Source organism: Vibrio sp. 9-16B-A1, assembly GCF_056726165.1.
On sequence record NZ_JBSDZD010000001.1, the window covers coordinates 288,085 to 345,755 of the forward strand.

Annotated in this window: 54 protein-coding genes and 1 pseudogene (2 of these 55 only partly in view); 25 read left to right on the top strand and 30 right to left on the bottom strand. The window is 51.4% G+C overall.

The genetic code is table 11. From position 1 onward, the window contains the following. A protein-coding gene (locus ACVB80_RS01360; protein WP_481079459.1) for a DEAD/DEAH box helicase crosses the window boundary here: on the bottom strand, window positions 1-11 show its beginning. It extends 1,276 nt beyond the left edge of the window; only the first 11 of its 1,287 coding nucleotides appear in the window; it begins with the start codon at window positions 9-11; the stop codon falls past the left edge of the window. Window positions 12-167: 156 nt separating this feature from the next. Here ACVB80_RS01360 and ACVB80_RS01365 point away from each other — a divergent pair, with 156 nt between their 5' ends. Next, window positions 168-1,439, top strand: a complete 1,272-nt coding sequence (locus tag ACVB80_RS01365; RefSeq protein ID WP_481079460.1) for an HD-GYP domain-containing protein — start codon at window positions 168-170, stop codon at window positions 1,437-1,439. Between the two features lie 76 nt (window positions 1,440-1,515). Further along, a pseudogene (locus ACVB80_RS01370) lies at window positions 1,516-3,018 on the top strand (phospholipase D family protein). Here the strand turns inward: ACVB80_RS01370 and rarD are convergent. Then, window positions 2,984-3,913: an EamA family transporter RarD gene (gene rarD / locus ACVB80_RS01375; protein WP_481079461.1), complete on the bottom strand. Its 930-nt coding sequence runs from the start codon at window positions 3,911-3,913 to the stop codon at window positions 2,984-2,986. The pseudogene ACVB80_RS01370 and the gene rarD sit on opposite strands and share 35 nt — an antisense overlap. Window positions 3,914-4,175: 262 nt before the next feature. After that, window positions 4,176-5,159: a hypothetical protein gene (locus tag ACVB80_RS01380; protein ID WP_481079462.1), complete on the bottom strand. Its 984-nt coding sequence runs from the start codon at window positions 5,157-5,159 to the stop codon at window positions 4,176-4,178. 103 nt (window positions 5,160-5,262) lie between these two features. Between ACVB80_RS01380 and ACVB80_RS01385 the strand changes: the two genes are divergently transcribed. Next, window positions 5,263-6,282 (top strand): helix-turn-helix transcriptional regulator, encoded by a 1,020-nt coding sequence (locus ACVB80_RS01385; protein WP_481079463.1) that lies wholly within the window; start codon window positions 5,263-5,265, stop codon window positions 6,280-6,282. A 225-nt stretch (window positions 6,283-6,507) separates the two neighbouring features. On the opposite strand, the gene ACVB80_RS01390 is transcribed toward ACVB80_RS01385, so the two are convergent. Together ACVB80_RS01390 and ACVB80_RS01395 are read right to left on the bottom strand one after the other, a co-directional pair. Then, window positions 6,508-7,161 (bottom strand): DUF2057 family protein, encoded by a 654-nt coding sequence (locus tag ACVB80_RS01390; RefSeq protein ID WP_481079464.1) that lies wholly within the window; start codon window positions 7,159-7,161, stop codon window positions 6,508-6,510. 93 nt (window positions 7,162-7,254) lie between these two features. Then, entirely contained in the window at window positions 7,255-8,295 is a 1,041-nt protein-coding gene (locus ACVB80_RS01395; RefSeq protein ID WP_481079465.1) for a LacI family DNA-binding transcriptional regulator, read from the bottom strand. A 203-nt stretch (window positions 8,296-8,498) separates the two neighbouring features. On the opposite strand from ACVB80_RS01395, the gene ACVB80_RS01400 reads away from it, so the two are divergent. Genes ACVB80_RS01400 through ACVB80_RS01430 form a run of 7 tightly spaced genes read left to right on the top strand, consistent with a single transcriptional unit; the run spans window position 8,499 to window position 14,537 of the window. Next, window positions 8,499-10,244, top strand: coding sequence for a class I mannose-6-phosphate isomerase (locus ACVB80_RS01400; RefSeq protein ID WP_481079466.1), 1,746 nt, complete (start codon window positions 8,499-8,501; stop codon window positions 10,242-10,244). A gap of 2 nt (window positions 10,245-10,246) precedes the next feature. Next, entirely contained in the window at window positions 10,247-10,675 is a 429-nt protein-coding gene (locus ACVB80_RS01405; RefSeq protein WP_481079467.1) for a PTS sugar transporter subunit IIA, read from the top strand. Between the two features lie 9 nt (window positions 10,676-10,684). Continuing rightward, window positions 10,685-11,176: a PTS sugar transporter subunit IIB gene (locus ACVB80_RS01410; RefSeq protein ID WP_481079468.1), complete on the top strand. Its 492-nt coding sequence runs from the start codon at window positions 10,685-10,687 to the stop codon at window positions 11,174-11,176. A gap of 28 nt (window positions 11,177-11,204) precedes the next feature. Beyond that, window positions 11,205-12,008, top strand: coding sequence for a PTS mannose/fructose/sorbose/N-acetylgalactosamine transporter subunit IIC (locus ACVB80_RS01415; protein ID WP_481079469.1), 804 nt, complete (start codon window positions 11,205-11,207; stop codon window positions 12,006-12,008). Then, complete coding sequence (locus ACVB80_RS01420) at window positions 12,008-12,850, top strand: PTS system mannose/fructose/sorbose family transporter subunit IID (protein WP_481079470.1); 843 nt, start codon at window positions 12,008-12,010, stop codon at window positions 12,848-12,850. Before ACVB80_RS01415 ends, ACVB80_RS01420 begins: the two co-directional genes overlap by 1 nt. Beyond that, the gene (locus tag ACVB80_RS01425; RefSeq protein ID WP_481079471.1) at window positions 12,850-13,983 is read left to right on the top strand and encodes an AGE family epimerase/isomerase; all 1,134 of its coding nucleotides are present in this window, start codon (window positions 12,850-12,852) and stop codon (window positions 13,981-13,983) included. The genes ACVB80_RS01420 and ACVB80_RS01425 overlap by 1 nt, the downstream gene beginning before the upstream one ends. Beyond that, window positions 13,980-14,537 (top strand): glucose-6-phosphate isomerase family protein, encoded by a 558-nt coding sequence (locus ACVB80_RS01430; RefSeq protein ID WP_481079472.1) that lies wholly within the window; start codon window positions 13,980-13,982, stop codon window positions 14,535-14,537. The genes ACVB80_RS01425 and ACVB80_RS01430 overlap by 4 nt, the downstream gene beginning before the upstream one ends. A gap of 76 nt (window positions 14,538-14,613) precedes the next feature. Here the strand turns inward: ACVB80_RS01430 and ACVB80_RS01435 are convergent, their stop codons facing one another. The 5 genes from ACVB80_RS01435 to ACVB80_RS01455 form a co-directional block, all read right to left on the bottom strand. Then, window positions 14,614-15,366, bottom strand: a complete 753-nt coding sequence (locus ACVB80_RS01435; RefSeq protein ID WP_481079473.1) for a substrate-binding periplasmic protein — start codon at window positions 15,364-15,366, stop codon at window positions 14,614-14,616. Window positions 15,367-15,604: 238 nt separating this feature from the next. Next, window positions 15,605-16,534, bottom strand: a complete 930-nt coding sequence (locus ACVB80_RS01440) for a LysR substrate-binding domain-containing protein (RefSeq protein WP_481079474.1) — start codon at window positions 16,532-16,534, stop codon at window positions 15,605-15,607. 42 nt (window positions 16,535-16,576) lie between these two features. Then, a complete protein-coding gene (apgM, locus tag ACVB80_RS01445; RefSeq protein WP_481079475.1) occupies window positions 16,577-17,824 on the bottom strand; it encodes a 2,3-bisphosphoglycerate-independent phosphoglycerate mutase in 1,248 nt (415 codons plus the stop codon). Beyond that, entirely contained in the window at window positions 17,821-18,573 is a 753-nt protein-coding gene (locus tag ACVB80_RS01450; RefSeq protein ID WP_481079476.1) for a hypothetical protein, read from the bottom strand. Before ACVB80_RS01450 ends, apgM begins: the two co-directional genes overlap by 4 nt. 11 nt (window positions 18,574-18,584) lie before the next feature. Then, complete coding sequence (locus ACVB80_RS01455; protein WP_481079477.1) at window positions 18,585-20,051, bottom strand: SLC13 family permease; 1,467 nt, start codon at window positions 20,049-20,051, stop codon at window positions 18,585-18,587. 513 nt (window positions 20,052-20,564) lie between these two features. Here ACVB80_RS01455 and ACVB80_RS01460 point away from each other — a divergent pair. Next, on the top strand, window positions 20,565-21,800 hold the full coding sequence (locus ACVB80_RS01460) for an SGNH/GDSL hydrolase family protein (protein WP_481079478.1): 1,236 nt from the start codon (window positions 20,565-20,567) through the stop codon (window positions 21,798-21,800). Here the strand turns inward: ACVB80_RS01460 and ACVB80_RS01465 are convergent. Further along, a complete protein-coding gene (locus ACVB80_RS01465) occupies window positions 21,790-22,668 on the bottom strand; it encodes a LysR family transcriptional regulator (protein WP_481079479.1) in 879 nt (292 codons plus the stop codon). The two genes, ACVB80_RS01460 and ACVB80_RS01465, sit on opposite strands and share 11 nt — an antisense overlap. A 95-nt stretch (window positions 22,669-22,763) precedes the next feature. Between ACVB80_RS01465 and ACVB80_RS01470 the strand changes: the two genes are divergently transcribed. Then, window positions 22,764-23,993 (top strand): serine hydrolase domain-containing protein, encoded by a 1,230-nt coding sequence (locus ACVB80_RS01470; protein WP_481079480.1) that lies wholly within the window; start codon window positions 22,764-22,766, stop codon window positions 23,991-23,993. A 122-nt stretch (window positions 23,994-24,115) separates the two neighbouring features. Then, window positions 24,116-24,466 carry a HopJ type III effector protein gene (locus ACVB80_RS01475; protein WP_481079481.1) on the top strand — a complete coding sequence of 117 codons (351 nt, stop codon included), beginning with the start codon at window positions 24,116-24,118 and terminating at the stop codon, window positions 24,464-24,466. A 78-nt stretch (window positions 24,467-24,544) separates the two neighbouring features. On the opposite strand, the gene ACVB80_RS01480 is transcribed toward ACVB80_RS01475, so the two are convergent. From ACVB80_RS01480 to galE, 4 genes are all read right to left on the bottom strand, one after another. Beyond that, the gene (locus ACVB80_RS01480) at window positions 24,545-25,291 is read right to left on the bottom strand and encodes a YadA-like family protein (RefSeq protein WP_481079482.1); all 747 of its coding nucleotides are present in this window, start codon (window positions 25,289-25,291) and stop codon (window positions 24,545-24,547) included. A 503-nt stretch (window positions 25,292-25,794) separates the two neighbouring features. Next, a complete protein-coding gene (gene galK / locus ACVB80_RS01485) occupies window positions 25,795-26,949 on the bottom strand; it encodes a galactokinase (RefSeq protein WP_481079483.1) in 1,155 nt (384 codons plus the stop codon). A gap of 61 nt (window positions 26,950-27,010) precedes the next feature. After that, a complete protein-coding gene (locus ACVB80_RS01490; RefSeq protein WP_481079484.1) occupies window positions 27,011-28,063 on the bottom strand; it encodes a UDP-glucose--hexose-1-phosphate uridylyltransferase in 1,053 nt (350 codons plus the stop codon). 19 nt (window positions 28,064-28,082) lie between these two features. Then, complete coding sequence (gene galE, locus ACVB80_RS01495; protein ID WP_481079485.1) at window positions 28,083-29,099, bottom strand: UDP-glucose 4-epimerase GalE; 1,017 nt, start codon at window positions 29,097-29,099, stop codon at window positions 28,083-28,085. A gap of 400 nt (window positions 29,100-29,499) precedes the next feature. Here galE and ACVB80_RS01500 point away from each other — a divergent pair, with 400 nt between their 5' ends. The 3 genes from ACVB80_RS01500 (at window position 29,500) to ACVB80_RS01510 (ending at window position 31,600) form a co-directional block, all read left to right on the top strand. Continuing rightward, on the top strand, window positions 29,500-29,778 hold the full coding sequence (locus ACVB80_RS01500) for a hypothetical protein (RefSeq protein ID WP_481079486.1): 279 nt from the start codon (window positions 29,500-29,502) through the stop codon (window positions 29,776-29,778). 262 nt (window positions 29,779-30,040) lie between these two features. Then, a complete protein-coding gene (opgC, locus tag ACVB80_RS01505; protein WP_481079487.1) occupies window positions 30,041-31,159 on the top strand; it encodes an OpgC domain-containing protein in 1,119 nt (372 codons plus the stop codon). Further along, the gene (locus ACVB80_RS01510; RefSeq protein WP_481079488.1) at window positions 31,160-31,600 is read left to right on the top strand and encodes a DUF2141 domain-containing protein; all 441 of its coding nucleotides are present in this window, start codon (window positions 31,160-31,162) and stop codon (window positions 31,598-31,600) included. Between the two features lie 19 nt (window positions 31,601-31,619). On the opposite strand, the gene ACVB80_RS01515 is transcribed toward ACVB80_RS01510, so the two are convergent. After that, complete coding sequence (locus ACVB80_RS01515) at window positions 31,620-32,879, bottom strand: helix-turn-helix transcriptional regulator (protein ID WP_481079489.1); 1,260 nt, start codon at window positions 32,877-32,879, stop codon at window positions 31,620-31,622. 278 nt (window positions 32,880-33,157) lie between these two features. Between ACVB80_RS01515 and ACVB80_RS01520 the strand changes: the two genes are divergently transcribed. Together ACVB80_RS01520 and ACVB80_RS01525 are read left to right on the top strand one after the other, a co-directional pair. Further along, on the top strand, window positions 33,158-33,787 hold the full coding sequence (locus ACVB80_RS01520) for a DUF1007 family protein (RefSeq protein ID WP_481079490.1): 630 nt from the start codon (window positions 33,158-33,160) through the stop codon (window positions 33,785-33,787). Further along, the gene (locus ACVB80_RS01525) at window positions 33,784-34,665 is read left to right on the top strand and encodes a nickel/cobalt transporter (RefSeq protein WP_481079491.1); all 882 of its coding nucleotides are present in this window, start codon (window positions 33,784-33,786) and stop codon (window positions 34,663-34,665) included. The genes ACVB80_RS01520 and ACVB80_RS01525 overlap by 4 nt, the downstream gene beginning before the upstream one ends. Before the next feature lie 41 nt (window positions 34,666-34,706). On the opposite strand, the gene ACVB80_RS01530 is transcribed toward ACVB80_RS01525, so the two are convergent. Continuing rightward, complete coding sequence (locus tag ACVB80_RS01530) at window positions 34,707-35,624, bottom strand: cation efflux transmembrane domain-containing protein (protein WP_481079492.1); 918 nt, start codon at window positions 35,622-35,624, stop codon at window positions 34,707-34,709. Window positions 35,625-35,806: 182 nt separating this feature from the next. Here ACVB80_RS01530 and ACVB80_RS01535 point away from each other — a divergent pair, with 182 nt between their 5' ends. Continuing rightward, entirely contained in the window at window positions 35,807-36,712 is a 906-nt protein-coding gene (locus tag ACVB80_RS01535) for an ROK family protein (RefSeq protein ID WP_481079493.1), read from the top strand. Window positions 36,713-36,717: 5 nt separating this feature from the next. On the opposite strand, the gene ACVB80_RS01540 is transcribed toward ACVB80_RS01535, so the two are convergent. Then, entirely contained in the window at window positions 36,718-37,674 is a 957-nt protein-coding gene (locus tag ACVB80_RS01540) for a phosphotransferase (protein WP_481079494.1), read from the bottom strand. Between the two features lie 118 nt (window positions 37,675-37,792). Between ACVB80_RS01540 and ACVB80_RS01545 the strand changes: the two genes are divergently transcribed. After that, window positions 37,793-38,506, top strand: a complete 714-nt coding sequence (locus ACVB80_RS01545) for a PilZ domain-containing protein (protein ID WP_481079495.1) — start codon at window positions 37,793-37,795, stop codon at window positions 38,504-38,506. A gap of 110 nt (window positions 38,507-38,616) precedes the next feature. Further along, window positions 38,617-39,360, top strand: coding sequence for a flagellar brake protein (locus ACVB80_RS01550; RefSeq protein WP_481079496.1), 744 nt, complete (start codon window positions 38,617-38,619; stop codon window positions 39,358-39,360). Window positions 39,361-39,466: 106 nt separating this feature from the next. On the opposite strand, the gene cspE is transcribed toward ACVB80_RS01550, so the two are convergent. Further along, entirely contained in the window at window positions 39,467-39,676 is a 210-nt protein-coding gene (cspE, locus tag ACVB80_RS01555; RefSeq protein ID WP_481079497.1) for a transcription antiterminator/RNA stability regulator CspE, read from the bottom strand. A 293-nt stretch (window positions 39,677-39,969) separates the two neighbouring features. Next, window positions 39,970-40,458, bottom strand: coding sequence for a MarR family winged helix-turn-helix transcriptional regulator (locus ACVB80_RS01560; RefSeq protein ID WP_481079498.1), 489 nt, complete (start codon window positions 40,456-40,458; stop codon window positions 39,970-39,972). A 104-nt stretch (window positions 40,459-40,562) separates the two neighbouring features. On the opposite strand from ACVB80_RS01560, the gene ACVB80_RS01565 reads away from it, so the two are divergent. Further along, window positions 40,563-41,471, top strand: a complete 909-nt coding sequence (locus ACVB80_RS01565) for a DMT family transporter (RefSeq protein ID WP_481079499.1) — start codon at window positions 40,563-40,565, stop codon at window positions 41,469-41,471. 27 nt (window positions 41,472-41,498) lie between these two features. Here the strand turns inward: ACVB80_RS01565 and ACVB80_RS01570 are convergent, their stop codons facing one another. From ACVB80_RS01570 to yfcC, 3 genes are all read right to left on the bottom strand, one after another. Beyond that, a complete protein-coding gene (locus ACVB80_RS01570) occupies window positions 41,499-42,224 on the bottom strand; it encodes an EAL domain-containing protein (protein ID WP_481079500.1) in 726 nt (241 codons plus the stop codon). 292 nt (window positions 42,225-42,516) lie between these two features. Beyond that, entirely contained in the window at window positions 42,517-43,506 is a 990-nt protein-coding gene (locus ACVB80_RS01575) for a succinylglutamate desuccinylase/aspartoacylase family protein (RefSeq protein ID WP_481079501.1), read from the bottom strand. Window positions 43,507-43,558: 52 nt separating this feature from the next. Further along, entirely contained in the window at window positions 43,559-45,094 is a 1,536-nt protein-coding gene (gene yfcC, locus ACVB80_RS01580) for a putative basic amino acid antiporter YfcC (RefSeq protein WP_481079502.1), read from the bottom strand. A gap of 265 nt (window positions 45,095-45,359) precedes the next feature. Between yfcC and ACVB80_RS01585 the strand changes: the two genes are divergently transcribed. Together ACVB80_RS01585 and ACVB80_RS01590 are read left to right on the top strand one after the other, a co-directional pair. Then, a complete protein-coding gene (locus ACVB80_RS01585; RefSeq protein ID WP_481079503.1) occupies window positions 45,360-46,271 on the top strand; it encodes a DMT family transporter in 912 nt (303 codons plus the stop codon). Window positions 46,272-46,307: 36 nt separating this feature from the next. After that, window positions 46,308-46,913 (top strand): glutaredoxin domain-containing protein, encoded by a 606-nt coding sequence (locus tag ACVB80_RS01590; RefSeq protein ID WP_481079504.1) that lies wholly within the window; start codon window positions 46,308-46,310, stop codon window positions 46,911-46,913. Between the two features lie 64 nt (window positions 46,914-46,977). Here ACVB80_RS01590 and ACVB80_RS01595 read toward each other — a convergent pair whose 3' ends face one another. Further along, window positions 46,978-47,118, bottom strand: a complete 141-nt coding sequence (locus ACVB80_RS01595; RefSeq protein ID WP_481079505.1) for a hypothetical protein — start codon at window positions 47,116-47,118, stop codon at window positions 46,978-46,980. A gap of 168 nt (window positions 47,119-47,286) precedes the next feature. Here ACVB80_RS01595 and ACVB80_RS01600 point away from each other — a divergent pair, with 168 nt between their 5' ends. Next, a complete protein-coding gene (locus ACVB80_RS01600) occupies window positions 47,287-48,171 on the top strand; it encodes a patatin-like phospholipase family protein (protein WP_481079506.1) in 885 nt (294 codons plus the stop codon). A gap of 1,187 nt (window positions 48,172-49,358) precedes the next feature. Here the strand turns inward: ACVB80_RS01600 and ACVB80_RS01605 are convergent. From ACVB80_RS01605 to ACVB80_RS01630, 6 genes are all read right to left on the bottom strand, one after another. Next, window positions 49,359-52,514: an efflux RND transporter permease subunit gene (locus tag ACVB80_RS01605; RefSeq protein ID WP_481079507.1), complete on the bottom strand. Its 3,156-nt coding sequence runs from the start codon at window positions 52,512-52,514 to the stop codon at window positions 49,359-49,361. A gap of 12 nt (window positions 52,515-52,526) precedes the next feature. Next, the gene (locus ACVB80_RS01610; RefSeq protein WP_481079508.1) at window positions 52,527-53,642 is read right to left on the bottom strand and encodes an efflux RND transporter periplasmic adaptor subunit; all 1,116 of its coding nucleotides are present in this window, start codon (window positions 53,640-53,642) and stop codon (window positions 52,527-52,529) included. 200 nt (window positions 53,643-53,842) lie between these two features. Continuing rightward, window positions 53,843-54,634, bottom strand: a complete 792-nt coding sequence (locus ACVB80_RS01615; protein WP_481079509.1) for a LytR/AlgR family response regulator transcription factor — start codon at window positions 54,632-54,634, stop codon at window positions 53,843-53,845. Beyond that, window positions 54,631-55,677, bottom strand: a complete 1,047-nt coding sequence (locus tag ACVB80_RS01620; RefSeq protein ID WP_481079510.1) for a sensor histidine kinase — start codon at window positions 55,675-55,677, stop codon at window positions 54,631-54,633. The genes ACVB80_RS01615 and ACVB80_RS01620 overlap by 4 nt, the downstream gene beginning before the upstream one ends. Next, window positions 55,678-56,928, bottom strand: a complete 1,251-nt coding sequence (locus tag ACVB80_RS01625) for a DUF1302 domain-containing protein (protein ID WP_481079511.1) — start codon at window positions 56,926-56,928, stop codon at window positions 55,678-55,680. Beyond that, window positions 56,929-57,671, bottom strand: the 3' portion of a protein-coding gene (locus ACVB80_RS01630) for an outer membrane lipoprotein-sorting protein (protein ID WP_481079512.1). 13 nt of this gene lie beyond the right edge of the window; only the last 743 of its 756 coding nucleotides appear in the window; its start codon lies off the right edge, out of view — the gene reads right to left on this strand; the stop codon is at window positions 56,929-56,931.

The window sequence follows — 57,671 nt, forward strand, 5'->3', positions numbered from 1 at the left end:
GAAAATGACATTTCTGCGTAATCCTGGTTAGTCTCTAAAACAGCGGCGTAGTATAACCAAAACCGCACGAGGATTTCATAACTTTTTCTTTGTCTTTCCTGATGCTGCCAAATTTCGGAAATGGACTACGCTTTATGTACAACGTACAAATGGCTGGGCAGTGCATTATGAGCTCTCAAATTCGCATCAATCTGCGTGAAATGATCACGGCAATCGAAACCACCGTCTCTCTGGTCGGACTCAATGACACCAATCACGGTAAGCGGGTTGGTTATATCGCTTATCAACTTGGTCACGAACTGGGTTACAGCGAACAGGATCTGCAGTTCCTGTTTGAACTGGGTATGCTGCACGACATCGGTGTCTCCACAAATCAGATGCACAATAATCTGGTCAGCCACTTTGACTGGAACAAAGCCAACATACACTGCGAGATTGGTTATCAGCTGCTGAAAGATTTTGAACCACTGCGGCATTTCGCCAATCCTATTTTGTATCACCACACCGCATGGGATGAACTTCAGGTCATGGACATTGCTCCCCGTGATGCCCTGATGGCTAATCTGATCTATCTGGCAGACAGAATCGACGTTTTGGGTGCTGCCCACTATGGCAGTGACATTCTGGTCGCCAAAGAGAAAGTTGTAAAAGCCGTAGCCAAAGACGCCGAAGGTTACTTTAATCCTGACTTTATTAAAGCGTTCATGACAATCCAGAATTCAGAGTCATTCTGGATCATGCTGGAAGACCGTCATATCAACCGCTATGTATGGGATATGAGCAAGCTCCAGAGCGATATAAAACTCAAACTGGAACAAATTAAACACCTGTCACTCATCATGGCTTATATCGTTGACCAAAAGAGCACCTTTACCGCCCTCCACTCCGCCAAAGTCGCCGAACTGGCGAGCTTTCTTGCGCAGAAATACGGCATGCCTGCCTCACAGTGCGACAAGATAGAGATTGCCGGCCTGCTGCATGACCTCGGGAAACTGCACACCCCCGATGAGATCCTGGAAAAACCCGGTGCACTGGATGAAGCCGAGCGCGCAATCATGAACCAGCACAGCTTTGAAACCTTCGCCATATTGCGGGGCATCACCGGGCTGGAAGAAATTGCACACTGGGCCGCTTTTCATCATGAAGGCGTAAACGGGGCTGGCTATCCCTTCCACCCGAGTGAGAAAGAGCTGTGTACAGAGGCAAGGATCATTGCGGTAGCGGATGTCTTCCAGGCACTGGTTCAGGAGCGGCCTTACCGCAAGGGAATGGAACTCAGCCGGGTAACGGCGATCCTGACCGATATGGTCGAACAGGGAAAACTCGATCATACCCTTGTCGAACTGGCGCTGAAACACAGGCACGAGTGCTATCAGATAGCCTCGGATAAGCACAATACCAGGTTACTGTTCCACCTGCCGGATTCGGTAACGGTCTGACCAGGAAGAACATACTGTACTGACTGTTGAGATAAGGCATAATATGCGCCGAAAACTGGACTGACGATTAATCTCAATGCGACTGCTATCTTGCTTCCTTATTCTGCTGCTGTCAGGCTGCGCCTCCGGCATCGACCCGTCACGCGCAGAGAAAAGCATTTCCATACATTAAAGCTATGCCGAACACTCCGGGCTGGATAGCTACCTGGATCTCGACAGAGATCAGCGCCAGTCTCAAACCGGATTTCTGCCTCTTAACCTGGGCCACGATGCCCTGCTCGCCCGCCTTGCACTGATCGAAGCCGCTGAGCACGCGATTGATATTCAGTACTATATCTACCGGGAAGATGAATCAAGCCAGCTGATCAGCTGGAAACTGTATGAAGCCGCAGAGCGTGGTGTCCGTGTCCGGGTACTGCTCGACGACATGCAAAACCGCAATGATGATGAAATGGCACTGTTTGCCAACCATCCAAACATCGAAGTACGTTTGTTTAACCCCCATCAATACCGCAGCGCCCGTACACTGGCTATGGTCAGCGACTTTGACCGTCTCAACCGCCGGATGCATAACAAGTCCCTGAGCGTTGACGGAATCGCCAGCATCATCGGTGGCCGCAACATTGGCAATGAGTACTTTTCGGTATCCGGCGGTGTGGAGTTTGGTGACTTCGACTTAATGCTGGTCGGCACCAGTGTCGAAGCGATCGGGGAGCAGTTCGACCTCTACTGGAACAGCGAGTATGCCGTACCGGCTGAGTGGCTCAATGGCGAACAGAGAACGATAACACCTGAGCTTATTGAAAAGTGGAATGAGGAATCACAGCTCAGTGCTACCTTTTCTCACGACAAGTACGACTTTACCCGGCTGCCGCTCTACCAGAACTTCATTAACGGAGAGATTGAGTTCTATTGGGGAAAAGCAAGCATCCTCTACGACAGACCGGAAAAAATGACCGGTGATGACAGCTCACTGATCGACAGTCTTGGCGCGGTTTTGAGTCAAACCAGCCAGTCACTGCTGATCATCTCCCCCTACTTTGTTCCGACACAGGAAGGAACTGAACAACTGGTGGCCGCTTCCCGGCGTGGCATTGAGATCATTGTCGTGACCAACTCACTCGCTTCAAATGACGTATTTGCCGTTCACGGCTGGTACGCCAAGTATCGCAAAGATCTGATCAATGGCGGTATTGAGTTGTGGGAAATCAAGGCGGACGCCCAAATCAAACAGCACTGGAGTTTTACCGGCAGCAGCCACTCCAGCCTGCACGCCAAAGCAGTGGTGATGGACCGCCGAAAACTGTTTGTTGGCTCTATGAACTGGGATCCACGCTCAGTTGCGCTGAATACAGAAATGGGCGTGCTGATCACCCATCCTGGATACTGCGAACATATATACGAGGATCTGCCGCTGCTGTTACGCCGGGCAGCTTTCCAACTGACCGTCAAAGATGATGAGCTGATTTGGACAGACCATTCCAGTGGCCAGCAATACGACCATGAACCGGGCGCCAGTATCTGGCGCCGGATTGGAGCATGGTTTAGTGGTGTACTGCCGATTGAGGAGCAGCTTTAGCCTTTTTCGGTGCTGGCTGACGGTTTCGGAGGTGGAATGCTTCCACAATCGTCAGGATAAGCCCAAGCCAGATAAAGCCAAAGCTGATGGCCTTCACTCCATCAAACGCTTCACCAAACAGGACAACCGCCAACACGAATTGCAGGCTGGGTTCAATGTACTGCATCAGCCCGACATTAGACATGTTGGTATGGCGAATCGCAATTGAATAAAACACCAGTGGCAGCAGTGTCATTGGTGCTGAGCCCAAATAAAGCAGGAACACCGGAATTTCAGCACTGAGTGCCTCACTGCCTGTCGTTACGGCTTTGAAGGCCAGATACGCGACAGCCACCGGCGTCAGCAGCAACGCTTCCATGAACAGGCAGGTACTCCAGTCATACGCGACTTTCTTCTTGCACCATCCATACAGAGTGAAAAACACCGCCATAGTGATCGCCACCACCGGCACCTGACCATACATGAAGATCTGATAACCAAGCCCCACGGCGGCGAGAAGAACACCAATCTTTTTGCCCGGAGTCAGTTTTTCTTTAAGCACCAGCACCCCAAGTGCAACCATGGTCAGAGGACTGATAAAAAAGCCCAGGCTTGCATCCATCACCCTTTCATGGGTGATCGCCCAGGTAAACGCGTACCAGGAAACACACATCAGGCAGCTGGCAACAAAGGCATAAGCCATTGAGCGCCGGTCAGCAATAATGCTCTTCATACAGGGCATACTCCCCTGTATGGCAACAATGATCAACAGACCAAGTGGTACCGAGCCGATCAGCCGGATTGCCAGCATCTCATCCATAGCTGCATTGGGCAGAAATTGATAATACAGGGGCAACATACCCCAAATCAGAAATGCGATCGCCGCCATCACGTCGCCATAACGCGTTGGTTTCATGAAATAGTCTCAAAACAGAACAGGAGGCGACATTTTAGGCGCAAACCGAACGGTGTAAAGTGCTTTATTTATTATTTTGCACAGGTCATATTACCTGATGTGATAAATCAGATGATACATACCACTATTATCTTACCCATTAGTAAGTTATCGTTTTGATTAGCCATGGTTATAAAATTACTTCAGGACATTTATTGAGTAGTTGATTTTTAATTTTCCCACTCAGGGGCAACGTACCTCCTGAAAACAGTAATATTTTTAATTATGCCACCAGCTCAACATCAATATCATTCGCTGCCAGACGAAGCCAGCAACGGTGTACTTTGTTCGCCCGGCCTCCTTTAACCATCATCTTAGCTGCCAGTGCTTCCGGTAACACTTCGCGGAATTTCCGCTTCAGATTTGAACGGCACTGTTCAACGTATTTGCGGTCCATACCTTTAAGCCCGGACCAGCACTCTTCAGCAACATCTTCACGTGTTACACCAAAGGTTTCGTAAAAACGCGGGTCCGTAACCAGCTCAAAGGCATGACGAAGGTACTCCTGAACCAGAGCCGTATCCTCTTCAAAGTCCCGGTGTATGGTCAGCTCCTGCTCCCCCAGCTCTTCCCTGCGCAGCATCCAGCAGTAAAACGCAAACAGTTTTGGCGTCAGCTTTACCCGGGTCCCGCCCACATGAATTGCACAACACTTCAGCTCCACGCGCATCTGAAGTTTATCCCGGACGCTTCCTGCCATACCTGCCAGTCCTTCAATAACGTCAGCCATCACAGGCTGAGGCAACATTTCACGAATTAGGGGGTAATCCACCTGCGCCATCGCCAGGTTGAACCGGCTTTTGCCCGCCCGAACCATAAAGTAAAATTGATCCTGCTCCCGGCCAAACAGCGACATAGCCACATTTAGCTGTGAGCTCAGATTAGTGCCACAGTCCAGCGCAGCCGCCATAACCCGGCAGCGCTCATCCCGACAGATTGAAGCAAGCGACTGAAGCAGGGTTTGCTTATCCCCGTCTTTCACTACGATGACATCATTCCGATCCAGCCCAACAGACGCAATACCTGAGCGGGTGCAAAATGCAGCAATGTCTGCAGCGATGCACGCATACTCCTCATCACTCCACTTACTTCGCGACACCACCACAACCCGTTCCGGCAAGGGATTCCCCTGACTGAGCAGAGAACTAAGTGCATGAGTAACAACAGCTGGCTGATGGCCTGTTACGGCAAAAAGAATATGTTTCATTGCGGACTCCAATCTTTATGACACAGGCATTATTCACCAGAAAGGCGACACAAAACGTCGCTTTGTACCGGCGAGTATGATATTTTTCCTGCGAGGTGATTTTATGTCTAAACAATCAAACCGGTATCAGGTTGCGCTGCAGTCAATCCCCTGCGCACCGGACACCATTACCAGCAGTGAGCTGCGAAACATTCTGCTTGCCAGAGAGCTTATTGATGACCAGGCAGAGCACCGGAGTCAGATGCGTACAGTTCAGCGGGTACTGGACAAACTGTTTATTGACTACCCGTGCATTGACAAGCTGGAGCACTGTCGTCCCCACCGCTACCAGATAGCGCCCGGGCACCCGCACCCGCTCAACCCCAGTGCGATGTCCTCGGTAGTTTCATTACAAATGATTGAGCATGAGATCCTCAACATGCTGCCTCCGGGCATGCGCCGGGAAGTCTCCTCACTGCTGAGCAACGCCAACAGCCACAGTGACAAAAAACACCAGTTGTGGCGTCAGCGCTTTGCCTATGCACCAATGGAGATGCAGCTTGAACAGGCGCCGATGAACAACGAGCATATCGACCTTATTGAAAAAGCCCTGCTGGAACAGAAAACCCTGAAAATGAACTACCGCAAACGGGGGGCCAGCCAGACTGACAGCTATACCGTAACCCCTCTGGGTATTGCTCAGCACGGCAGTTCGTTTTACCTGCTGGCCAAAAAAGCACCTCAAAATGAAGACCGGACATTTGCCATTCACCGGATTGAGTCGCTTAAACTGAGCTTTTCAGCCCCGGAGTTCGACCCGGATTTTGAAACCAAAACCTGGATCCAGAAGAACTGGAACTACTTCTCCGGCGGCAGCGAGATCAGTGTAAAGCTCAGAATCGTGAATTACGAAGGCGAGCACCTGCTGCAGGACACCAAGATCTCTGCCTGTCAGGAGATTCTGGAGCAAAGCGCTACCCACACAACCGTCAGGGCAAAAGTACGTGACTGTAATGGGCTGCACTGGTGGCTGCTGAAAAACCTGGCCGTTGTGGAAGTACTGGAACCGGCTTCACTGCGCAAAACCATGCTGGAGTATCTGAAGGCGGGACTGGAGTTGTATGGGGAAGGAACCAGAAACTAGAGACTAGAAACTAGAAACTAGAAACTAGAAACTAGAAACTAGAAACTAGAAACTAGAAACTAGAAACTAGAAACTAGAAACTAGAAACTAGAAACTATTTTCCTGCCTCTCAGGGGCTGTCAACCTAGGACCCAGTACCCAGTACCCAGTACCCAGTACCCAGTACCCAAATAAAAACAGCTTTCCCCTCTCAGGGAAAGCTGCTCAATCGCTAATCAGCCCTAATCACTGCTGATTCACATACGCCTTAAAGCGCGCTTTGGTTTCAGCGTCTGCTTTTTCGTACCAAAAATGCAGCATTTCTTCTGCGGTGCTGTCTGCTGCCTTCAGTTCGGCTTTCTTTTGAACTTCTGCGGCCTGAGTTGCCGGAAGAGTCACAGTAGCCAGCGTCAGCGCGGCAACACCGCCTTTGCGGTTATACTCATCGGCTTCACGCGGATAATCACGGCCCGGCTGATAGCCATGGCGCACCAGGGTATCTTCTTTCAGCTCAATCGCCTGACCGTTTTCATCCACTAAAGACCAGTTCAGCGGGTTGATCTCTTTTTTAGCCGTACGCGCATCGCGGAACTTTGGCAGTTCAAACGTCAGGTTAGCATCTGCTGCATTGAACTTCGCGATAATCACTTCACTGTTTACAGATACACGCTCGTTGCCTTCTTCAAAAAACGGCTCATAACGGAATACGATTTGGTTTTCACCGTTTGGCATGGTCACTGTTTTAGCAGAGCTAAACAGACCCTCGCTTTTCGCGTCCGGTCGCTCCTGGTTTACCGCCAGCAGATCCACGTTATCTTCAAACTTAATGGTTACGTCCGCCATCGCACCCGTTGCAAAGCCGGCAGCCATCAGACCCAGCAACACTTTAGCCAGTTTCATCAATCTGTTCCTATCTGTATATTGTTGTGCCCCGAGGTTGCCTCTCAAAACGAAGCAATGCAAGTCCCAACTGCCTGTTTTGATAAAAAATCATCAAAAATTGACATCCTCACTCCCCGGTTCAGCCAAATGTGCACCGCAGGACTTCCTCACTACCAGCTTAGGCGGGAAAACCAGACTCTTAATTGGCTTATCACTGCCCTGCATTCGCGACAGCAACAGCTCTCCCGCAGCCCTGCCTATCTGTTGAGCCGATACAGAGACAGTGGTCAGCGCAGGCGCAGTATCGGCCGACTCAGGCACGTCATCAAAACCCACCACTGCGATATCCCTGCCAACCTTCAGCCCCATATCCTTTACTGCCCGCATCACACCAAACGCCACAATATCCTGATAGCCGATGATAGCGGTGATCTCCGGATACTTTTCCAGCATAGCCCTTGTCGCGGCTGCCCCTTCAGGCCGGCTTGCCCCACAACTGACGATGTACTTTTCTTTTGGGGAGATACCGTGTTCAAGCAACTTTGACATATACCCTCCCAGGCGGTGAGAGCGGGTCTGCGAGCCTTCCAGTCCGCCGATAAACGCAATATGGGTATGGCCCAGCTTTATCAAATGCTCAGTCGCAGCCTGAAGCCCCATAAAGTTATTGGTGCCGACGTAGTCAAACTGATCTTCACCCACTGGCCTTACTGCCAGTACGATCGGAAATCCCCGTCCGCGCACCGTATTGAGGAAGTTAACATCGGTATCTTTAGCCGGACAGAGCACCAGTCCCCCGGCATTCTGCCCTATCAAAGACTCAATGAATTTATCCTGCCGGGCGACATTCTCTTCAGCATTGGCGAGAAACAGCAACGAGTCATGCTCTTCAAGCCAGTGGCTCAGGCCTGCAATAAGTTCTGCATAAAAGGGGTTAGTAATATCTGGGATAAGCAGACCAACCAGATTGCTCCGTTTATGCCTCAGGTTCGCCGCAGCCTGGTTATACACATAGCCCAGTTCGTCCACCGCCTTTAATACCCTGTGCCGGGTATGGTCTGAAATACGCCCTTTATTGGTCAGCACCATGGAGACGGTTGCAGTAGAAACCTGACAGTGACGGGCAACATCAGCAATGGTCGGTTTGGACATGGTTAAACTCCGGGTTAATTTCAGGTTAATCGAATAACCTTAATTGGAGATTAATTGACCATTTTTTACCGTGATCAAAACGACATTTAGCGTCCGATTTAGCTGTCACAATGCTTAACTGTCGGGTTAAACACGTTAACCAATTTGTGGTTATTTCACCCAACTGAGTAAGATGTCAGCAGAAGAAAAAAGAAGGATGTCTTATGAAGTACCCGTCCAATTATGACAAATTCCCCTGCGTGAATGTCACCGGATTTGACCAGCACGCCTGGCAGGGCTGGCTGGCAATCAGGGAGCAACTGCAACCCGCCCCCGGAGGCCGTAAAGTTCTGGTTGTCGATACCTATCACGGTGTCGACCATCAGGACCTGCTGGATAACCTTATTCGCCCTCTTGAGCCTGCCGCAATTTTCCTGACCGACCAGGCAAAATACAGCGAGACACACATCTTTGAAATGCTGGAACGTCACATCACCGACGACAGAGTATTTGGCGTACTGGCTCCCCATAAACTGGAAGAGTTTTTCGACCCTTCCCGCACAGACCAGCTTCGCGAAGAGATAGCTGCTGTCAGCGATGGTCTGATCGTTGTCTGCGGTCATGGCGCCGGTTTGTTTGCCGATGCAGATGTGATGGTTTATGCCGATATGGCCCGCTGGGAGATCCAGCAGCGTTTTCGCAGCGGCGAACTGGGTAACTGGGGCGTTGAAAACCACAGTGAAGATATCCTGCGCCGCTACAAACGCGCTTTCTTTATCGAGTGGCGGGTGTTTGACCGCTATAAGGCGCGTCTGCTGCCTAAGTGCGATTTTCTGCTCGATACCAATACCAGACATGAGCCAAAACTGATCACCGGTGAAGCGCTGATGGCCGGGCTTGAGCAGACGACACAACAGCCATTCCGGGTAGTTCCGTTTTTCGACCCGGGCGTATGGGGCGGCCAGTGGATGAAAGAGGTGTGCGACCTTGACCGCTCAAAAGAGAACTTTGCCTGGTGTTTTGACTGCGTGCCGGAAGAAAACAGCCTGTTGCTGGGCTTTGGTGATATTACGGTCGAGATCCCATCACAGGATCTGGTGCTGCTCAAACCCCAGCCCCTGCTGGGAGAACAGGTTCACGCCCGCTTTGGCGCTGAGTTCCCTATCCGGTTCGATTTTCTCGATACCATGCAGGGCCAGCACCTGAGCCTGCAGGTTCACCCCCTGACCGAATACATTCAGCAGGAATTTGGCATGCACTACACCCAGGATGAGAGCTACTACATGCTCGATACCGGAGATGATGCCTGCGTCTATCTTGGGGTGAAAACCGGCACAAAACCGGCAGATATGATGGCCGTTCTTCAGGCAGCGCAGCGCGGTGAAAAGACCTTTGATGACGGGCAGTTTGTTAACTGTTTCCCGGCTAAGAAACATGATCACTTCCTTATCCCGGCCGGCACCATTCACTGCTCCGGCGCAAACTCCATGGTGCTGGAGATAAGTGCTACGCCTTATATCTTTACCTTCAAACTGTGGGATTGGGGAAGGCTCGGCCTGGACGGTCTGCCACGTCCGGTCCATCTCGACCATGGCGAACAGGTTATTCAGTGGGATCGCGATACCGCCTGGGTTGAAGAGAATCTGATCAACCAGGTTACCCCGGTTGATGAAGGTGACGGCTGGCGCGAAGAGCGCACCGGCCTGCACGAACGTGAGTTTATTGAGACCCGCCGCCACTGGTTCTCAAAACCGGTTGAACACCATACCCGCGGCCAGGTCAATGTCCTCAATCTGGTCGAAGGGCGGGAGGCTCTGGTGACCAGCCCTGACGACCAGTTTGAACCTTACGTGGTGCACTACGCCGAGACATTTATCATTCCGGCTAGCGTCGGGCGCTACTGCATCGAACCCTGGGGTGAGAGCTGTGGTGAACAACTCGCTACTGTCAAAGCTTATGTGAGGGGGTAAGCATGATTCACTTTATTGTCGCAACACACGGCCCACTGGCACAGGCTCTTATCGACAGCGCATCCATGGTATTTGGCTCACTGAGCCATACCTCTGCACTTTCCCTCTCGGAAGATATCGAGCAGTTTAAGCGTGATTTCGACAGCGAGATGTCCCTGCTCCAGCAGGAAGCACCCGATGGCATTGTCGTACTGTGTGACCTGGAGTGCGGTACCCCGTACAACGTCGCCTGCCGCTACGCCTTTGATGATTCATTAAAAGTCCCGGTCGCAGTACTGACCGGAATTAACTTCCCCACCCTGCTTATGAGTGCCGACTTCGTCGAAGAGTCCGACCCATACCAGGTGGCAACGACCCTGCAGCAAGAAGCAGCGGGCACCATAGTCGTGGCACAAAAGCCCGACACACAAGAACAAGATGACGATTTCTGAGGAGAGTGTATGGCTATTTCATTTGTAAGAATTGACGACAGGGTGATCCACGGCCAGTTAATGACCCGCTGGGCCAAAGAGCTGCCGTGCGACGGTATTGTCGCGATTGACGACGCCGTCGCCGCTGATCCTCTGCTCTCCCAGGTGATGAAAGGCGCAGTAACAGACGTAAAAGTATGGCTGTTCGATACCACAACAGCCATTACCAAGCTGCCAAAAGTAATCGCCAGTGACAAAAAATACTTTGTTATCGCCAAATCCCCGGTCACGCTGCAGTCGATCTGCAGGGCGGGGATCGATATCAGCAACCTGAACAACAAAATCAATGTCGGGCCAATGAGCGCCAGAGAAGGAACCACAACGATTGGCAGCAACCAGTGTGTCAACCGGGAAGAGATTGACGCGTTCCATTATCTGTCTGACCTTGGCCATCAAATCGATTTCCGGCTTGTACCTGACGCCAGCAGTTATAACTGGCAGGACGCACAAGCCAAATTATAAAAAATAACGTGAATAAAAGGACTGAGTTATGTTTTTTGAAGCTGTCTTAATCGGGATACTCTGTTATCTCGGTGCCCTTTCCACCCCCTGGCTTCTGGGTCTGACCGGGGGTTGGTATACCCTTACCCGTCCGCTGGTTTCAGGGATGCTGGTAGGTATCGTACTCGGGGATGTTCAGACCGGGATCATGGTCGGTGTGGCCGTTCAGGCCGTCTACATCGCGATGGTGACACCGGGCGGCTCTATGCCCGCTGATCTTAACTTTGTCGCCTACCCCGCGGTAGCGCTGGGCATTATGTCCGGTCAGGGCGTCGAAGTTGCGGTAGCCATCGCGGCGACCATAGGTATCGCAGGTACCATCATTTTTAACTTTATGATGGTACTCAACTCCTACTGGAACCACAGGGCTGACCTGGCGGTGGACGACGGTGATGACCGGGGCGTCTACATGAACACCGCGATCTACCCGCAGATCACCAACTTTTTAATGCGCTTTATTCCGACCTTTATCGCGGTCTACTTCGGTAACCAGTATATCGAAGGCTTTATGGCCAGCCTGCCGGATCTGGTGATCAACACCATGACCGTGCTCGGCGGTATTCTGCCTGCGGTTGGTATCGCCATTCTGCTTAAGCAGATCATCAAAGAGAGCACCATGCTGATCTATTTCCTGGTTGGTTTTGTCGGCATCGTGTTCCTCAAACTCAACATGGTCGGCCTCGTAATCATCGGCGCTCTGCTGGCGTTGCTGCACTACAACTATAAACCCGACCCACAGCCAGCGACCGCAGCTCCGGCCCAGGCAATCGACGACGATGAGGATGAATTCTGATGACCAGCACACACCAAAAAACCGAAGTCCAGGCACAGGTTTCACTGGACAAAAAAGACCTGACCAAATGCTGGCGGGCGTGGATGATGTACAACCTCTCCTCAATGAGCTTTGAACGTCTTGAATCGTTCGGCTTCTGTCTGGGGATGCTGCCTGCGCTGAAAAAGCTTTATCCAAATAAAGCCCAGCGCCAGGAAGCGATGAAACGTCACTCCTCTTTCTACAACACCGAGCCACAACTGGGAGCTATCATTTCCGGTATGGCGGTCGGTCTGGAAGAGAAGAAAGCCAACGGCGAGCCGGTGGACGGAGAAACCATCAACACCCTAAAAGTCGGCCTGATGGGGCCGGTGGCAGGTATCGGTGATTCCATGATCCCGGGGATGCTTATCCCGATACTGCTCAGCATCGGTATGGCACTGGCAGCAGGCGGCAATATCCTCGGTCCGCTGTTCTATATCGTTGCCTATAACGCGATTGTTATTCTTGGTTCCTACGCCCTGTTTATGAAGGGCTACAAGATGGGCGCAGGTTCCGTCGAGGTACTGGTCAGCCACAAGTCGGCCAAGATCCGAGAAGCACTTTCGCTGCTTGGGGTCTTCGTCATGGGCGGCGTCGCGGCCAGTTACGTGAACCTCGGCACCGGGCTTGAGTATATCACCAGTGATGGGGTGAACATTCAGGTGCAGTCGATGCTGGACGGTATTTTCCCTAAACTGCTGCCGCTGCTTATCGTGATTGGTACCTGGTACGCGATGGCCAAGAAAAACCTCAGTCCGGTTAATGCCATGCTGGCGCTGGTCGCTATCTCAGCCGCCGGTGTTGCCACAGGACTGTTCTGATGACCTGCCTGGTAAACCAGGCTCAGCGCTGCCGGGAATGGCTCACCCGGCAAGCGCTGCCACTCTGGTTATCTCAAGGATATGAAGAGCCCCTGTTTGCCGAAGGTCTCTATCAGGACGGCACTCCTTATCAGGAAAACGTGCGCCGTTTCAGGGTTCAGCCAAGGCAAATCTACGTATTCAGTCACGCCACACAGCTCGGGCTTATCGATGCCAGGGCTGAACTCAACAACTGCGTCAGCAAAGGACTGCCGCTATTTTACAACAGCAGGCATGAGTACCTGTTTTCAATCGATGATGCTTTCCAGCCTCAGGGGCACAGCGCCAATGCCTATGAACACGCGTTTGCCCTGCTTGGATTTGCCTGGCACTACCATCTGACCCTGAATGCCGAAAGCCTTGAGAAAATGGAGCAGATCTACCTGTGGTTTGAGCAGAACCTGACGGCTGATGGTAAGCCCGGCTACTACTCCTCGACAACCAGTCATTCCATGCGCAGTCAGAATCCGCACATGCATCTGTTTGAAGCGCTGATGGTCAGCTATGAGCTCACCGATGACAGCCGTTGGCTGGAACGCGCCGGGAAGCTTTACCGGCTGTTCAGACAACACATTTTGCAGAGTGACTGTCTGGGCGAGTTTTTTACTACTGACTGGGGCACAAACCACCCGTTCAGCGATCGGGTAGATCCGGGTCATCACTACGAGTGGATCTGGCTGCTCTGTCACTACCAAAAGCTCACCCACACCAAAGTCAGCGACGCACTTGAAGTACTTGAACACTTTGCTGCCCGCCACGGCCATAACCCAAACGGTCTGGTTCGCGACGAAGTGCTGAGAGACGGCAGCGCACTGCGTCCGACTTCCCGCCTCTGGTGCCAGACTGAGTATCTCAAAGCCCAGCTGGCACTGTATGAGAAAACGAAAGAAGCGCGCTACCGGGACAAGGCCTGCCTGGCATGCGAGCGGATATTTGACTACTACCTCTGCCCCGCACCAACACCCGGTGCCTGGCTGGATCACCTCGATGAGTTGGGACAACCGCTGCACAGCAACGCGCCGGCCAGCACTTTTTATCATCTTTTTCTGGCTTTCAGCGAGCTGATGCGGGTCGCTGATAAGGAGAGTTTATGAGTCCGTTACTTCCCCCCAGCGTCGACTTTCTGACCGGGACAGTCAATGGCTGCGGACTGGTGTCCAAAGCCACCCGGCTTCGCGACCTGCAAGGTGTGTTTGCCGATCAGAATGCTTATGCCGGTAGTGAGGCCGACAAAATCATCTATCAGGTTGAAATGCTGCCGCCGCAGACCGCTGATGGTGAGCTTAACTTTGGCGTTACTCACCTGGAAGCGGGCAGCGTTGGTGATGAGTTTTATATGACCCGGGGTCACTTCCACGAGAGAAAAGAGCAGGCAGAGTTCTACTTTGGCTGCCGTGGTACCGGCTTGCTGCTGCTTCAGGATGAAGCGGGTATATGCCGTGCAGAATCAGTCTTCCCCGGAAGTATCCACCATATCCCGGCGTTTACTGCGCACCGGCTGGTTAACACAGGCAGTGAAAAGCTGTCTGCACTGGCGGTATGGCCTGCGGTTGCCGGGCATAACTATAACGATCTTGAGTTCGCACTATCGGTTCACCAGCAGGGTCAGGGCATGGTGTTAAAGCAAAAATGCTCCAATGAAGAATAACTGACCTACTCCCCCGTTGCCGGTGCACTCCATACACCGGCTTTTTTTAAGTTATTATCCGGGACAACGAAGGTTGCTATTGAGCAAACGGTACTGACTGGTATTTCTCCATGATCCGCTGATATTCACTTTTCCCTGTTTCAGCCTCCGGCTGCTTAATCAGATCTATCCCTTTCTGAAGTAATCCCACCTGTTCAGGATCTGTATCCCGGTGAAAAGCGTAATACATTTCCAGCCGGTTAAGCACATACACCACTTCATACCTGCTGTCATCCAGCCCTGCTTTTTTCATACTCCAGCGCGCCACATTTTCCTCATAGGCCCAGACGTCTATCCGCTCCAGTTTAAGCATTTTCGCCAGCGCTACAGCGGTCGTGGCCCGCTCAATGTTCTCAGGCCTTGCTCCGGCTTCAAGGGCAAGCTGTTCCCCCACATCATCCATAATCACGCCTACCCGGTATTGCGCCATATCTTCGGGGCTGGTAATACTCACCCCCCGCCCTTTCTTCGCCATCATCACAACCCGGGTACGCTCGATTGGCCCGGCCCACAAAAACAGATCTTCACGCATTTTGGTTCTGGCCATGGAAAACAACACAGTATCAGGAATGTTTTGCACAAGACGGTAGGCTCTGGGCCACGGGCGAAGCTTGATGTTTTCCCGGTTAACCGGGTGCCCGACTTTTGCGCTGGCAGAGATAAGCATTTCAACGGCGATTCCCTTTAGCTCACCTTCTGCGCGGTAGTTATATGGTGGGTATTCTTCGGTATAGAAGTTCAGGTTTTCCAGCGCAAGCGAAGGCATGCTCAGTAAAAGACCGAGCAACATTAACCCGCCGGAACCAAAGAAAATACGCAAATTATCTGTTACCTGCATGCTTGTTATGATTAAAAAATAGCTGGAAATGCAGGTTTTTGCTGCGAAAAATGAAGAGCATAGCCAGCTCTGAAGCAACAGGAAGTATGACAGGTAAATGCTTCCCTGTCCGTTGGATTCTGCACTGGTTATGGCCAAAAGCTCAGCATGCAGGCCTCTGCCCGGTGTATACCCTGCTGAGCGTGCCGGACTAATCCACCAGCAGATCCGGGTACTTGCTGGCAATGTCTTCTTTTAACACCTCAACAAAGGCTTTTGCCGCCGGAGAGAGGCTGCGGTTTTTTCTTGTCACCAGATAAACGGTTCTGCTGAGTGGCAGGTTCTTAATATCAAAAGCCAGCAACTGACCACTGGCGACTTCATGCTCAACCAGTAATTTGGATACGATAGCGACACCACTGTTGAGCATCACCGCCTTTTTCACCGCTTCCATACTCCCCATTACCAGAAGCGCCGCGAAGCTCACTCTTTTACCGGACGCCCGCTCAAGGTTGGCCGCAATAGAGCTTTTGGCATTGGAAACCATCAGGGTCTGCTTTTGCAGTTCACTTAATGCAATCGCGCCTTTCTCACGCCATTTGTCTGTTTTGGGGTGACCTGGCGCGACGATAACCTGCAGTTCATCGTGCAGTATCGCTTCAAAATCCAGCTTTTTGTTTTCCGGCAGTTCAGGCTGGGAAACGATGCCCAGTTCGGCTTCACCCTCAAACGAAATGTCCTGAATCACATCACGGGCATAGCGAATACAGGACTCGATACTCACGCCAGGGTGTCTTCGGTGGAAATCTGCGATGATCTGAGGCAGAAGATAGGTACCCGGCGTGTTGGAACTGCACAGCTTAAGCTCCCCGCTGGCCAGGCCGTTGATCGATTCCAGCTCCACCCGGGACTGAGCGATAGCGTTTAACGCCGACTGGCAGTACGGCAGAACCCGACGCCCCTCTTCAGTCAGTTCAATATTGCGTCCAACACGGTCAAACAGCTGGATCTTAAAGTAATTTTCCAGGTTCTTCAGTCGCTGGGACATGGTTGCCTGGGTGCAGAAACAGGCGTCTGCTGCCAGGGTGAAACTTTTCAGTTCGGCGATCCGGACAAAAGCTTCCAGGTTTTCTATTTTCATTTTTGCTCCTGCAGCAAGGGCAGCTTGCGCTGCCCTGCCGGTTTAGGCTCCAAATTTCTTATATGCACCGAGGTGGTCCATCTGCACCCGGAAAAAATCCCGCCCGGTGAGATTGTTCAGCGCACCGGCAGTTACAAAGCGCTCACCAAATCCCGCCAGATTCTGACGCCGGACGCCACTGCCTGAGAGGAAACTCGGTACCGGGTCCCCGGAGTGATCACGTCTGCAACAGGGCGTAGAGTGGTCGCTGGTGTAACCAATCAACATCTTGCTCAGGTCCAGCTGTTCACACATATAACCCAGCATCTGATCGATCTTCTCAGCCATTTCCACTTTCACAGAAGGCAACGCATCGTGCCCCGCCAAATCAGGCGCTTTGATATGCAGGATAACCCAGTCATAACCCTGACGGATTTTCTTAAGCGCCAGATCAGCTTTACCGAGAAAGTCCGTATCGAACCCGGCGGTAAAGGAGGGCTCAAAGCACGCTTCCAGCCCGGCCATAGATGCAATGCCCAGAACCGTTCTGTCCCCCGCTACGCAGGCGCCGCGAATACCATAGGCATCAGTCACCTTGGGGGCATCGATAAGTGGCCCGATTCCACGCAAAATGATCATATTGGCCGGCTTTCTGCCCGCTGCACTTCGGGCCGCGTTAACCGGGTGCAGGCTGAGCACCGCAAAACACTTTTCGCTGAACTCGTTAATAAGCCTTGCCGTGTTTGCTGCAGCAGGATCTGAGGATGAAGGCTGTGAACGAACCACTTTCTCACCCTCTCTGGCCGTTCCCGGATCGCTGGTGGTGACCTGTACCGACAGCTCCGGACCGCGGAAAACTACCGCAACCCGGTGAGCACTGAGCGCCCTGGCGATCACCAGAGTGCCATCCGAAAGCCGGATGCCATCGACCGCGCTGGCTAACTGTTCGGTGCCCTCGGTGATCCGCTCCGCGCGACGGTCAAGCACGGTAAACTCATCATCCACCGTGGCAAAATTGCCGCGAAAGGCAATATCACCAGGCTGCATCTCAATACCCGCACCAAACGCTTCGATGGGACCACGTCCGGTATAGACTTCATACGGGTCATACCCAAATATCGCCAGATGGCCAACATCAGTTCCTACCGGCACGCCCGGCGCGACAGGATGGATATTGCCAAACAGTCCCTGAGAAGCCAGAGCCGCCATATGGGGTGTATGAGCGTATTCAAGCGGTGTCTGCTCCCCGAGCTCTTCTACCGGCAGATCACCCATGCCATCAGCTATCACTAACAAGGCCTGCTTTTTCATTGTTTACCTCCCTGAGCGGTACTCAGCTCGCCAGTCTCATTCAGGGTGGTAATGACGTCACGGCGTTTCCAGAGCAATGCCCCGGACAACAGCAGTACGATAAGCCACAAAACCTTTTCGATCATAGGAGACGGCGCGTAAGTGCGGATTTTGTACTTAAGTGTGTCGCCCGGTTTGATACTTTTTCGCTCCACCTCAACGACTTTTTGCCCGCCTTGTGTCCCAACCTGATAGGTCTTTTTCTTTTTAGACCACTCAGGTGAAACCACACCATAAAGTTCGTTGCCTTCGGGCACAGTGAGTACACCAAGGTACTTCTCAATCACCGCAGGCGAGGTGTTTTCAAACTCATAGCTGATCCGCTTTACCCCTCCCGGATGGCTGTATTTGATTTTGGCCTTTTTGGTTTTGTAGACACCATCAGCGTCAAGGCTGTATTCCAGTTCGACCGCCTGGTTCGGCTGTTCAAACTGATAGAGCCATACCTGACGCCCATGAACACTGCTCAGCACAGGTTTGCCCGTCATTTTCACACCTTTTGTAACCTGATAAGCCGCTACCCTGCTGTCTTCAGGAGCAGGGAGATATAAACGGCCATCATCAGAGGTTGTGGCTGAAACCCGTACGTCAATCTGAGCATCTTTTCCTGCCGGAATAAGCTGCTCCTGATAATAGTGAAGCTCACCAAACGGGGCTGCAGATACAGGCAGTACAACAGAAGCCGCCAGAGCAATTAATAGCTTTTTCATCATCATCTCTCCTACGCTGTAATGCCAAGATAAGCGAACCAGGTAAAGGAAGCGGCAAACAGAATGCACCACTTCGCCAGCAGGGTCAGAATCCCGTAAAGGAGCTGGTTGTTCACTGAGAAGAAGCCGGTACTGTAGTAGACAAGGTTGGCTTTACTGTGCGGCGGAAGTGTGATGGTGTCTGCAATCGTAAACGCCGCTGGGAGACAGAGCATCAGAGGTGACACGCCTGCTGTCTCAGCCAGACCAACCAGAGTTGGGATCAGGATGATCGTCCGGACCGTTTTACTGGTAAACACAAAGTGGCTGAAACTGGAGATTGCGATCACCACACCATAGAGCATGGTAAAGCTCATGTGCTGTACACCGAGGTTCGAGAACAGTCCGCTCAACGCCCAGCTTGCAACACCGGTTTCACTGAGGGATACCCCGGCCGCATACGCACCGGCAGCAAAGACCATCAGGTTCCACGGTATCTTCGCCTCTTTCCAGTTAAGAATGCCGATATAAGGCATAAAGAACAGTGAAGCAGAAATGATGGCAACCATTACCAGACTGAACTGAAAACCAAAGATATCCAGGTGCCACTTGTCGGTCGCCCAGAGGCCGATGGTCAAAAAGAAAATTGCCGCGGCTTTTTTCTCATTGCTGGTCACTTTGCCCAGTTCATCATACTGTTGCTGGATTTTCTGGATCTCATCACCCCCGGCTTTTGCGCTGCTCTCCGGTTTAAACAGCATCAGACCGATAAAGAATGAAGCGACAAGTGTCAGCGCTGCGATTGGGGCAGACGCGATAAACCACTCTCCCCACGACACGTCAGCTCCGGTGAACTCCTTAAGCAGGCCAATTGCCAGGATCTGCGGCGCGGTTGCCGTCACAATCGCACTGGTCGAGATATTGTTAGCCTGAAGCCCCTGAATAGAAAGCAGCCGGCCAAGGTTCTTATTGCCATTTTCCACGTTGTACGCTTTGGCGATCAAAAGCACGATAGGAAGCAGCATTGCTGCCCGCGCAGTTGTGGAAGGGATAATAAACGCGATGGTGAAGTTGGCTGCCATCAAAGACATCAGAATCGATTTCCAGGTTTTACCAAACCGGGTAATGATCGCCAGCGCAATCCGCTTGGCAAGACCACTTTTCTCCATCCCTGAAGTGATAATAAACGCCGATACCATCAGCCAGATCACCCCATAACCCAGGGTACCCAGCGCCTGGCTTTCTGACCAGCCACCGAGTACCGACAGCAGGGCAATCGCCACCATGGACGTAGCGTAGTTGGGCAGTGATTCACTGACCCACAGAATCAGGGCAAAGAAGAAAATGCCCAGCGACATTTTCCCTTCAAAAGTGATGCCTTCCGGGGTTGGCATCGAATAGAACAACATCAGCACTATCATGGCCAGAGGCAGGCCCAGATAGTACATTACTTTTTCCGTTTTACTCTTACTACTGAGATCTCTCGCGATGGTAACCATCTCAGTCTCCTTTTGTTATTTATCGTAATTAAACTCATTGCTTCCGCGTATTGCTACGCTTGAGAAAAGTGTATGGAGACTAAGCCCTGGGGTTAAATTGAAAGCTTTTATACTAAGCATTTGAAATTACAATTAATGTAACCAGACCAGACCGGCAACCACCTCTAAGCTACTGTTATTTGGGCCTTTTGACAAACAACGCAGTAACCCTGACTTTATAATGGATATATTTTCCTTTCCCAGGTTAATAACAGAGTTTGTGAACTCCGTCTTTACGCCAGTTGATCCTCCCCGGTAAAACTTCAGGCCCGGCTTAATTAGCAGTCGATTATTTCCATATTTGTGGGTAAAGCGATCTTTATACCAGGTTCAATCATTTCTTATACAAACGATTTGACCCAACCTCATCAGCAGGCAAAATAAAAATACCAGTAAAACTGGTACAACCTCCTAAAAAACATCTGCTGATCATTAACTTAGCAGATTGTCATTTATAACCAGAAGAAGAAACCAATGAAAAAATTGCTACCCTTCCTCCTCCTGCCTGCAGTGGCATACGCGTCTGAACCTCTGACACCAGAAGCCGTTACCGCAGCTCAGGTTGCCAGCGTCCAGGCAGACAATACCTACACCTATGTTCGCTGCTGGTATCGTCCACACACCAGTCACGATGATCCTGCTACCACCTGGGAGTGGGCTCTCGATGAAAACGGTGATTACTACACCGTGAATGGTTACTGGTGGTCATCGCTCTCTTTTAAAAACATGTTCTTTACCGATACCAGCCAGGACAAAATCAAAGAGCGCTGTCAGGCCACACTTGGCGTTGATCATGAAACCGCAGATATGAGCTACTACGTGGCTGACTACCGGATCTCATTCAACCATTCTGTGTGGACGAACGACCCTGTCATCCAACCGGACACTATCAATAAAATGGTAGCGTTTGGTGACAGCCTGTCTGATACCAACAACATGTTTAACGCGTCTCAGTGGATGTTCCCGAACCGGAACTCATGGTTCCTGGGCCGTTTCTCTAACGGTCTGGTATGGACTGAGTACCTGGCGCGAGACAAAGACATCCCGCTCTACAACTGGGCAGTCGGTGGTGCAGCCGGCACGAACCAGTACGTTGCCCTGACCGGCGTATACGATCAGGTAACCTCTTACCTGACCTACATGAAGATGGCGAAGAACTACCGTCCGGAGCGTACCCTGTTTACCCTGGAGTTCGGCCTGAATGACTTTATGAACTACAACCGTGAAGTCTCAGAAGTGAAAGCAGACTTCAGCAGCGCGCTTATCCGTCTGACTGATGCTGGTGCAACCAACATCATGTTGTTTACCCTGCCGGATGCGACCAAAGCGCCGCAGTTCAAGTACTCGACTCAGGAAGAGATTGAGAAAGTTCGCGCCAAAATCAAACTGTTCAACGTCTACATCCGTGAACAGGCGCAGTACTACAAAGACAAGGGCGTAAACGTTGCTCTGGTAGACGCAGCGCAGATGTTTGATGACATCACCACCAATCCGAAAGCACACGGCTTTGAAAATGCCCAGGATGCGTGTCTGAACATCAACCGCAGCAGCGCGATGGACTATCTGTACAGCCACAGCCTGACTGATGACTGTGCCTACCACACGTCAGACAAGTATGTGTTCTGGGGTGTCACCCACCCAACGACAGCAACACACAAATACATCGCTGATAAAATTCTGGCGGGTGTGATGAACCAGTTCAGCTTCTGATCATAAATGATTTAAAAGCCTCAATAAAAAACCGCTCGACCTCACGGATCGGGCGGTTCTTTTGCCAGATGGCGTCATACTGAATCGCAAAGTCTGTCGCAGCAAACTCTGCATCCAGCTCACTCACTCCATCAGGCAACTCCTCATTACCACTCATCAGCATCGCCCAGCCGACATTGTTTCTGACCATTGCTGTTACGCCGTGATAACCGCTGGCAAACCAGACATACGGAGACATTCTGCCCGCCTCAAGCTGCTGGGGATGAGCGCGCAATGAATCCGGCAGGATCTGTGTAGCCGCCATCAGCTCATCATTAGAAACCCTGCGCCTCCTCGCCAGAGGATGACTCTTCCCCGCCACCAGCCGTGCCCTGATATGACCGATAGCCTGAAACTCATAGAAACTGCTGTTCCCCTCAAGAGTCGGGGTTAATGCAATATCAATATTACGCTCTTTGACTCCGCTGAAAATCTCATCAGGACTGAGGTGCAAAAAGCTTAGCCTGATATGAGGCCAGCGACGCTGGAAATCGCCCAGGCTTCTGCTCAGCACCCTGATGTCCAAATTCTCATCCAGTGCTACAGTCAGACTGGCAGGTGTGCCCTGCGACAACTGCAATGCGTTATTACTGAAGCGCTCGGCGCTGTCTACCACCACTCTGGCACTGTCATAAAGACTGAGCCCGGCTTCTGTGATCTGCGGATACTTACCCTCACGGTCAAACAACACCACACCGAGCTCGTCTTCGAGCCGGGCGATATTTCCGCTTATCGTCGCCAAATGTTTTCCAAGCTGCCGCGCAGCGGCACTGAACGAGCCCGTATCTGCGGCAGCGATAAAACTTTTGAGTAATTCAGGTCTGATCATAAACCCTCTGGTTTCACCATAGGAACCCTATTTATTGATATTGAAATTATTGTTGATAATAACCCCGTTCTCAACAAAAACCACCGAGGTATCCCATGAAAAAGACGCTTATCACACTCATTCTGACAGGTATGGCAACAAACGTAATGGCAAATTCAGCAGCTGGTCACTCCGCTCCTATTGAGCAGTTCTACCAGCCATTTGATACGCAGAACATCCCGATGCACAAAATGCAGAGCTGGCCTTACTATAAGTTTGTCAGCATGAATATGGACGACTTCGCAGCCTTTGGCTCGGCGGAAGTGGCCAAATCAGATATGCCGGTGAAGCTGGCTCCGGCTAAAATGCCGCTGCCACTGGATATGCGCTATGGGAAAAATAAAGTCTTGCTGGATAACCTGCAGCAAACCCAGACCAAAGGTTTTGTCGTCCTGAAAGATAACCAGCTCCGGGTTGAGTTTTACGACAACGGTTATCAGCGTGGCATGACCAACAATCTTCAGTCGGCATCAAAAACCTTCGCTGGTGTAATCATCGGTCAACTGGCAGACCGGGGGCTGATTGATATCGAGAAAAGTGCTGCCGATTACCTGCCGGAGCTCAAAGGCACCACTATTGGCGCGGCGAGCATTCGCAATATTGCTAATATGACCAGCGGCATTGAAGCTTTGAGTGACTACCACACCGAAGGCTCAGCCGGTTATCAGTGGGAGCTGGAGATCGGCCTGCAGACCAAAGGCACACCTGTCGGCCACCTGAATGCGATTAAAAACGCCAAAAACAGTGGCCATGCCCAGGGCACCAAATGGGAGTACACTGACCAGAACACGGATACGCTGGGCCTGATCGCCGAAAAAGTGACAGGAAAACCTTTCAACAAGTTGTTGGAAGAGCTGGCTCAGGAGATCGGTTTTAACTATGACTCAAGCATCGCCAAAACGTCTGACGGAACAACTTCCCCGGCATTTGGCATTAACCTGAGTGCTGTCGACTATGCCCTGTTCCACCAGTATATTGCCACAGGAAAAGCAGGTAAGACCTTCTACCAACTGGCAACAGACGGTAAAAATGACCGGTTTGCAGACACCTCACTGGCCAGGATGATGTCCCTGGGCAAACACAAAGTTACCTACGGGCTGCAAACCTACTATATCGCCGATGAACAAATCCTGGTCAGCCTGGGTTCCTTCGGTCAGGTCGGCCTGAGTGACATGAAATCCGGTATCTCGGTGATCAACCAACAGGACTGGTCACTGAACATCGACGTCGACAAGCTGCCAGAAGTGATTGAGCGCTCAATCGCCGTTATCAAAGCACTTCGCTAACTCCATCAGCCCGGCATAGTCCGGGCTTCTTACTGTCTGCACAAAAACACTAAGTAGTTGCAACATGCACAGCGAATAAGCTAACTTGCATCTCTGCACTTTAATCAAATGGATTTAACTTAATGGAACTAAGCACCTTTCTCGACAACCTTGCCAACCGGCCACAGGATATTGAGTTCAGCCAGACCATGGCTGCGATCGACGCCAGCTACCAGTTCACCCCAACCGCTTTTCAAAATGGTGAGACTTTTAACGAAGCCGGACAAAACAACGGCTCGTGCAAGATTTTTGCGTTTGCCCGCCTGCACCAGTTAACACCGGAACAAACCCTCGCCTGCTTTGGACGTTATTACCGCGAAGATGTGCTCGGGAATCCGGATGGTGATGATCATCAGAATATCCGTAACTTTATGCGATTTGGGTGGGATGGCGTGAAGTTTGAGGGGGAAGCACTGCGGCCGGTAGAGGATTAATCCTCCGCCAGATAAATGCAAAAAAGCCCGGCAGGACAACCGGGCTTCTTTTGGACTATTTTATGGTTTCAGCAGGGCTTAGAAAGCGTACTGAACACCAGCACCGAATGATGCTTCAGTCTTGATCTTGCTGCCAGTAGAGATGTTAGTGGTAGCAGACATAGACCATGCAGAATCTTCAAAGCTGTGTGCGAAACCAACCGCTACAGCCTGTGCAGAACCAGCGAAACCAGTACCAACACCGAATGCAGTCTGACCGTTCTGAACGAATGGGCGTGCGTTGTTGATCGCGTGAGTACCAGCCATTACGCCGTCCATACGCTGGTCCAGTTTGTCCATACGCTCGTTTACTGCATTGAACTGAGCGTCCAGAGCTTTGGCTACGTTCAGGCCTTCTGCATACAGTTCACCGGCAGCAATTTCTGCGCCTTTTTCAAGATCACCGATACGACGAGCATTTTCTGCAGGATCAGCCTCGATCATTACCTCGTTTTCTTTACCGTTACCTTTAGCTGCGTGCTGGCCGTTAACATTTACAATGTTACCGTTTTCAGTTTCAACTTTGTGGATACCACCTTTAGCGTCTACAACAGTAATAACACCATTCTTGTAATCTTTATTGTAAGTGCCGATAACAGCGGTCTTACCATCTTTCTCAATTACCGCGTAATTTTTACCATCTGTAGTAACTGTTGCACCTTGTTTTTCCAGACGTTCAACATGTTTAATAGCATCATCTGTAGTGAAATATTCAGGTGCCGACATAGCCATAGCCTGACCAGCAAAAACAGAAGCAACGATAGAAGTAAGAACTAGCTTTTTCATTTTTTACTCACGATTAAAAGTTAGGTTTATCCCGAAACCCGGGCATTCAGTTGTCATTTCCGTAAGCCCCCTTCGTACCCAACCTCAAAAACCGAGCCACAAAGGAATTACGTCAAATCAATGACGCGCATTATACAAACCATGATTTAACATGCAACCTTGAATTGACCTGTTTTTGCATTATTCTGACATTAATGAACAGCGTCCAATTGAACCCATTGGTAAAAGCCATTATTTCCAGCATGTTATATCTACCAGATTATAGTTGATGCTCTCAATTTAGAAATCTGGCGACAATATAAGCCAGCTTATAAATGATGTTTAATATGGCACCATGAGGCGATTACCATCTGGAGGAATGCCATTAATTTGACTATGAATCTCTTATCGGAAACATAACTACCCAATACCTCTTTTCACGGACGCAAAAAAAGGGGAAGCCCGCCGGCTTCCCCAAACACTGAAGCCCTCCCCTGGGGCTTCTGGCTGATAACTATTACTGGTTACGCAATCACACCCGCTCCGGCTTTCGCCTGACACACATAGATAGATTCCTTCAGCCCGGTAGCGGCTTCATATTTCGCTTCTACCGCCGCTTTTACTTCATCGACCAATGCCGGTGGCATCAGGGATACAATGCAGCCGCCAAAGCCTCCGCCGGTCATTCGTACCCCGCCTTGCTCACCAATAACTTCTTTAACGATCTCCACCAGGGTATCGATCTCTTTTACCGTGATCTCAAAGTCATCACGCATGGAAGCGTGAGACTCGGCCATCAGAATCCCCATCTTCGCTAAGTCCCCCTGGCTCAGGGCTTTGGCGGCCTGCTCTGTACGGTCGTTTTCTGTGATCACGTGACGGGCACGTTTGGCGACCATTTCATCCAGTTCACCCTCGCGCTGCTTAAACTGCTCAATAGTCACATCACGCAACGCTTTCACACCGAAAATCTCTGCTGCCTGCTCGCACTGCTGGCGGCGGGTGTTGTATTCGCTGTCTACCAGGCCACGTTTTTTGTTGGAGTTGATGATGACGACCGCCACATCTTCCGGCATAGAAACCGGCGTTGTTTCAAGGCTGCGGCAATCGAGCAGCAGCGCATGGCTTTCACGGCCTTCTGCAGAAATCAGCTGATCCATGATGCCGCAGTTGCAGCCTACAAACTCGTTTTCTGCCTGCTGGCCGTTAAGCGCGATCTCTGTCTGGCTGATTTCCAGGTTATAGAGGGTTTTAAACGTCTGGCCGATCACCACTTCCAGCGCCGCAGAAGAAGACAGGCCTGCCCCCTGCGGCACATTACCGCTGACCGCAATATCTGCCCCGCCAAACTCAAAGCCGCGTACCTGCAAAAACTTCACCACACCACGGATGTAGTTCGCCCACATTTTGTTTTCAACAAACTCAATTGGCTGAGTCAGGTCAAACTCATCGGTCTGATTTTCATAATCTACCGAAACCACGCGCACAATGGTGTCATCTCGTTTTGCGGCAGCAACCATGGTCTGGTAGTTGATCGCGCACGGCAGTACAAAGCCATCGTTGTAGTCGGTATGCTCGCCAATCAGGTTCACCCGGCCTGGTGCCTGAATAAGATGGCTTGGCTGATACCCCAGTACTTCGGCGAACGCCGTCTTCACGTTGTTGGTTAAAGTCGTCATATCTGTGTTCTCTCAATCAGGTAATGGCGCACCCGGGAAGATGCATGAGCGCGCCGGACTGTTATTGTTGTTTGTAATGAATATCGCTCAGTTCGCGAAGACGGCCTGCGGCCTGCTCCGCGGTAAGGTCACGCTGACTTTCTGCCAGCATTTCATAACCCACCATAAACTTGCGCACGGTTGCTGAGCGCAGCAGTGGTGGATAGAAAAGTGCGTGCAATTGCCAGTGGTCAATATCGGTTCCCTGTTCAAAGAACGGCGCATAGTGCCAGCCCATTGAGTAAGGGAAAGAACACTGGAACAGGTTGTCATAACGGCTGGTCAGCTTTTTAATCGCCACCGCAAGGTCGTCGCGTTGCGCGTCGCTCAGCTCACTCATACGGCGGATATGCGTTTTTGGAAGCAACATGGTTTCAAACGGCCACGCCGCCCAGTATGGAACCACCGCCACCCAGTGCTCGGTTTCCACTACGATGCGCTCACCGTCTTTGAGCTCTGCCTGAACATAATCCACCAGCAGATTACTGCCCTGCTGCTGGCAGTACTCTTTCAGCAACTTATCTTTACGTTCAATCTCGTTAGGCAGGAAGCTGTTGGCCCAGATCTGACCATGCGGGTGCGGCTGAGAACAGCCCATGGTTTCACCCTTGTTTTCAAACGCCTGAACCCAAAGGTATTCCTTCCCCAAATCCTCGATCTGCTCATCCCAGGTATCAATAACACCGCGGATTTTTTCAACCGGCAGCTCAGGCAGCGTCTGGCTGTGATCCGGGGAGAAACAAATCACCCGGCTCAGGCCACGTACACCCTGAGTACGAAACAATGGGTTGTCGCTCTCAGGCGCGTCTGGCGTATCCGGCATCAGTGCGACAAAGTCGTTGCCAAACACATAAGTGCCCTTATAGTCAGGGTTCTTATCGCCGGAAACCCGGGTATTACCCGCACACAGGAAACAGTTTTCGTCGTAAACCGGCAGGGCTTCCGTGGCCGGCTTTTCATCCTGGCCGCTCCATGGACGTTTGGCACGATGAGGTGATACCAGAATCCACTGTCCGGTAAGAGGGTTATAACGACGATGTGGGTGATCGGTCGGGTTAAACTTCATTTCAGACATCTCTTTACTCTCTGACTAATTATTCCTGATAACCATTTGGGTTGGCAGACTGCCAGCGCCAGGTATCACTGCTCATTTCCTCTACGCTGCGATGCGCTTTCCATCCCAGCTCCTGCTCAGCTTTTGCTGTCGCCGCCCAGCACTCGGCAATATCACCCGGGCGTCGCGGACAGATTTCATAAGGCACCGGTTTTCCGCAGGCTTCGCCAAAGGCTTCTGCCATTTCAAGTACGCTGCTGCCTTTGCCGGTACCCAGGTTATAAATGTGTAACCCCGCTTTTTCACCAACATGCTTCAGCGCGGCAATATGGCCATCGGCCAGGTCCATTACATGAATGTAATCACGGACACCGGTACCGTCCGGCGTAGAGTAATCATCACCAAATACCGACAGCTTTTCGCGGCGGCCTACCGCTACCTGAGCGATAAATGGCATCAGGTTATTTGGGATGCCCTGCGGGTCTTCACCCATAGTGCCGGACGGGTGAGCGCCAACCGGGTTGAAATAGCGCAGCAGAGTAACGCTCCACTCCGGCTCTGCTGCGAGCAGATCGGACAGGCACTGCTCAACCATGTATTTGCTGCGCCCGTATGGGTTAGTCGTCGCACCGGTTGGTGAGTCTTCGGTGATCGGCACTTCAGCCGGGTCGCCATAAACCGTCGCCGAAGAGCTGAATACCAGACTTTTTACCCCTGCTCTGCGCATCGCTTTAACCAAAGTCAACGTGCCATACACATTGTTCTCGTAGTACTCAACTGGCTTTTGCACAGATTCGCCGACGGCTTTAAGGCCGGCGAAATGGATCACTGAACTGATGTCGTGTTCCGCAAAAATCGAATCAAGCAGCGCTTCATCGCGAATATCGCCCTCATAAAAATCAGGGCAGATTCCGGTCAGCGCCTCAATGCGCTCAAGTACCGCTGACTTGCTGTTACACAGGTTATCGATGATCACAGGGGTAAGCCCCGCTGCTGCCATCTGTACACAGGTATGGCTGCCGATATAGCCCATTCCGCCGGTTACCAGAACTTTCACAACCCCTCCGGTTTATCTTTGCTCATTAACGTTGCGAGCATATTAGCAATGATCCCGGAGAGAAAACTGTGATCGAATCGCCATAGTGTAAACGTTTCCACAGAATTTTATCACTGACACAGCACCAAGAGCGCAAACCCATATCCGGATCATCTCAAGTAGAGCAGCAGATAATTGAAATACGTTTACACAAACGTTCTGCAATACCTGTTCATTCAGTAAATGAAGAATAAAGGGGGCAAAGATGTGTTTTTGAGAAGCGTGCTTGAGTTATCAAATCGAGATACTGATAAGTTCGTCAAAATTTGGTTTACTTTCAACCGGAACTTCAACTCAGGGAGCTGAGCAACGCACGGCAGAAAGCAATGGCCGGGATGCGGGCTGAGGATTAATGTTACTTATGAACTTAAAACGAATTGTACTGGTTACCGTGGTCAGCGTTATCGCCTTATCCGGTCTGGTGGCTGGTGTACTCATGTATATGAAAACACAGGAGCCGCTATATCTTGGGCTCTGCTCCCTGCCATTGCTGGTTTTCCTGATAGGCAAAAGCCGCCGCGGTTTCGATTCCGGCCATATCGCAGACTATCAGCCAATGTACAAACTGCCCGCTGATGATGCTCCGGCAGCAGAAAAAAAAGAAACGGCAGTCAGTGAAGCTGTTACAGATCAAAATTAAATCCGCTTCAGACCAGCCAGAAAGAAACTTTCTGGTAGCAAACCTGAATATAACAGCCCGCCTTTGTAATGGCGGGCTGTTTACTTCCTGTTGGGGGCAGAGATGATATCTCTCAGGAGCTGAGTACAATTGTCCCGGATCCTGGCTCAGTGAAAAACAGCAAACTTTCCAAATGTTTATTTCCTCCTTTCATAAAGAGCACTTTCGGTCAGATCTTAATTTCCACTGTGAATTATGATGGTCACAAAGGAATGGAGGATATATGAAACGAAACGCTTCACTGGATGGAATTCGGGGTATATTACTGGTGATGATGACCATCAACCACCTGATTTGGATCTCATCCGGATACAATCCCATTCAGCTGTTTACCCTGCAGCCTTTAGGCCAGGTAGGTGCAGCTGAAGGGTTTATCTTCATATCCGGTCTGATTGCCGGCATCGTTTACAGCTCAGACAAATTATCTGAAGTGCAGGCGCGGAACAAAGCGTGGGCACGCGCCTGGACCATCTGGCGTTATCACATCATCACCCTTGTCATCGTTGCGATATATATGGCGACGCTCTACCTGCAAAATCCCGTTTACGAACAGTTCGCTCTCTATATCAGCACCAACTATTTCTATGAGTTCTGGCACAGCCTGTGGCTGTCTGCGTTTCTGCTTAACCAGCCTGCCTACTTTGATATCCTGCCGCTCTATATTCTGCTGATGCTTACCCTGCCACTGATCCTGGCAGGGCTGCGCCGTGGCCTGTGGTGGCAGGTTCTGGCAATGTCTGCTGCGATGTGGAGTGCCAGCGGTATGATCACAACAGATATGGCTGCGCCCTTCTTTCATCTTTTCAGTGAAGAACTCATTCCATCGTTTGGTTACTTTGATTTCTTCGCCTGGCAGCTGATTTTCAGCATTGGCGTCACTATTGGTTATTATCAGCGACATCAACCGGTTAACTGGTATCCATCCCCCTGGCTTACGGCCACTGTGGCCGTCGTGGCGGGATTGCTGATGGCTGCCCACCACAACGCTTTTGCCGCTCAGGGCATTAACCAGGGTGTTTTGTATCAGTATGCGGATAAGCCTGAACTTGGCTGGCTGAGACTGAGCAGTCTGCTGCTGTGGGCATACCTGTTGGGAGCCGTGCTGCGCATCCTGCCCAATCTGTTCAGACTGCCGTTTTTCACTACCGTCGGTCAGCACTCGCTGCAGGTATTTGCCTGGCAGACACTGCTGATCTTTTTTGCTGCCCCACCCCTGTTTTACGCCCAGCATGAAGCCTGGTACGAGATCGCGGTACTGGGATGCGCGGCCACACTCTGGTTCCCGGCCTGGCTGCACAGCCTGTGGCAAAACCGGACTCCACTGATCCCAAGGGAAGCCTGAATGAAGTACCTTACCCTTCTGTTTGCTTTAATCCTTGCCGGGTGCAGCGATGTCCCGGCGGGCCATCACACCCTGACTGTGCAGATCGATAACGTGAAGCTCAATGGAGGCAAGGTATGGGTGATGGTTTTTAACGAAAGCGAAGCGCTGATGGGCACACCACAGCTGCTCTCCCAGGCTTTCAGCCCCGCGGAAGTAAAGGACATTGTGATTAAAGACGTACCGGCAGGAAAATACGCCATCATGTCTTACCAGGATCATGATAATAATGGCCTGCTCAGCATTACCAGGCTCGGGATGCCAACTGAGCCGCTGGGCTTTTCCAACAATCCTCTGCTTCAGGGCCCGCCGGGATTTGAGATGGTCGCCTTTGATCTGACCGAAGACTCAACCCGGCATATCTCGCTTTTCAGGTATCCGCGAATTAATAACCGGCCATAGCCCGCTGAACGGCGCGTTCTTATCTCTTTTTCACCGGGATCAGAACAGTCATACGATAAGTATCTTCAACTTTCTCAATCCCGGTATACCATTCCAGCCCCAGTGACGGATAGTAAGGCGAAGTGGTGAAATAGTGGTAATGGATGTACTCCAGTGCTGCTGCCAGTTCTTCCTGATTGCCCAACAACTCGGCCTGAACATACTCACCCGCTCCAACTGCACACTCATCGCCAGTACCATCATCAGGGATGAAGTGACACTGATGCTCATGATCCTGACTGCCTTCACGCAGGCAACCTATCACAATGTCCGCTTTTTGCTGATACTGTTCTTCCCACTGATGCAGGACGTTCGCAATCCGGTGATTAAGGCCGTGGTAGGTGTCGGGGATCTGATATGGCGCGGCTCTTATCACTGAGCGAGCCCTGGAAACCGGACGAACGCAGAGCACTGAATCCGGCAGATCAACCGGGCCACATTTCTCAAATGACAGAAAACAGTACAGATTTCCGTCCATATCCATCTGCCACAAAATAGGCGGACTGAGAGAGTGAAGACCATTTTCCGGCACATACACCGTCCACAAATACTCAATAAAAGCCGGAACCACATCCGGCGATGGCAGGCGAAACACCGTCATCTCCCTTCCGGGCATGAAGTAGAGTGATTCTTCGTCAGGATCAAACGAACTGGTACGCCCCACCATCAGGACAAAACGCTCCCGCTGAACCGAGCAGCGGTCTACCGGCTCAATGCTGTAGTAATTGTGCCAGCTGTCGTGCTCAGTTATCTGAGACAGAAACCGGTCCCACAGGGCATGCAACTGGGTCATAAATGGCTCACTGCCCGCCCTGATCGGACTGAAATGCTCTGACAAACCATAGAAAGTGGTATCAGGGAAAATCACCTTATACGGCAAAACCTCAGAAAAATGGCGATGCATATCCAGAAATCCCTGGCTTAGCGGATGAATGCTGATATTTCGTGCCCAGCCTGGTTTGAGTTTAAGATGCTTGGGAGAGATGCCATGCACCCGCTTGAATGCCCGGGTAAATGCCTCCTGGGACTCGAACTCACAGTCAAGTGCTACATCCAGAATGCGTTTATGAGTGGTCGCCAGCTCCGTTGCCGCATATCCGAGCTTTCTCAACCGGGAATAATGACCAATAGAAAGTCCGGTTGCGGCCTTGAACTCACGTTGTAAATGAGACTTCGACGCCCCAACCTCTGCGGCCAGTGCTTCCAGCCCCCATCCCTCAGGTAAACGTGATTCAATCAAATCAACAACTTGTAACACCCTTTGCTGAGACAACATAAACACCCATCATTCACCACATCAATATCAGCCAGTGTAAACAAGCCGGTGTAATGCCAGAAGAAGACAGCAAATAGTTGCGAGTCAACTCAAAGATTTAGCTCATTCTCAAAATGTTTCCAAAGCCACCCGCATGCGACATTTCAGGCCGGAAGCCGTATACCGTATCACTGCGATGAATTAGTGTTCCCGGTCCGGGTTGCTTATACTGCCTGCCTGTTTTTTCTGGTAACGAAATCATTGTGAAATACACTGTTTGGGCATTGCTTTGCCTGCTGACACCACTGCAACTGTCAGCCCACCCCCACTCATGGATTGAACTCAATACCCGCATTCTGAGTAATGAAGACGCCATCACCGGCTTTGCCATGGAATGGACATTCGACGCCATGACCTCCGCCTACATGCTCGACGGAGAAGACCTCTCCCCACAAGCCAGGCAAACCACAATGAAAAATCTGGCGATGTCAGTAATGGATAACATGCTATATGAGCACTACTTCACCTACTTCTATGATGGTGATGAGCCTATTCGGTATAAGCAGGTGATGGATGCCAGCCTGACCCAGAAGCGCGGTAAGCTTACCCTGTACTTTGAACTGCCGCTGGCTAAACCCAAATCATACAAAGATCAAAATCTGAAACTGATGATTTTTGAGCCAAGTTACTACGTGGACATGAGCTGGAAGACGCACCAGTCACTGACCCTGAGCGGACCGGTTAAAAACCAGTGCCAACTGAAACTGGCAGAACCCAATCCAACCGCCGAGCAGATGGCCTATGCCTTGTCCCTCCCGCAGGATGCTGACCCTGACAACGCACTCGGCCAGCTGTTTACCCAACATGCTTTTGTGGATTGCCGTCAGCCATGAGTGAAATCGTACTGAAAACTTCATCCCGCCTGAAATCACGCTGGCTTCTTCTGCCCGCACTGGCATGTGCTGCACTGCTGTGGCATTACTGGCCACAGCTTTTACTCCAGGCTATTTCCCTTCAGCGGGATTTAAACGGCCAGCTGAGCGATCTTCTGTACGACATTCAGGAAAATCAGCCTAAGGCAATGGCGAGCTTTGCGATGGTCAGCTTTATCTACGGCGTACTGCATTCACTCGGACCCGGTCACGGTAAAGTGATTGTGGCCACCTACCTGACTACCCAGCAGGCCAGGGTCAAAACCAGCCTGGCGATCACCATTGCCTCGTCTCTGCTTCAGGCTATCGTTGCCATTGCGCTGGTCAGCGTTCTTTTGCTCGCATTTACCGCGTCCATGCGCGAAGTGCACGCCCAGGCTGAAGTGGCAATCAGGATCAGCTATTTCTGTGTATTCTTGCTGGGGGTAACCATCACTTATAAAGCCGTGCGGGCCCTGATAAAGGCTGGAACTCAACAGCAAACAGCATCAACAGACTCAGGTATCCGGGAAATCACCGGTCTCATCCTGGCTATTGGGCTAAGGCCGTGTACCGGTGCAATCATGGTACTGCTGTTTGCCAATATGGCCGGGCTCTATTATGCAGGCGTAATCAGTGCACTGCTGATGGCGGTGGGCACCTGCCTCACCACATCGGTGATCGCGTTGCTGGCACTGGCAGGTAAGAAAGCAGTAATGAGTGATGACAAGGACTCTGAGGAGCATCGTATCCGTCGCCCTGTTATCTGGCTGAAACTGGCAGGTGGCCTGGTGGTCACCCTGACCGGATTCCTGCTGCTGAAAACCGCAGGACCGGCCATGGCGACTATGATGCTGTAATCTCAGGTGAGTTAATAAGAGTTGAGCCGGATCATTCCGGCTTATACCAGTACGACTTCGACATCCACATAGCTCAGTTCAGCATTCAGATCCTGATGCAGCGCACGCTTCGCGTCCAGTACCGCACTGCCTGAAGCGCCGGTCAGTTGCTCTGCAGCCATACCGACGATCACCAGATAAGCTGAACCGGTTTTACTGATATTCAGTGAAGCATACTCAAGCTGATGCGCCTGCATATAACCCGCCACTTTCTCTTCGATACCCGCATGCAGCTCTTCATTTTGCAGCTTACCGCCAGCCAGTTCTACAAACGCCTCCTTAATGATTGAAATCGGCTGACCTATCATGCTCACAGCCAACACCACCACCAAAATGGCATCACCGATATAAAGCAGAAAATCAAACGATGATCCCTGAGGAACATAACCAATCACCACCAGTACCGCGCCGGTTGAAGCCGAAAGCACGCCATCAATAAACGATGCTTTCTGATCCACCTTTAGCATCGAGCTGCCCATATTGATGCGCTTATTCTGGAAGTGATAAAACGCAGACAGACCCCAGCAAATCGCCACCATAGCGATCGCGTAATAGATGATCGGTCCTGTTTTGATCATCGTCAGTTGTGCCCCTTCCAGATACTGGAATATTTTGGAACCATTACCGGTCACTGCTGAAATGATCACACCCAACAACAGCAGGCCTTTCATCAGGGAGTAGAGCGCTTCTGTCACATAAAGACCGAACGGAAATGTATCAGAACGCTGACTCTTAATTCCTGCAATCTTGAGCGCCACGATAGACGATAAAAACAGAATAAACGACATGTTTCCGTCCAGAAGCAGCGCCTGAGAGCCGGAAAGATAGAACACTGACCAGCCACTCAGGGCCATCACCAGGTTGGCACCAATCCCGACACTGATCGACTGACGCTCTGTTTTTACAATATTCTCTTTCAAACTATTGATACCCTGTATTGAACTTCACGCCAAGCATGCCAGTGCAAAGCGGCTGTGACAATATCCCGCGAAGATACAAAGCGTTAAATTGTAAAATTGTCGGCTGAAACCAGTGCCCGCGGGTGAATTTGGTTACCATATCTGCACATTAAACCAGTTATCCGGACCAAACGGAGTACCCCATGCTGACAGGATTTGATATAGGCGGGACCAAAACCGAAGTATGCCTGCTGAGTCATCACGGCGAAGAGCTGTTTAAACACCGCGTCGCTACCCCAAAACAATACGACGAGTTTTTGCGAACGATTGCAGAGCTGGTTGCCATGGTTGACGACCATGCCGAAGCACACCCGCCGGTTGGCATCGGACTGCCCGGTACCATCTGCCCTCAAACCGGGCTGATGAAGAACGCCAACGCGACGTTTTTGAATGGCCGGGATCTGCTGAACGACCTGAAAGCAATGCTCGCCCGCGACATATTTATTGCCAACGATGCCAACTGTTTTGCCCTTTCTGAAGCCGTCGATGGCAGTGGTAAAGATGGCGCTGTCGTCTTTGGTGCCATTCTCGGTACAGGCTGCGGGGGCGGCATTGTGGTGAACAAACAGGCTCTGGTCGGGCCCAATGCGGTGTGTGGTGAATGGGGCCATAACCCGCTGCCAGGTTACTGTGAAGAAACCGATGGCCCGGCACGTAAGTGCTATTGCGGCCGCAGTAACTGTATCGAACGCTTTATTTCCGGCAGTGGCCTGCAGGAGAGTTACAAAGTCGCCTGTGGCACAGACAAACCGGCCGCAGACATCATTCGTGACGCACAGGCAGGAAAGCATGAGGACAGCAGGATCTATCACACCATGATTGATCAGATGGCGCGCAGCTTTGCTTCCATTGTGAACGTGCTTGACCCGGATGTCATCGTCCTAGGTGGCGGCCTGTCCAACGTTGACACCCTGTACGACGATCTGCCGCAGGCAACTGCAAAATACGTGTTTTCAGAGCAGGCCCGCGTCCGGTTTGAGAAAGCCCGGTTTGGCGACAGCAGCGGTATTCGCGGCGCAGCCTGGCTGGGAAGAAATGTAACCGGGTAAATCTGCTAATCCATAGATGAGATTGCCTGCTCCGCCAGTGCCAGAGAGTAATCACACAGCTTCCAGTGCTGCGGAGACCAGCCCAGCAAAAAGCGGCAAAAATCCGCCCAGGCAACAGAGTACAGCGCCCGCCACTCATTAATGATCTGTGTGCGCGGCGCCTGAGGCTGATACTTTGCCAGCGCGGCGTCCAGTGCTTCAAAATAGGTATTGAGCAGCGCCGGCTCCAGCTCTGCCGCTTTATCCATTGGCACGCAACTACTGACAAACAGCATCACATCCAGAATACCCGGCCCTTTTCCGGTCCACTGGAAGTCCACCGCCCCTGCCTGACTAAAATCTTCAGCAAAGCAAAAGTTCGCCAGTTTCGCATCACCATGAATCAGGGTCTGGTAACGGGCATTTCGAAGCAGCCCGTCGATTCGCCCGGCATTATCACGCAATCTGCCTTCAGCCATTTTCTGATACTCATCCGGACGGGTTGCCAGGTGCCAGTACCCGCCGGTCGCCCATAACCCCTCCCCCGGTTCGCCAAGATAACGGGCATGAAACTGCGCAAGCCATTCGAGGCAAAGACTCCACTGAGGCCAGTCGGCGCTGTCACAAACCACATTCAGCCCCTGGGCAGAAAGGTCAGACATCAGCAATGAAATGTGCTGTTCGTCCTGCTCTACAGCCAGCCCCTGAGGACAAATACACTGCTCCTTATGGGCATGACTGAAATTCTGGTACCAGTTGAGCTCAACCTGAAATGAATCCAGTTTTCGCTGATGACCACGGGAAGTACACCAGCCTCTGGGGTGATTTTCCGGTTGAGGCAGGCGGAGATGCTTTAACACGGCCTGTGACAGAGAAGCGTCATCAAACCACAGTCGCTTCACTTCACCATAACCACCCCATACCTGTGCAAGCAGCTTTTCACTGGTGGGCTTAAATTCATTAACAGATTGATTTATTTTCATAAAAAAGAGAGGTATCCTGTCGGCCAGGAAGTCAGATTATTCACTAGACAATGACTGACAGGTTTTATGTAAATGGTCGTCTTCCGTAAAGTTTACCCCGTTCAGACAAGGCTTGTACATGACCGCGTTCCGCCATAAGAAACTCACCTGCGCCGGCTCCTCAGATATCCCGAGTACAGAAGCGGCCCCCCTTATTGCCAACACCTGCAGCGCTGTCATGACCATTACTCCACCGGTTGGCGGACAAATCACCATTCGCTGCAAAACCATTGGTTTTCATTCTGAGCGCCTGTTGCTGGTTGAAGTGCCGGATCTCAAAAGCCGGGATATGAAGCCATTTGTCACCGAAGGTTACTGGGTACGGATGAAGATCTTTACCGGCCGTGGCAAAGGCTCGGTACTTCAGTTCCGCTCTCAGATCGCCCATGTCATGACTGAGCCACTGCCGATGGTTGTGCTTTCCCTGCCGACCTCAATGAACAGGAGCGAAGTTCGCGTCGCGCCCCGTTTTGATACCAGCATTAATCTCACGCTAAGCTCCCCCGGACAGAACCTGAAAGGCCGTATGACTGACCTGTCCAGGTTCGGCTGTCAGGTGGAAGTCTCCCTGCTATCCCGACAGATAAGCGTTGGGGAACAGCTGGAAGTCACCCTGAATTCAGCCAGTCACAAAACAGAAGTGATACCGGTACTTAAAGGGGTGATAAAAAACAGCAGCAAAAACTACAGCGGCTACCGGTACGGGCTGGAATTCGAAACAGACAGTCATAAAGCCGCCGCAGATCTGCTGGCAGCAATGAGCTTTGACGGCAACAAACTGACCCTTGGCTAACTGATACCTATCACATTTCTTGCATAGGTGACTATAATCAAAATATCTGAAGTTATACTGTTGAGCTTACAATTAATTCAACACTATAAAGCGATCTTTTTGAGGACGTCATGGCAGCAGGCAATGCAGTACAGAAAGTAAAAGACAAAATTGACCATCATGCCCTGAAAGGCACTGAGAGCATCATGAGAAGCGCCGATGCGCTCGCTATGGTGACTCACTCCAGCGAAGTGACCATCAATATCACCACGCCAGTCGGGATCAAGTTTCAGGGAACTACCAGCTTTATCGGCACCCACGGCAGTGACCTGATCCTTCTCGAACTGCCGCAAATGTCTGAAGAAGACAAAGGTTACTTCCTGCAGGAAGGATTCTGGCTCAATATACGGGCCATCTCACCGCGCGGAGAAGGTGCCCTTCTTTATTTCCGCAGCCAGATCATGCACGTTCTGCATGAGCCCGTTCCGCTGCTGATGATTTCCATCCCTTCAACGATCAAAGTGCTGCAGCTTCGCAAAGAACCAAGATACGATGTGGCCCTGTCGGCTCAGGTGATCTGGAATGATCAAAAAATCGAAGCGGAAATCCGCGATCTGTCCAAAGGCGGTTGCCGCGTCATCACTTCACCGCTGATCCGCAGTTTTCAGGTAGAAGACCTGGTCCGGCTTCAAATCACCGAACGAACACGTGAACCGCTGGATATCCCGGTAATGACAGGCAAAATCTGCAACCTGCAGCGTTCGCAGCATCAGGCCCGCTATGGCGTGATGTTTGATGAAAAGGGACTGGAAGGGGTGAAAAAGCTGCTCAGTTGCCTCAAGTTTGATGGTTCCAAACTGGCTTTAAAACCCTGAGGACACAAGAGCTGAGAGCAAAAGGATTAAGTGAAAGTAAAAAGAAACAGAAAAAAAACAGCCCCGCATATAGCGGGGCTGTTTGAAGTCTTTAGCACAGCGAAGCTTACAGCAGTTCTACTTCAGCAGCCTGAGGACCTTTCTGGCCTTGCTCAACTTCAAACGCAACTTTCTGACCTTCTTTCAGAGTGCGGAAGCCGTCACCTTTGATAGCACGGAAGTGAACAAATACGTCTGCACCGCCGTTTTCTTGAGTGATGAAGCCGAAACCTTTCTCTTCGTTAAACCATTTTACTGTGCCAGTTGTCTTAGACATGGGTATTTCCTAAATCTTTCTTTATGTATCAGGTGCATTCAATGCACGTTTACTATGCCTAATTTCAAATTACTTAAAAGGAACGTAATCTTGAATGCTTCAATTCTTAAAACAAACTGTACAGTTGGTTTCGAGAATAACTTCCAGAGTCAGTCGTCGATTAAATAGCTCTGAATTCAGGGCACAGTTACTGTACGGCAGTTTGACGTGCTTGTATATCACTTTCTTGTGATTTTGACTGAGATTGCCGTTATTTTCTCATATTCGAAGAAAAAACATCGTTTTATCCCCCTCTAAGGCGATTTAACCAGCGCCTGATACCAGGTTTTCATCACCAGGTCGAGCTGATTAAGCTGTCCACTGAGCGGTTTAGTCAGAGCCCTCTGACAGGCAACATGCGCTTCCATCGCTTCATTGATAAGCATTTGACCCTGCGAAGTCAGGCAAACCATCACACTGCGACGATCCTGTGTACTGTGTCTGCGTTCAATCAGTCCTTTGGATTCCAGTTTATCGAGTCGATTGGTCATCGCACCGGAAGTCAAAAAAAGCGAATTGATCAGATCACCCGGAGTAAGCTCCCACGGTTCACCGGATCGCAGCAGGGTGGCCAGTACATCAAACTCACCCATTTTTAGTCCATACTGTTTATGGCACTCAGCCATCGCCGTCTCCAGTTGGCGGGTCACCTGAAACAAACGCCCAAACAACGCCATGGCATCCGTATTGAGCTCCGGCTTTTCTTTGGCCCACTGGGCAATAATTTTATCGTATGCGTCCATCAACTATTCAATATCAAAGCGGATAAATCTTCATGTAAAGATACTTTACACAGACAGAGGAGAGTCGTACAGTAGCAAACTCTCTTTACGTCAAGATTCTTTTAATGAACATACTGCTCGCTATGCTGCCCGCTTTTCTGTGGGGCACAACCTATGCCGTTACCCAGTTTACCCTGCCAGGCTGGCCACCACTGCTGCTTGGCTGCCTGCGCGCCCTGCCAGCCGGGCTGCTACTGCTGGCCGTTCGCCCGTGCCTGCCACGAGAACACAACTGGCCAGGCCTGTTTCAGACCGGAGCAATCAACATCGGGCTGTTCTTTGCGATGATTTTTGTCATGGCAGCGACGCTCCCTTCCGCTATATCCGGTGTGGGCATGGTCTCGGTTCCGGTCTTTGCCATGGGATTTCAGTGGATTGTAGCCCGCAGGCGGCCTAACATCATTCAGTTCCTGTCAGGCGCAGCTGTAATTGCGCTGGCATACCTGCTGTTTGATCCGGGAGCACTCTCTCTCAGTGCCACCGGTCTGCTGGCCATGCTGCTGGCAATACTGTGTATCATCACCGGCTCTCACCTGACTCAAAAACATTCTCAGAAACTGCACTGGTGGAGCGTGCTGACCTGGCAGCTGATCATTGGCGGGGCGCTGCTTGGCATTGCGGCGCTGATTCAGGCGCTGACTGTGCCTGCCGCATACCAGCAGGCGCTGACAAACATCACCCCACTGAATCTGGCCGGGCTGGGCTGGCTTATCCTGTTCAACACAGCTTTTGCTTATGGGTTGTACGTCTGGCTGTTGCAAAGAATGAGTATCGTGGAGTTTACTTTCAGCGGTATCGCTAATCCGCTGGCGGGTGTAATTTGTGGGGTATGGCTCGTAAATGAAAGCTACAGCCTGGCTCAGTACGGCCTGATGGCTGGGATGGTGGCCGCATCACTGCTGCCCGGCATCGCCGGACGACTGAGGGGTATTACACGCAAACGCCCGGACAGTACTGCCACGGCTTCCCGTTAAAACGGCATGCCGTTACAGAAAGATTAATTAAGCAAACAAATATCCCTGGTAACCCCAGAATGGCAGCTTCTGAAGCTCGCTGAAAGATTCAAAGGAGTCTACGCGCTCCACGATCCAGCGGGCATCCAGCCTCTGTTCAAGGCTGCAGATCTTATCCTTCCAGCGCTCGGTCTCCTGTGTGCCGCTCAACAGATTGAAATAAGGGTTATCAACCTTTACATAATCATACAGCCCGGCTTTAAGCTCAGGGCGGCGAAAATCAAACGCGGGATCGTAATCATCCAGTGCCAGCCCGACTCCGGCCTGCTTAAGTTTATCCAGCCCCCGGTACAGCTCCCTGCACTCATCACAGTGGCGGCGTTCGGTCACTTCCACGACCAGCGTCTGGCCTGCGTCAGCCAGCACCTCAGACAAGCCCGTCAGACGGCTGATGAGTTGCCCTTCACACAGCAGGTTTCGCTCAATATTAATAAAGCACTCCAGACCGTCATTTCTTCCGGAATGGTAAGAAGACAGATAGTTAAGTTGCTGCAGGGTGACCTGAAGTGTAAAGCGCTTATTAAACCAGTCCGGCCCGTCCTGGCTGCAACCACACCCCGGAGCGCAGGAGAGTAATACTTCGCTGGCCAGTTGTTTCCGGTCAGCATCTAATATTTGTTCACGTTTAAACTGATATTTCACCCGGCCTGTATCTGGTGAAATATCGCCCACGCTGAGCCGCCCGTTTGGAGCGAGCCCGTTACATGTATCCATACCCAGCCATTTCAGAATAATTTGAATAGCTAATAAGTTATGCCTGCAGCACGAATGGCGCAATCGGCGAATCAGAATACAGCCCGGTATTCGTCATTTTTCTCATGATTGAGACGCCAGTTTCTTCCACCAAGCCATTGGTTTTATGCCTTTAGTATTTGGTGCATTCATCCATTCATTGGCGCATATACTAACTATTCGGAAGAATATTGAAGTAAGGAGAGATGAACTAACGACGCAGACAAGTGTCTGCGTCTCAGGGGGGACTGACAGGGTATTAACCCCGGTCTTTTTACTCCGTGATCAGGCGAACCAGCAGTGCTCCCGGATCACGCAGAGAATCAGAGTTCACGCTCAGCACGGTGCCATCATGAGGCGCGTGGTATTCTTCTGTCACATCACCAAACAGGTCATATTGCACAGCAACCAGCTGGCCCTGTTTCACCTGCTCCAGTAGTTCAGTCTGACAAAGTACAAAGCCACCCTGACGGGCCCGGACAGAGGTGATGGTGTGCCCTTCTATCGGCGCCGGAGCTGCCTCTGGCTGACTTCCTGCGTACAGCCCTTTACTCACCAGAATCTGTTTGATCCCCGCTACTGCGCGCTCAATGTATTCCGGCTGAGTTATTTTGCCGGTTCCCACTTCAACGGTGATACAGGGGACGCCGCTTTCATTCCACACGGTTTCCAGCACACCGGCATCGCCCGGATCATTTAAGATCACATCCGGATTCATCAGGCGCGCCATTTCCAGCGTAGCCGGCAGACGGAAATCAGCAAACACATAGAGCGGATACGTCGCACCACGGGTTTGGGTGTGCAGATCGATAACAAAATCGGCGTTACCTTCCAGCAGCCCCTGCCACATCTTATGCAGATAACGGTTGGCCGCGTCACCATCGGCCCGGCCCGGGAAGTAACGGTTCAGGTTGACCGGAGAAGCATCAGGATCAGACGGAACAAAATCCCGGGTCCCCGCCAGCATACCCGACAGGTTCAGCGCTGGCAGGATAACCAGGCAACCAGACTCCAGTTTGCCTTTCACATCGCGGGCTACCTGCTGCGCGGTCAGTACGCCATTCAGTTCATCCCCATGGACACCCGCACTGACCATCACTGTTGGTCCCGGGTTTTGCGATTTATATACGATCACCGGCAGCAGGGTTGGCTGACCAACACCATTGGTCGCCGCTTCAAACCAGAACTGATGCTCCCCGGCCGCAAGGCTTTGGGTGTCCAGCTTTTGAATGATCTTCCGGTTTTGAATATTCGAATCAGTCACGATTTTTCTCCAATAAAAAGGCGGGATAAACCCGCCTTAGTTCAGTATACGATTAATGGTATCCCATCATCTGTGCGCCCATCACCACAACACTGGACAGCGCAAACAGGAACAGCACAAAACGCCATACAAAGCGCGCCCAGTTACCCCAGTCGATACGACATACACCCAGGGTTGCCATCAGTGCGGCAGAGGTTGGAACAATCAGGTTGGTAAAACCATCACCCAGCTGGAACGCCAGAACCGCCACCTGACGGGTAACACCGGCAATATCTGCCAGCGGAGCCAGAAGAGGCATGGTCAGCGCCGCCTGGCCAGAGCCTGAGGTAACAAAGAAGTTGAACACAGACTGGAAAGCATACATCAACCAGGCTGAAGCCACATCCGGCATACCGGAAATCAGGCTGCCTGCACCGTTCAGAATCGAGTTCAGTACGGTCGCTTCATCAGTTGCGCCGCCACCCAGGATCAGCAGTACCCCTTTTGCACAACCCACCAGCAGAGCCGGTGCCAGCATCAGGCCCGCGCCTTCTTTAAATGACGAAGCAATATCGTTCATGGTCATGTTGTTCAGGCGGAAGACGACGCCAATAAGACCGGCCACAATGCCCATGGTAAAGAACTGAGAAGCGATCTCCGGGATATACCAGGCATGAACCACCACACCCCAGACAACCCATACCATAGCAGCTACGACAGTCAGAAGTACCAGGGTATCACCCAGATTCCAGCGTGAGCCGTGCTCGCCCAGTTTCTGATCACGGAAATACTGATCAGACTCATAGCTGTACGAACGTTTCGCATCGCGCTTAACACCGGCCGCGTAGTACATCATAAATGCAATACCGATCAGGGTGTAAACCACCCACAGCACCATGCGGAAATGCATACCCGACAGAACCGGAATACCAGAGATGCCCTGTGCAATCGCTACCGAGAACGGGTTCATCCACGACGTTGCAAAACCAATCTGAGTCGCACCATAGGTCACCATGGCAGTAGTAATACCGTCATAACCAAGGCGTACCATCAGCGGTGCAATGATAATCGCAAAAGCAATCGCCTCTTCCCCCATTCCAAATACTGCACCTCCAAGAGAGAACAGCAGGAACAGAACCGGAATAAACAGCGCTTCGCTGCCTTTGGTCTTATCAATCAGGCGCAGAATACCGTTATCGATAGTGCCGGTGCGCATTACCACACCAAACGCACCGCCGATCACCAGCATAAACATGATGACGCCGATAGCACTGCCCCACTTGGAGCCGGAAGTCAGACCTTCAAAAGTGAAGTTCATCAGCCCGATGCCACCGCCGCTGGCAAACAGTCCTACTTTATTATAAACAAGCTCGCCATTATCATCGGTTGCATACTGGAAAGAAGAAGGGTCGATAACCGTACGGCTTTTTTCAACGCCGTCTGCGATAAAGGTCACCTGTTGGGTATCGAAGTGGCCAGCCGGTACAAAATAGGTAACCGCTGCGGCCAGTAATCCAACGATAAAGATCAGGATCAGGGTATCTGGCATTTGCCAGGTTTTGTTCGTCACACTCTGCTCAGTGCTTGATTGGGTTGCAGTCTGACTCATAACTCCATGCCGGTCAGTGAAAAACAGCTGAAAAATATCACCCAGACAGCATAAAAAGTCAATTTATATTACAAAACCAGCAGACCAAACCTTACCAGACATAATTACCAACACAAAAGATTGATAAACATATAACATGCAATATGCAACATGATAGATTTCATTAATGAATATCATCATCGGTGATAACGATTGGTGAAATAGCTATACCACTGACAAATCTCTGCTAAGATGCCCTTCACTAACCACCTCATTTAAACCAATTATGTCACAACACTCTCCGATAAAAGGCGCCGGATGGATGCTGAGTGCCGGCCTTGCTTTTGCCGCTGTCAACACCCTGGCTCAGTATGCAAGCATCCATTATTCCGTTGCCTCAACGACTGTGGCGTTAATTCAGTATGCTGTCGCATTGGTTGCTATCCTGCCCTATCTGAGAACCCTGGGCATCCGTGCATCTCTGGCGACCAGCCAGTTCAAATGGCACGTATTGCGTGTGATCCTGGCCGTTATCGGTATCCAGCTCTGGCTTTGGGCACTGGCATGGCCTGTACCTATCTGGCAGGGCATTGCACTGCTGATGACTTCACCTTTATTCGCCACCCTGGGCTCTGGCCTGATACTGAAAGAAAACGTCGGCTGGGCACGCTGGATCGCCACCGGCTGTGGCTTCGCTGGCGCAATGATCATCCTTGAGCCATGGGGAGAAAACTTTAATTGGGCAAGCCTCCTCCCGGTTGGCGCAGCCCTGTTCTGGGCCTGCTATTCACTGATGGTGAAAAAGCTGTCGGCCAAAGACGGACCAGCTACCATGGTCGTCTATCTGCTTGTCCTCATCACACCATTTAACCTGTTGTTAGCTCTGCCGGAATGGTCGATGCCATCAGGCTCAACAGTGTGGTTCCTTCTGCTTCTTGCAGGTCTGTTCACAGCCCTCGCCCAGTGGGCCATCGTCAAGGCATATGCGGTGGCTGATGCTTCCTTTGTCCAGCCATTTGACCATGCAAAACTGCCATTTAACGTAGCCGCCGGCTGGGCAGTATTTGGCTGGGCTCCACCGGGCAAACTCTGGCTTGGCGCTGCCATTATCATCGGCTCTGTCGCTTTTATTACCCAGTGGGAACGAAAAAAGTCCGTTCCAAATGAAAGAAAAGTGATTCAGGCCCGCTCTGATTAAGTAATACATATTTATTCAGGAAGCCGGAAGTCAGATATGACCAAACCAATTCATATAACACTGTACCGCTGGGCAGGTGAATGGGGGCCGTTTAAGGTGAACATCCCCTGTGGCGAGTGCACCCTGACCAAAGATATTCTGACCGATACTCTGGAAAACGAACTGGCCGGAATACCGGTGGAAGTGGAAGTCAAAGACTGGCTGTCACACTGGTGGGAACCACTCAAAGCCGGAGCCTGGCACGCGCCAATTATCATGGTTGAAGGAAAGGTGATAAGCCAGGGAGAAGCGCTTAACCGGGGCGTACTGGTGCAGTCGGTGATTGCACAGTGGAGTCAGCGTGACACCCTCAGGGGGAATATTGTCTTTGGCAAGCAGACCTGCCCTTACTGCATCAAAGCCAAAGCACTGCTCGATAAATGCGGTATTTCTTACCAGTATCTGGATGTGGTGAAAGACAGTGCGGCACTCTACCGTATGATCCCGGAAGTCAAAGCCATTATCGGAGGGAAAACGCCGGTCACCGTCCCGCAAATCTGGCTCGATGGTGACTATATCGGCGGATTTGACCAGCTCAGCAAACACCTGGATGAGGCCAACCTGCCCGGGCCGCCCGATAACGTGGTCAAACTGGCTGAATAACAGGTACTAAAAAACCCCCGTTGTCGCGGGGGTTTATTTCATTCCATTGAACATCATTGTTTCCTTACTTTTTCATACGTTTAACCAGCTTTGAAAAGAAAGAGCGACGCTCAATCTTAGCTTGTGGCTTACCGTACAGTTTCTCATGCAGCATGTTTTGTGCAACGTGGTTGGCGATATATACAGCACCCAGATCAAAACCCATAGTATCTCTCCTCAGAAATGTAATTAACTTTCACAACAAAGGATTTTACTCCAGTTACGCCAACTTACAAGACTTAGATCACACTTTTGTGTAATTAAATTACATTAGCAATAATAGCAGCCCCTGAGCTATGCTGGGTCATAAACTCCTGCAACAACAGAGGCTTCCATGGCAGAAACAATTTCACTGGTACTTGGCAGCGGAGGCGCCCGCGGTCTGGCTCATATTGGCGTGATCCGCTGGCTTGAAGAGCGCGGATTTAAGATTGCGTCAGTATCCGGGTGTTCGATAGGTGCGCTGATCGGCGGTATCTATGCCGCAGGTAAACTGGACGAGTTTGAGCAGTGGATCACCAACATTGATCACATGGATATGGCAAAACTGCTGGATTTATCCTGGCAGTCGAGCGGTATGTTTAAAGGCGACCGGATCATTGCCACCCTGTCCGAACTCATTGGTGATACCCGTATTGAATCCCTGCCCATTCCCTTTACTGCTGTTGCGGCTAACGTGGCAGAAGAGAAGGAAGTCTGGCTGCAATCCGGGCTGTTGTATGATGCAATTCGTGCCTCTATTTCATTGCCGCTGTTCTTTACCCCGCACGAAGTAAATGGTGAAACACTTATTGATGGCGGCGTGCTCAACCCGGTCCCTATCGCCCCGACATTTGGTGACCAGACTGACCTTACCCTGGCGGTGAACCTGGGCGGTGATAATGAGCCCCGCATGGAGCACAAACCGACACCGGTTACCCCGGACAACAGCAAACTGCACCATAAGGTTGCCCGCTTTATCGAAGACCTTGGCGACAGTGTAAAACGCAGCATCAGCTTTAATTTTGAAGCCTACGACATTGCCAACCAGGCATTTGACGCTATGCAGTCTACTATCGCCAGACAGAAACTGGCAGCCTACCCTGCCGATGTCACCATCGAACTGCCCCGCAACGCCTGCGGCACGCTGGAGTTTGACCGGGCTAAAGAGATGATTGAGCTTGGCTATCAGAAAGCAGAGAAGTGTTTTGGGCATTACCGGCGTGTGAATGAGGGGTAAGCTGCTTCTGTATGTAAATCCGCTTCGGTGAACGACCTGCCAGATCCCGGGTCGCACCTGCCTTCGATTGTGTTGCAGGTTCTGTGGGGTGCGCCCGGGATGACGAAATTTTTCTTTATTAAACAAACGAATAAGTAACTGTCATCCCGGAAATTCTGCCCACCGAGGTTGCTGGATGGTACAGAGCCAAATCAGAATTATCCGGGATCTCGTAAAACGAACCGTGTACCACAACGTCGGTTCAGTAATCCCACGATAACTTTCTGCATCTCCCCCAACCACGCCCACTGTGTCATTCTGAACTTGATTCAGAATCTGCTTACAGCACGCCGTATACTCCCGCGCCAGCTGTCACCTTACCCGCGGTAACAGATGCGTGTCGCGCCCGCGAGGTAAGTCCGTCCCCGCGGAAAGCAGATTCTGAATCGCGCTTTACCAACTGAGCTCGCGGATAGCTCAGGGGAGCGCGTTCAGAATGACCGGAGTAGTGGTTGATAAAGAACAAAAGTTCATGGCTCTTAGCACGCTTAGAGCATAACCTGCCTTTCACTTCAGGTGACCATTTCACAACACAGCTCACCCCACCAGATCCCGGGTCGCACCTGCCTTCGGTGCTTGTGAAAAGCTCTGTGGAGTGCGCCCGGGATGACAATTAATATATCTACTAATCAATACGTTAAGTACTTGTCATCCCGGAAATTCTGTCTACCGAAATTGCCGGATTGCACACTACCGAATCAGAATTATCCGGGATCTCGTAAATCGATCCGTGTACTCAGAGTAGGTTCAGTAATCCCGCAATCGCCGTCCGGCCCCTCATCCAGCCACGCCCACTGTGTCATTCTGAACCCGATTCAGAATCTGCTTACAGCGCGCCGTATACTACTGCGACAGCTGTTACCTTACCCGCGGCAACAAATGCGTGTCGCTGCCGCGAAAAAAGTCCGCCCTTGCGGATAACAGATTCTGAATCGCGCCTTACCAGTTGAGCCCGCGGATAGCTCAGGGGAACGCGTTCAGAATGACCGGAGTAGTGGTTAACAAAGAATAAAACGTATGACCTCAGCGCGCTGACAGCAGAACCAGCCTTTCACTACAGATGACCGCTTCACAACACGGCTCAACCCGCCAGATCAAACGCAAAAAAAGGCCCCGGAAATCCGGGGCCTTACATGTTTGAGCATCAGTTACTCGTCGTCTTTGAGCTCTTCCAGTTTGGTGCTGCCTCCGTGGAACTTCTCGCGTTTTCTCTGAACCATGGCGTAGAAGCTTGGGATCAGGAAGGTACCGGCAAGAAGCACACACAACAAACCACCGGTCAGGGAGATACCCAGCGAGTTCTGGCTGATATAACCTGCGCCTGAGGCGAAGATAAGCGGCATAATACCGAGGATAAACGACCAGGAAGTCATGTTTACCGCACGGAAACGCAATTCACCACCGCGTACCGCAGCTTTATCAATTGGCTGTTCACCATACTCCCGCTCGTTCTTGGCGAACTCCACAATCAGGATGGCGTTCTTCGCCGCCATGGCAATTAGAAGAACCAGACCAATCTGCGCATACAAGTTAAGCGGAATACCGGTCAGGTTCAGTGCCAGGAATGAGCCCAGAGTTGCCACCGGTACCACCAGGATGATCGCCAGAGGAATCGTCCAGCTCTCATACTGCGCCACCATAAACAGGTAGATAAAGATCAGTGCCAGAGCAAAGGCATAAATCGCCTGGCTGCCCGCCTGAATTTCCTGGTAAGCCATACCGGTCCACTCGTACTGGTAGCCGTGAGGCAATACTTCCGCCGCAACACGCTCCATTGCAGCAATCGCGTCACCACTTGAGTAACCCGGTGCAGGTTCACCCTGGATTACCGCAGAGCGGTACATGTTGTAACGCCATGCCACATCCGGTTCAAACACCTGGTCCCAGGAGATCAGGGTACTGAGCGGGATCATTTCACCAGATGATGAACGCAGGTGGAAACGGCCCAGATCTTCCATACCGCTGCGGAACTCTGCATCCGCCTGAAGCGTTACACGGTAACTCTTACCAAACATGGTAAAGTCGTTCACATACATCGAGCCCAGGTTACCCTGCAGGGTCTGGAAGATGTCGCTCAGGGAAATACCCAGCTGTTTGGCTTTAGCACGGTCAATATCTACATAGTAATGCGGCACATTGGCACGGAAAGTACTGTAGGTGTACTGGATTTCCGGCTGCTGATTCGCTTTTTGAATCATCTCGCCCATTACATTGGACAAATCAGTCCGGCTTCGGCCAAGAGCATCTTCGAGCACAAACTCAAAGCCCGATGCCGCGCCCATACCCGGAACCGCCGGAGCGCCCATGGCAAAGACGACCGCTTCCGGTACGCTGGCTGCCGCTTTGCCATTCACCCGGCGGGTGATAGCAAATGAAGAGTTATCCCCTTCCATTGAGCCGCGTTCTTCCCAGCTCTTCAGCTTCACGAACATAGATGCGCCGTTTGAGGCAGAAGCACCGGTCAGGAATGCATAACCCGTCGCAACCGTTACTCCGTCAACACCAGGCTCAGATTCGATGATCTGTTTGATCTTCTCTACCGCATCTTCAGTACGGGAAAGAGAAGCTGAGTCAGGCAGCTGAACGTTCACCAGCATGATGCCTTTATCTTCAGCAGGTACAAACGCCGTTGATGTGGTTTTCGCCATAAAGGTTACTGCACCAAGCGCCAGGGCAAACAAGCCCAGTACCACCACACCGCGGCGGACCAGGAATCCGGCAACCTGACCGTAACGTGCAGTCACTGCATCCAGGCCACGGTTAAAGGCTTCAAACCACTTCGCGGTATTGCCACCGCCCTGCTTAAGTACCAGCGAACACATCGCCGGAGACAGGGTCAGGGCGTTTACTGAGGAAATCAGTACCGCGATACAGATAGTCAGGGCAAACTGCCGGTACATGATACCGGTAATACCCGGCAGCATGGCAACCGGTATAAATACCGCCAGCAGAACCAGAGTCGACGTTACAATCGGTCCGGTCACCTCTTTCATCGCACGCAGTGTCGCAACCCGCGGAGTGACAGACGGATCTTTCTTCATGATGGTATCGACATTCTCGATAACGAGTATGGCGTCATCCACCACGATACCGATCGCCAGTATCAGGCCAAACAGAGTCACCGTGTTAATGGTGAATCCAGTAAGCTGCATAAAGGCAAAAGTACCGATCAAAGATACCGGAATTGCAACCACAGGGATCAGGGTTGCACGCGCACTGCCAAGGAACAGGTAGGTCACCGCGATAACCAGCAGAACCGCTTCAATCAGCGTCTTCACTACGCCTTTAATAGACTCAGCAACAAACAGCGTAGTGTCGTAACTGGTTTCGTAGATAAAGTCATCCGGGAAAGTAGTGCTCATCTCTTCAAGACGCTTCATCACCGCTTCGCCACTTTCCAGTGCGTTCGCACCACTTTGCAGCGTCAGGATCACGATAGATGCATCTTTACCACGGAAGTAACCGGCACCATCGTAAAACTTCTTACCCAGTTCAACTCTTGCCACGTCTTTCAGGTAAATAGCAGAGCCGTCATCGTTGGCGCGAAGCATCACGTCTTCGAACTCTTCTACAGTTTCCAGACGACCTTTGGTCACCAGGTTGAACTGCACATCCTGCGGATCCGCGTATGGAGCTGCGCCGATCTTACCGGCCGCTACCTGAACGTTCTGTTCAGCAAGGGCAGCATACACGTCAGCAGTCGTCAGTTTGAGGTTGGCCAGTTTCTCAGGATCCAGCCAGACACGCATGGCGAACTCACCGCCGCCAAGAACGTTAACGTTACTGATGCCCTTCACACGTGCGAGCTGATCTTTGATGTTCAGGTTCACGTAGTTGATCAGGAACTTGTCATCATACTTGCCTTCCGGCGAGTAGAAGTTCAGTACCATCAGCAGGTCCGGTGAGTTCTTGCTTACGGTTACCCCAACCTGACGCACTTCCTGCGGCAGTTTGGACTCAATCGCAGAAACCCGGTTTTGCACGTTAACCTGCGCCATATCCGGATCGGTACCCACATCAAAGGTCACGTTGAGTGAGTAGGAACCATCATTGGCACTCTTGGAAGACATATAAATCATGTTTTCCACGCCATTGACCGAGGTTTCTATCGGGTCAGCGATGGCCTCTTCTACTACCTCAGCACTGGCACCGGTGTAAAACGCGGTAACGTTAACCGAAGGCGGGCTGATTTGAGGGTATTCCGCCACCGGCAGCACCAACAGCGAGATGGCACCGGCCAGAGTCAGAATAATAGAGATCACCAGCGCAAACTTAGGGCGCTGGATAAAAAAGCGACTTAACATATACCGCGCCCCTTACTTGTCACCAGCGACCGTTACCGGCACACCATTACGCACCCGCTGCAGACCACTGATGATCACATTGTCACCGGCATCCAGGCCCTGTCGGATGATCACGCCTTCATCAAGCTGGCGACCCATAGATACGTTGCGGCGCTCTGCCACGCTGCCCTCAGACACCAGCATCACAAAGTCACCTTCAAGATCGGTCTGAACCGCACGGCGCGGAACGACAACGACAGACTCAGGAGCCTTAGACATCAGCTCGATATTAGCGTGCTGACCTGGCAGCAGGCGGTGTTCAGGATTGGGCAGCACTGCACGCAGTGCGATAGTACCGGTATTACGGTTGATTCGGTTACCAATGAAATCCAGGTTACCTTTATGCTCATACTCTGAGCCATCTTCAAGCCACAATGCGACTTCAACCAGGCTGGCTTCTTCGCCTGCACCATCCACTTTGTCCATACCAAACTGAAGGCGCTCACGCTCACTGACGTTAAACGCTGCGTAAATAGGGTCCAGGCTGACCAGTGAAGTCAGCTCACCAACCGAAGGCGAAATCAAATCACCCACACTGACATTGCTGCTGCTGATACGGCCGGTAAAAGGCGCCAGGATCGTGGTATGAGAAAGATTGACTTCTGCGAGGCTCAGCTGAGCTTTGGAGGCTTCCACCTGAGCTTCAGCGCTCAGCAGTGCTGCGGTAAGAGAGTCGAATTCAGACTGGGAAATATTGCCTTTTGGCAGAAGATTTTTACCGCGTTTAAAGTCCATCTGAGACTTTTTCAGCGTCGCATTAGCCTGTGCAACAGCAGCTTTGGCCGACGCCACTTCCGCTTCAAATGGTGCCGGGTCGATTTGATAGAGCGGCGTGCCCTCCTCCACCATGTCGCCCTCGGTAAACAAACGCTCTTTCAGATAGCCGGTTACCTGAGCGGTAATACGGGCATCGTTCACCGCCTGAATGCGTCCGATAAACGTTTTACCCTGTTGATGAAGTACAGTTTGAGATGGAACCACCTCAACCAATGGAGCAGCGCCCTGGCCTTTCCCTGCATTGTTGGCTTCGCCACAGCCAACCAGTGCAAAGGTACCTGCCATTGCGATCGTTAGTATCGTTTTTTTCATTTTCTGAACCACAGTTAAAATAGCTGACAAAGCAGCAAAACAAGATGCTTATATGACTATCATATTCTGAAGAATACTCAGCAAAGGTTAGCAAATTAATGTGTCCAAATGTTTCCTGAGTTCAAACTTTAATCAAAAACGATACATTATTCTTACACTGATTGACTGGCTTTATCGAATATCACCGTACAGTCAGGGATTTATTGCACTTTAAACAGATTCTGGCAGGCCCGGCTGACCGGCAGTTTACGCCCTGCGATGATGACATTCATCTTACCGGTAAACTCTTTTTTCACCTTCTCAACCCTGGCAACATTAATAATGGTCGAGCGGTGAATTTGCCAAAAACACTCCGGATTTAACTGAGCAGACAAGTCTTTTAATGTTGAACGAATAACGTATTCATCGATATTATCCGGGCCGTTACCCACATATACCGAAATATACTTGTCCTCTGCATGGAAATAAGCAATATCCTCAACCGCGATTAAATGAATATCCTCTCCCCGGCTGGCACGCAACCAGCTGAGATACTGTTTTGGCTGCTGAAATGCCGTCTGCTGAAGCTGCTCGAACAGGGCGTCCAGGCTCACATTACCGGCTGGCTCCTCTTCCAGACGTTCGCGCACCCGCTGGCACGCCTTCGCAAGGCGTTCATCCGACAGCGGCTTTAGCACATAATCCACCGCCGCGTGTTCAAATGCCTGCACCGCGTACTCATCATAAGCCGTGGTGAACACCACCAGCGGCGGTTTATCTGCAGTGTTGAGCTTTTTCGCCAGACTCATGCCATCGAGTTTCGGCATACGGATATCCAGAAAAGCCACATCAGGCTGATGGGCCTGAATCGCTTCCAGCGCCTGGCCACCATCACTGGCTTTGGCCACGATTTCCAGCTCAGGCCAGACTTCCGCCAACAGCTTATCAAGATGAAACAGCAACAATGGCTCGTCATCGGCTATGACGGCGGTCGGAAAAGATTTAATTGTCATACGTCTTCCCTGTCTTGCAGACTTTCAAGAGGAATGCGGATTTGAGATTTTACACCACCACCAGCACGTTCTGTCACGGTCAGCACAGCCTGTTGACCATAGAGGGTATTGAGACGGTCGCGGGTATTTTGCAGACCAATGCCGTGACCTTTTACCGCACTCCCGGGCGAAAGGTCCGCGCCATCATTGAGCACACAGATTTCAAGGAATCCGTTTTTTACTCCTGCGGTCACTTCAACACAAACCTCTTCACTGACCGGCTCTACCCCGTGAAGTACTGCGTTTTCCACCAAAGGCTGAAGCAGCAATGGGGCAATGGTCAGTATCTTCGCATCCTGCTCACACTCAACAGAAAAACTCAGCCGTTCGCCAAGGCGAATTTGCTGAATACCCAGGTATGCGTCCACCAGTTCCAGCTCTTCACTGAGCGTCGCCAGCTGGCTGCGATTGGTTTTCAGCGTGGCCCGCAGTAAATCAGTCAGCTTGGACAGAAGCAGCCGGGCTTTATCCGGGTCATGTTCAATCAGCACATTCAGGTTTGCCAGAGTGTTGAAAAGAAAATGAGGCTCTATCTGACTTTGCAGCAGTTTAAGCTCACTAAGCACCTGGGCTTTTTCGTGTTCACTTTCCTTACGGCGCAGCTTTTCCATCTCTTTTTCTGCCAGCAGCTTCTGCTCATGAGAATAGAAATAGAAGAAACAGGTCGCGGTGAAGATCAGCCCCAGCATAACGGTCGGCTTCATCACGGCCATCACATCATGGTCTTCTATGCCATCCATCCACAGATAGGCATTTACAGAACCCAGTACCACCGCAAAAATCAGACTGTAAACGTTAAGCTCCCGGGTACTCAGACCCGGACAAAACCGGCAGAGAAGCGCCGAGCCAAATATCGCGCTGTAGCCATACCCGAAGCTGACTCCAAGGTGAGAATAAAACGGAGGCCCCCAGACCAGAAACGTAGTCAGGGCGATAACCAGACAAAACAGCGAAGTATAAGCAATACTCCGGAACCAGTCGTTTTGATACCACTTGGTCTGCATTCAGAACTTCCCTTTCAGATTTAAGAAAATCATATAGTTATCAGGAAGGTTTTGATATACAGAGGATGCGTCCCCCGTCACAAAACGCCCTGCCAGTTCCGTTTCAAACCGGCTTTGCCCACTGTCATGCCACACATAACCCAGCCGGGGGGTGATCATGGTGCCACCATCTTCAGGAGACAGCATCAGGTCCAGCTGCGGGGTCAGATCCTGCATCCAGGTCTGGCTCCATTCGTAGTTTACCCACGACGCCGAATCAAAACGCCAGTGCAGCAGGACGTTATGACGAACCAGATTCGCGTGTTGCAGCCCATTTGCATAGCTTTGTGCCAGTGATGAAAGTGCCTGACTGCTCAGCATCTCTGTTCGCTGCCAGGCCAGCGTCCAGTCATTCCTGCTCCAGGCCCGTTGATCGTACCAGTATTCAGCAATAATCTGATGGCCACTCTCCCCCGCCCAGGTCACGCCTGCCATCACCTGCCAAAGGTTATGCCGGGGCGCCAGTTCAGGTGGTTGATATGGATCGCCGCTGATCTGATAACCGATATAGCGGGACTGCCAGCTGGCGGAAGCATGAAACTCCCATGCCGGGTCAAAAACAGTCACTATACTTGCGCCTGCTACGCCATGGCGCACATCATCCCAGTAACCTATCAGCTGATACTCACTGTCACCGGACAGCTGATAACGGCGAATACCGGCCCCCCGGGAAACATTCTCTTTATCCAGCTCATTAAGGGGCTGGCTGTTCCACGATGAGTCTGCTGCAAGCAGGGTCCACTCGCCATCACCATCAAACGATGATAACGCCAGTACACCCACGCCTTCTTCCACCTGAATACCCACCGGATTTCTCCGGTAGGCTTTTAGCAGGTCCAGCGGTCGATAACCATACCCCACTCCCCAGTCAATCCGCTGCTTGCCTGCAGTAATATCCACGCTAACCCCTGCAACATCTGCGCTGCCCTGCCAGAACAACTCACGCAGGATCAGCCGTGTCTCCGCTTCCGCATTACCGCTGTGATACAGAGCGTCACTCTTCAGTGTCACCAGTGCCAGCCAGTTTTTGTACCCGGCTTCCAGCTCCAGGTAAGCATCGGCCTGACGCACATTCTCTGTTTCACAGAACAGCCGTGACCCGGTATTGACCTGACTGGCGGCGGAACTGACCATCCAGTCCCAGCGCAGATCCGGCCCCTGCGCCCACGCAGGCAAGGCTGCCATAAGCAATAGTGAAGACCAGGTTTTCATCTATAACTCCGACACACTGTTACGCACCAGGTACGACGGGTTGTAATACTTATCCGCCAGCTGATGCGGCGTAACCGAGCGATATTCGATCACGGTTTTCTTTGCCGGCTGTATTTTGTCGAGCAGTGTCATGGCATCAACCGCAGGCTTGCCGCCCCGCTGCCCCTGATGAAACAGGGCCTGTTTGGCCAGTTTTCCCGAGCGCATATACAAATCGGCTTTTAACGGGAACGAGTCAGAACCACGGACCCAAAGATGAATTTTGGCGTAGCTCGCCCCTTTGGTTTTGGCTGTCAGCTCCAGTGCCAGCACCCCGTTCTCATCACCATCAAATGGCAGGTCGGTGCGTTCCACGCCCTGATAATCTTCACTCCAGGTCAGGGTTGAAACATCCCCAACCGAGGCTTCACCCAGCAGTTTCTGCATCGGGGTGATCCGGATCGGGCGGCGGCTTTTTGGCATCACCAGCCAGTAATTATCCCCCAGCATCAGCATCTTCTGCCCGGCTTCTACCTGAGATTTGAACACCACCAAAGATTCACGTTCAGGCCGGGTATAGACATGATACTGGTGGGTTTTATCAAGCTGGTCGTTTTCATACAGCGACACCACAGAAACCACTTTTGCCGACTGACTGTCCAGCCGGTAATCATCCGCCTGCTTCAATATCGCATTAACATCACTGTGAACATCGCTCTGCGCCGCCACTGCACTGCTGCCCAGCAGCAGCGCCATTACCATCC

Excerpts from the sequence above, each read along its gene's own strand:
- ACVB80_RS01490 (WP_481079484.1), bottom strand. The coding sequence starts at position 28,063 with ATGTCTGAAATGAAGTTTAACCCGACCGATCACCCACATCGTCGTTAT.
- ACVB80_RS01465 (WP_481079479.1), bottom strand. The coding sequence starts at position 22,668 with ATGATCAGACCTGAATTACTCAAAAGTTTTATCGCTGCCGCAGATACG.
- ACVB80_RS01590 (WP_481079504.1), top strand. The coding sequence starts at position 46,308 with ATGACCAAACCAATTCATATAACACTGTACCGCTGGGCAGGTGAATGG.
- ACVB80_RS01400 (WP_481079466.1), top strand. The coding sequence starts at position 8,499 with ATGAAGTACCCGTCCAATTATGACAAATTCCCCTGCGTGAATGTCACC.
- ACVB80_RS01595 (WP_481079505.1), bottom strand. The coding sequence starts at position 47,118 with ATGGGTTTTGATCTGGGTGCTGTATATATCGCCAACCACGTTGCACAA.
- ACVB80_RS01525 (WP_481079491.1), top strand. The coding sequence starts at position 33,784 with ATGAGTGAAATCGTACTGAAAACTTCATCCCGCCTGAAATCACGCTGG.
- yfcC (WP_481079502.1), bottom strand. The coding sequence starts at position 45,094 with ATGAGTCAGACTGCAACCCAATCAAGCACTGAGCAGAGTGTGACGAAC.
- ACVB80_RS01435 (WP_481079473.1), bottom strand. The coding sequence starts at position 15,366 with ATGTTGCTCGGTCTTTTACTGAGCATGCCTTCGCTTGCGCTGGAAAAC.
- ACVB80_RS01440 (WP_481079474.1), bottom strand. The coding sequence starts at position 16,534 with ATGAAAATAGAAAACCTGGAAGCTTTTGTCCGGATCGCCGAACTGAAA.
- ACVB80_RS01415 (WP_481079469.1), top strand. The coding sequence starts at position 11,205 with ATGTTTTTTGAAGCTGTCTTAATCGGGATACTCTGTTATCTCGGTGCC.
- ACVB80_RS01410 (WP_481079468.1), top strand. The coding sequence starts at position 10,685 with ATGGCTATTTCATTTGTAAGAATTGACGACAGGGTGATCCACGGCCAG.
- ACVB80_RS01380 (WP_481079462.1), bottom strand. The coding sequence starts at position 5,159 with ATGAAACATATTCTTTTTGCCGTAACAGGCCATCAGCCAGCTGTTGTT.
- ACVB80_RS01560 (WP_481079498.1), bottom strand. The coding sequence starts at position 40,458 with ATGGACGCATACGATAAAATTATTGCCCAGTGGGCCAAAGAAAAGCCG.
- ACVB80_RS01615 (WP_481079509.1), bottom strand. The coding sequence starts at position 54,634 with ATGACAATTAAATCTTTTCCGACCGCCGTCATAGCCGATGACGAGCCA.
- ACVB80_RS01430 (WP_481079472.1), top strand. The coding sequence starts at position 13,980 with ATGAGTCCGTTACTTCCCCCCAGCGTCGACTTTCTGACCGGGACAGTC.
- ACVB80_RS01540 (WP_481079494.1), bottom strand. The coding sequence starts at position 37,674 with ATGAAAATAAATCAATCTGTTAATGAATTTAAGCCCACCAGTGAAAAG.
- apgM (WP_481079475.1), bottom strand. The coding sequence starts at position 17,824 with ATGAAAAAGCAGGCCTTGTTAGTGATAGCTGATGGCATGGGTGATCTG.
- ACVB80_RS01550 (WP_481079496.1), top strand. The coding sequence starts at position 38,617 with ATGGCAGCAGGCAATGCAGTACAGAAAGTAAAAGACAAAATTGACCAT.
- rarD (WP_481079461.1), bottom strand. The coding sequence starts at position 3,913 with ATGAAACCAACGCGTTATGGCGACGTGATGGCGGCGATCGCATTTCTG.
- ACVB80_RS01390 (WP_481079464.1), bottom strand. The coding sequence starts at position 7,161 with ATGAAACTGGCTAAAGTGTTGCTGGGTCTGATGGCTGCCGGCTTTGCA.
- ACVB80_RS01405 (WP_481079467.1), top strand. The coding sequence starts at position 10,247 with ATGATTCACTTTATTGTCGCAACACACGGCCCACTGGCACAGGCTCTT.
- ACVB80_RS01570 (WP_481079500.1), bottom strand. The coding sequence starts at position 42,224 with ATGGATACATGTAACGGGCTCGCTCCAAACGGGCGGCTCAGCGTGGGC.
- galK (WP_481079483.1), bottom strand. The coding sequence starts at position 26,949 with ATGACGACTTTAACCAACAACGTGAAGACGGCGTTCGCCGAAGTACTG.
- ACVB80_RS01625 (WP_481079511.1), bottom strand. The coding sequence starts at position 56,928 with ATGAAAACCTGGTCTTCACTATTGCTTATGGCAGCCTTGCCTGCGTGG.
- ACVB80_RS01475 (WP_481079481.1), top strand. The coding sequence starts at position 24,116 with ATGGAACTAAGCACCTTTCTCGACAACCTTGCCAACCGGCCACAGGAT.
- ACVB80_RS01620 (WP_481079510.1), bottom strand. The coding sequence starts at position 55,677 with ATGCAGACCAAGTGGTATCAAAACGACTGGTTCCGGAGTATTGCTTAT.
- ACVB80_RS01480 (WP_481079482.1), bottom strand. The coding sequence starts at position 25,291 with ATGAAAAAGCTAGTTCTTACTTCTATCGTTGCTTCTGTTTTTGCTGGT.
- ACVB80_RS01610 (WP_481079508.1), bottom strand. The coding sequence starts at position 53,642 with ATGAAAAAAACGATACTAACGATCGCAATGGCAGGTACCTTTGCACTG.
- ACVB80_RS01470 (WP_481079480.1), top strand. The coding sequence starts at position 22,764 with ATGAAAAAGACGCTTATCACACTCATTCTGACAGGTATGGCAACAAAC.
- ACVB80_RS01365 (WP_481079460.1), top strand. The coding sequence starts at position 168 with ATGAGCTCTCAAATTCGCATCAATCTGCGTGAAATGATCACGGCAATC.
- ACVB80_RS01460 (WP_481079478.1), top strand. The coding sequence starts at position 20,565 with ATGAAAAAATTGCTACCCTTCCTCCTCCTGCCTGCAGTGGCATACGCG.
- ACVB80_RS01395 (WP_481079465.1), bottom strand. The coding sequence starts at position 8,295 with ATGTCCAAACCGACCATTGCTGATGTTGCCCGTCACTGTCAGGTTTCT.
- ACVB80_RS01565 (WP_481079499.1), top strand. The coding sequence starts at position 40,563 with ATGAACATACTGCTCGCTATGCTGCCCGCTTTTCTGTGGGGCACAACC.
- ACVB80_RS01545 (WP_481079495.1), top strand. The coding sequence starts at position 37,793 with ATGACCGCGTTCCGCCATAAGAAACTCACCTGCGCCGGCTCCTCAGAT.
- ACVB80_RS01535 (WP_481079493.1), top strand. The coding sequence starts at position 35,807 with ATGCTGACAGGATTTGATATAGGCGGGACCAAAACCGAAGTATGCCTG.
- ACVB80_RS01425 (WP_481079471.1), top strand. The coding sequence starts at position 12,850 with ATGACCTGCCTGGTAAACCAGGCTCAGCGCTGCCGGGAATGGCTCACC.
- ACVB80_RS01605 (WP_481079507.1), bottom strand. The coding sequence starts at position 52,514 with ATGTTAAGTCGCTTTTTTATCCAGCGCCCTAAGTTTGCGCTGGTGATC.
- ACVB80_RS01450 (WP_481079476.1), bottom strand. The coding sequence starts at position 18,573 with ATGAAAAAGCTATTAATTGCTCTGGCGGCTTCTGTTGTACTGCCTGTA.
- cspE (WP_481079497.1), bottom strand. The coding sequence starts at position 39,676 with ATGTCTAAGACAACTGGCACAGTAAAATGGTTTAACGAAGAGAAAGGT.
- ACVB80_RS01600 (WP_481079506.1), top strand. The coding sequence starts at position 47,287 with ATGGCAGAAACAATTTCACTGGTACTTGGCAGCGGAGGCGCCCGCGGT.
- ACVB80_RS01510 (WP_481079488.1), top strand. The coding sequence starts at position 31,160 with ATGAAGTACCTTACCCTTCTGTTTGCTTTAATCCTTGCCGGGTGCAGC.
- opgC (WP_481079487.1), top strand. The coding sequence starts at position 30,041 with ATGAAACGAAACGCTTCACTGGATGGAATTCGGGGTATATTACTGGTG.
- ACVB80_RS01420 (WP_481079470.1), top strand. The coding sequence starts at position 12,008 with ATGACCAGCACACACCAAAAAACCGAAGTCCAGGCACAGGTTTCACTG.
- ACVB80_RS01585 (WP_481079503.1), top strand. The coding sequence starts at position 45,360 with ATGTCACAACACTCTCCGATAAAAGGCGCCGGATGGATGCTGAGTGCC.
- ACVB80_RS01455 (WP_481079477.1), bottom strand. The coding sequence starts at position 20,051 with ATGGTTACCATCGCGAGAGATCTCAGTAGTAAGAGTAAAACGGAAAAA.
- ACVB80_RS01500 (WP_481079486.1), top strand. The coding sequence starts at position 29,500 with ATGAACTTAAAACGAATTGTACTGGTTACCGTGGTCAGCGTTATCGCC.
- ACVB80_RS01385 (WP_481079463.1), top strand. The coding sequence starts at position 5,263 with ATGTCTAAACAATCAAACCGGTATCAGGTTGCGCTGCAGTCAATCCCC.